We start from the raw sequence: 56,392 nt of genomic DNA, 5'->3' as shown, positions 1-56,392 counted from the left end.
CGCTCGGCCTCGACGATCCGAAGACAGTCCTCGGCGGTCGTGGCCAGCGGCTTCTCGCAGAACACCGGCTTGCCGGCGGCGATCGCGTTCAGGACCTGCTCGGCGTGGGTGGGCCCCCAGGAGGTGACGAGGACGGCGTCCACGTCACCCGAGGCGACCAGGTGCGCGCCGGTGGGCAGCGCGGCGGCACCGACCCCGGCGGCCACCTCGGCGGCGCGCTCGGCGTCCACGTCGGCCACGGCCGTGACGGAGGCGCCGGTGACGACCTCGGTGAGCCGCCGGACGTGGTCCTGGCCGATCATCCCGGCGCCGATGACGCCTACTCGTACGGTCATGGTGAAACTCCTCGGAAGATGGTCAGGAGAAACGCGCCCGGAGCTCGGCCTCGAGGGTTTCGAGCGTGCGGCCCTTGGTCTCGGGGACGTACAGCTTCACGAAGGTGAGGGACAGCACGCCCGCCACCACGAACAGGAAGAACGTGCTGGAGATCCCGATCCCGGAGACCAGGGACGGGAAGACGAGCCCGATCACGAAGTTGGTCAGCCACAGCACCACGGCCGCCACCCCCATTCCGAAGCCGCGCATCCGCATCGGGAAGATCTCCGAGAGCATCAGCCAGGTCACCGGCGAGATCGCGCCCTGCTGGAAGGCGAGGAACGTGACCGTCATGGCGAGCACCGCGAACGCCCGTGGGTCCCCGGAGGGCAGCACCAGCGAGAAGACACCGATCAGCAGCAGGGCGGCGGTCGTCCCCACCTGGCCGGTCATCAGCATCGGGCGGCGCGGCACCCGGCCCAGCAGCCAGATGCCGACGAACGTGGCCAGCACCGAGATCACACCGTTGGCGATGTTCGCCGTCAGCGCGCTGTCGGCGGCGAAACCGGCGTCGGTCAGGATCTGCGTGCCGTAGTACATGATCGTGTTCACGCCGGTGATCTGCTGCACGATCGCGATGCCGAACCCGACGAACATCAGCTTGCGCAGCCAGGGGGTGCTCCTGATGTCCTGCCAGCCGCCGAGCTTCTGCCGCTCGTCCCTGACGGCCAGCGCGCCGACCTCCTTCAGCTCGGCCTCGGCGCGCGCCTGCGAGCGCACCTGCTTCAGGACTTCGAGGGCCTCGCCGAAGCGGCTCCTGGAGGCCAGCCAGCGAGGGCTCTCCGGCATCACCAGCATGCCGAACCACAGCACCACGGCCGGCAGCGTGGCGATGACCAGCATCCAGCGCCACACACCGCCGGACTCGCCGCCGACCCGCGCGATGATCGCGTTGGACGTGAAGGCCAGCAGCTGACCGCTGACGATCATCAGCTCGTTGCGGGTGACGAGGGCGCCGCGCCGCTCGGCGGGCGACACCTCCGCGAGATACACCGGCACGGTCACCGAGGCGCCGCCGACCGCGAGACCGAGCACGAACCGCGCCACGATCATCACGGCGGTCGTCGGGGCGAGGGTGCAGCCCAGAGCGCCGATGAAGAACAGCACGGCCAGCAGCAGGATGGCGCGCCGCCTGCCGCGCGCGTCCGACAACCGGCCGCCGGTCACGGCGCCCAGCGCGGCACCCAGCAGCAGCGAGCTGGTGACCATGCCCTCGGTGACCGGGGTCAGGCCGAGGTCCTCGGTCATGTAGGGCAGGGCGCCGTTGATGACGCCGGTGTCGTAGCCGAAGAGCAGACCACCGAACGTGGCGATGATCGTGATGACCCGCAGCCGCCGGGAGACCGCCGGAGGGGCGTCGTCCGCCACAGCGGTGGCCGGGATGGGGGCCGGTGTCGCGTCGTCCCTGACGTCCATGGCCGCTCCTTACCTGTCGAAGTTCGGGCGCCGGGTACCCGACAGACCGCAACCGGACAGGTGCTCCCGGGTGCCGACCGCGATGGGCAGCGGCACCTCGGGAGCGCACGGGTACAGGTCCTGCTCGACGATCACGAACAACTCGGCGTCAAGTCGCGCGAGTTCGGCGACCACGCCGGCCGGCTCGGGCACTCCGGCGGGCGGCGACACGCACACCCCGCGCTTCACGGCCTCACCGAACGACAGGTCCTCGGCGGTCACCTGGGCGAGAATTCCGGGGTCCATCTGCTTGATGTGGACGTAGCCGACCCGCTCACCGAACCGGCGGATCAGATCGAGGTTGTCCCCGCCGCCGTACGCCACATGCCCGGTGTCCAGGCACAGGTTGGTGTAGCGGCTGTCCGACTCGTTCAGCAGCCGCTCGATCTCCGGTTGCGACTGGATGTGGCTGTCGGCGTGCGGATGGACGACCAGCCGCACGTCGTACTCCTCCAGCAGCAGCCTGCCCAGCCGGTCGGCGGCGCGGCCGAACCCGGCCCATTGCTCGGCGGTGAGTCCGGGCGACTCGGTGAACGCGCCCGTCTTCTCGTCCCGGTACATCGGCGGAATGAAGACCATGTGGTGCGCCCCGGCGGCGGCGGTGAGCGCGGCGACCTGCCGGACATGGGCGAGCATCTCGTCCCAGCTCTCGGGCCGGTGCAGCGCGCCGAAGGCGGTACCGCCGGAGACCTTGAGCCCCCGGGCGTCCAGCTCGGCCCGGAGCCGCCGCGGGTCGGTGGGCAGATAGCCGTACGGGCCGAGCTCCAGCCACTCGTAGCCGGCCAGGACCAGTTCGTCGAGGAAGCGGGTGTACGGCACCTGCTGCTCGTCCTCGGGGAACCAGACGCCCCAGGAGTCGGGGGCGGACCCGAGGCACAGGTTGCCGACGGTGGTACGGAGAGGGGGAGGCGCCGTTGCCATGGTGGTGTCCTTCACGCTGCGTTTCCGCTTGCTGCCGCGCGCTACTAGTGCGCTCTAGTTCGAGTACGATGGCCCCTGTCCAAATGTCATGTCAATAGGGTGCTGCCGGGAGATCGCAGGATCCCGTACGAGGTTCCGTGCCGGGCGCCCCGTAAGGTGTGCGACGTCGGAGGGTGGGTTCACAGGTGGATGCATCGGGCAGGCAGCGGCCCACGATGGCGGACGTCGCCGAGAAGGCGGGCGTCTCCCGCGCGCTCGTCTCGATCATCTTCCGCAATCAGCCCGGAGCCGGCCGGGAGACCCGGGAACGGGTCCTGCGCGTGGCCGACGAGATCGGTTACCGGCCCGACAGCGCGGCCCGGCTGCTGGCCCGCGGCCGCAGCCGCACGCTCGGCGTGATGTTCACCGTGCAGCAGACCTTCCACACGGACCTCATCACGGGCATCTACCCCGAGGCCGAACGGCTCGGCTACGACGTGCTGCTCTCCGGGGCGACCCACGGCCGCAGCGAGGCCAAGGCGGTCGAGGCGCTGCTCAGTCACCGCTGCGAGGCGGTGATCCTGCTCGGCCCGGACGCCGAGTCCGCCTACCTGGACGAACTCGGGCAGCGCACGGTCGCCGTCTCGGTCAGCCGCCGTGTACCCCGGGCCCGGGTCGACTTCGTGCACTCGGCCGAGGGCAAGGGCGTCCGGCAGGCCATGGACCACCTCGTGGACTTGGGGCACCGTCGGATCGTGCACATCGACGGCGGACGCGGTCCCGGCTCGGCGGAGCGCCGGCGTGCCTACCGGGCCGCGATGCGCCGCCACGGGCTGGAGAGAGAGGCGCGGGTGATTCCCGGCCACCACACCGAGGAGTCCGGTATCGAGACCGGCCGCCGGCTCCTGGCCGAGCGGGACGGCGGGCAGCCGCTGCCGACGGCCGTCCTCGCCGGCAACGACCGCTGCGCGATGGGCCTGCTGATGGCGCTGACCCGGGCGGGCGTGGAAGTCCCGCGCGACCTGTCCGTGGTCGGCTACGACGACAGCCACCTCTCCCACCTGATGCCGATCGGTCTGACCACCGTCCGCCAGGACGCCCTCCTGATGGCCGAGCACGCCGTCCGTTTCGCCGTCGAGCGGCTGGAGAAGCGGGAGCTGGAGCCGCGGGAGGCGGTGCTGGATCCCAAGCTGGTGGTGCGGGGGACGAGTGGGCCGGTCCCGAAAGGGACGGGGCCGGCCTGACACGGGAGACCCCGCCGTCCGGCGCGGCTAGCGCGTGCCCTTCTCGGCGAACTCCGCGACGCCGTCGGCGTTGTCCTTCGTGACGAAGGCCGGCCCGGTGAGCACGGGAGCGGTGCCGCCCCCACTGACGTTGCCGTTCGTCTTGTACAGCCACAGCGCGTCCACCGCCAAGTAGCCCTGGAGGTAGGGCTGCTGGTCGACGGCGAACTCGATACCGCCGCCCTGGACGGCTCCGACGAGGTCCTTGTTGAGGTCGAACGTGGCGACCTTCGCCTTGCTGCCCGCGTCCTTGACCGACTGCACGGCGGTCAGGGCGATCGGCGCGCCGAGCGTGACCACCCGGTCGATGGAGGAGTCCTTCTGGAGCTTGGCGGTCAGCGTCGACTTCACCGAGGGCATGTCCGTGCCGTTGACGTACAGGTTCTCCGTCGTGCCCTCGAAGCCCTTCTTCAGTCCGGCGCAGCGGGCCTCCAGCGCGACCTGGCCCTGCTCCTGTATGACGCAGACTGCGTGCTTGGCGCCCAGTCGGTTGAGACGTTCACCGAAGGCCTGCCCCGCGATGTTCTCGTCCTGGCCGAAGTACTCGAGCATGCCGAGCTCCTTCCAGTCGTCCAAACCGGAGTTGAAGCCGACGACGGGGATGCCGGCCGCCTTGGCCTTCGCGACCACGCCCTTCATCGCGTCCGGTTTGGCGGCGGTGAGGGCGATGCCGTCGACCTTCTGGTCGATGGCGTTCTGCACGAGGTTGGCCTGGTTCCCGGCGACCGGGTCGCTGGAGTAGACGAGCTTGATGTTGTCCTTCGCGGCGGCGGCCTGGGCGCCCTTGCGGATCAGGTCCCAGAACGTGTCGCCGGGCGCCGCGTGGGTGACCAGGGCGACTGTCATCCGTGGGGTGCTGGCCTTGCCCGCGGTGGCGTCGGTGCCGCCGGCCTCGGACTTCTTCCCGCCTGAGCCGCTGGAGCAGCCTGCTGCGAGCAGGGCGCCGACGACGGCGGCGGTGGTCAGGGCGGCGGCTCTGTGGTGTCTGCGCATGTCGGGTGCACCTCACTGTGCTGGGACGAGGGAGCCGCGCCCGGTCCGGGAGGCGGGCGGTGGGTGGGCGCCCGGGGCGGCGGCGGTCATGGGTGATGCGGCGGTCCTGGGTGCGGACCCCTGCGGCGGAGACTGGAGCGCACCACTAGCGCGCTCTAGTGGCAGGTACTATGCGGGGGCCCCGGGGGGATGTCAACAGGTTTGTCAGGACGTACCTACAAAAGAAGGCCGCCCGTACGCACCGGCGCTGAACGGTGGGTACGGCGGCCTCGGGCGGACGGTCCTGGGACCGTCCGCCCGGCTGCTCAGTTCTCCGTGCTGATGTTGACCATCCAGGGGACGCCGAAGCGATCCGTGCACATGCCGAACACGTCGCCCCACATCTGTTTCTCCAGCGGCACCGACACCGAACCGCCCTCGGACAGCTTCTCCCAGTAGCCGCGCAGCTCGGCGTCGTCGTCGCCGCTCAGGCTCACGGAGTAGGAGCTGCCCTGCTCGGACTCCATGCCCGGCGGGTTGTCCGCGCCCATCAGGGTGAAGCCGCCGGTGGTTTCCAGCATGCCGTGCATGATCTTGTCGGCGTTCGGGGCGTCCGCCTGCCCGAACTCTCCGTAGCTGTTCAGGTCGAGGGTGCCGCCGAAGACCTCCTTGTAGAACTCCATCGCCTGCCGGGCGTCGCCGTTGAAGTTGAGGTACGGGTTGAGGCGCGAGGCCATGAGAACCTCCCAGAAGGGGGCAAAGGGTCATTTTCGCGCAGCGTATCGCCAGGAGTCTGCAACGGCTCGCCCGGCGGCGCCTCCGGTCGTGCGGCATGCCGCAGAACCACGCGCCCGCCGCCACGCCCCGGCCGGGGTGCGACGGCTCACGCCTCGTCGGACGCCCCGTTGTTCCAGTCGTAGGGACCGCCGCCCTGCCACTCGATCAGCTCGGTGTCGTCGACGGCCGTGTCCGTGGTGGGCAGGCCCTCGCGGTGCAGCAGGTCCAGTACGTCGAAGAGGCTGTAGGCGACGCCCATACGCTCGCCGTGGATGGTCACCAGCCGTCCGCCGTCCGTCGCGGGCGGCTGCACGACCACAGGGGGTTGACCGTCCATAGCCCCACCATGCTCCCGAAACGGCCGGTTCGCAGCTCGGTGGCGTCCAGAAGCGGTACGAAGCCGTTTTCCCACCGGCGTCGGGGTGCGCTGTGCGCCGGTGACAAGGCGCGATCCGGAAGCTGAGTTCTCATCAGCACTCCCTGAGAGCGTCGGCACCACCCCCCTAGCGTCCGTGGCATGGACATGAACCGCAAGAGCAGAGGGAAGTGGCGCGGTGCCGTGCTGGCGGTGCTGCTGACCGCCGGAACACTCACGGCCGCCGCCCCGGGCGCCCGCGCCGACGGGGCGCGCACCGAGACCCCGGTGAAGTCGACGTCGCCGGTGACCGGAGTGACGGAGTCGGTGGTCCGGGTGAAGGTGCCGCTGCCGGACTCGGCCGGGCCGCGCCCGGCGGCGTGCGACTGGCTGTCGTACCTGCGCTACCGTTCCGCCGGCGGGCCGGCCGCGTCGGCCGACGCCGACCGGATCCTCGTCGCCCAGCCCGGCATCCTGGAAGGGGCCGGGGCGTTCGACAGCGTCGCACGCAACACCGTCACGCGGGCCGCCGAACAGGGGACGCACATCGAGTTCTGGGCGCTGGACCGGCGCTCCAACTGCCTGGAGGACCGCACCGGCATCGCCTCCGGCGACCAGCACACCGCGGTCGACTACTACTACCGCGGCAAGCAGGTCGGCGGCCGGACCTTCGGCGGCTTCGCCGGCAACGCACAACTGGGCTGGATGGCGAAGCTCGGGATCGAGCAGACCGTACGCGACCAGTACGACCTGCTCAGCGCCGAGTTGCCGTCCCAGGCGCAGCGCAAGCGGAAGGTGCTGTGCGGCGGGCACTCACTGGGCGGTGTGATCACCGGGTACTTCGCCGCCGCCGACTTCGACGGCAACCGCGCCACCACGGCGGACGCCGGGTACAACCAGTGCGCCGGCTACTTCGCTCTCGACACGACCGTCTCCACCTCACTGGCCGACCTCAGCGGCAGCATCCCGGACGACACCAACCTGCCCGACATCGGTCTGGGTTACGGCGTCGTGCAGGCCGGGCTGGACAGCGGGGTGCTGCCACGCACGCTGACCGCGCCGGTGCTGCTCAACCCCGAGACCATGACCCTGCTCGGCATCGCCGGTCTCGGCGCGCTCAACGACCTGGAGGGCGAGGCCGACCTGCCCCGCTACCTGCCTTCCGGCCTCAACATCGAGGCCACCAACCGCTTCCTGTTCGCCAAGGACACCGCCGCCTTCCTCACCGGCACGCCCTCGGTGAAGGACTTCCGGCTCACCAACGGGGCCGTGCTCGGGGCGCTGCTGGACGACAACTCCGTGCCGCTGGCATTCCTGCAGACCAGTGTGGGCTTCTTCGACGGCGGACCGATCGCCGACAAGAGCTTCCCCGTCGCCAACGGCGGTGACCAGCAAGCCGGGCCGTACGGCACCGCGTACAAGGCCATCCCGGACCGGCCGCAGGGCCCGCTCTACACCTGGCGCAACTACGACCGAGTCGGCGACGCGGACGACCCCGGCTACCGGTCGGCCGACGGCACCCCGTTCACCGTCGCCGGCGAGGAGGTCACCGACGTGCGGCAACTGGCCCGCAGCCTGGCGGAGCAGCCGCTGGACTTCACCGAGCAGTACTTCCCGACCAAGCTGGTCACGGACATCCAGCTGTCCACCTCGCCGCAGGTGAAGAAGCTCGTCGTCCATCCCGAGGGGCTCAAGGCCAACCCGGTGCTCACCGTGCTCGCCGGTGAGGGGCTGCTGGCCGGGCGGGTCCCGGCCGAGCTGCATCCGGTGGTCGCCGACGGCTACCAGCACCTCGACGTCCTGACCGCGGCGCCCGTGCAGAACAACGGCCGGCCGGAGCCCGTCTCCACGAGCCTCGCCGGCTTCGCACGGTCTCCGCGCTAGCTCCCCGCCGGTACACACGCCCGGGGCCCGGGAGGATCTCCTCCCGGGCCCCTTCGCGTACCCGCGAGGTCAGAGCCTGCCCGCGGCGAACGCGGCCGCCTCCTCGGCGTCGTCCCGGTAGCTCAGGTGCGCCCCGACGTCGCCCCCGCCGTTCTCGCACACGGGGTCGCCCTGAGCGCAGAGGTCGAGCGTCCGGCTCTGGTAGGTGCCGGTGACGCTCTTGCCGAGCGCGCGGATCGGGTTGCCGAACAGCAGCACCGCGGCGACCTTCGGTTCGAGTGCCGCGGGCAGCGTGGCCACGATGGGGCTGCCGACCACAGCGCCCGCGCTGCTGATGCCGATCGAGTTGTCGACGACGTTCGCGCCCTGCGAATAGCCGACGAGAACGAACTTCTGGCCCGGGCAGGCCGCGGCCTGGCTCTTCACATGGTTCACCAGATCCAGATTGCCCTGTGCCGCGGACGTGGGGGAGAGGTCGGCGGGGTAGTTCACCTTGTAGCTGGACAGGTTCTTGCCCACCGCTTTCTTCTGCAGTGCGGAATACACCGGGTCGCCGACGATGAAGCCGAGCGTGCCCGGCTCGAAGGTGCCGCGGGCGGCGACGACCTCGACGTCCGAGCAGGCCGCGGCCATGGCCGGGGGAGCCGAAAGGGTGGCAAGTCCGGCCCCGCCGGCCAGTGAGAGCGCAGCGAGACACATACGGATACGCATGGGGGATCCTCCGCGTGGGAGGCGCGTTGAGCGCCTGCGAAAAAGGACGCCCCGAACGTATGGGCTTTCTCGGGTCTGCTGTTATGGACGGGATTATGGAAACCCCGCGGATTTTTGTCGCCGATTGAGTACGCCGCCTGAATGGGGGAGTCAGTTCTGCTTCGTGTGCAGTGATTCCGCCCGCAATGCGAGAATGAGGTCGAGGCGGGTCGCCGGTTCGTGCAGGGCGTCGCCGAAGAGCTTCTCCAGCTGGCGCAGGCGGTAGCGGACCGTCTGCGGGTGGATGTGCAGCCGTACGGCGACGTCCGGCACGTTGCTGCCGCTCAGCAGCCAGGCCAGCAGTGTCTCGGCGAGCCGGTCGCGCTGCCCCGCCGAGACCGTGTCGAGGGGTGCGAGGACCCGCGCCTGGAGCCGCTCCAGCAGCGGCTCGTCGCCGTGCAGCAGCAGCGTCGACAGGTGCTCGGAGCAGCGCACCACGCCCTGGCGGGGAAGCACCCCGCGGCCCATCAGCCCGAGCGCCCGGGTGGCCAGGCGCAGCGACTGCGCGGCCTCGGTGACCGCGGTCGTCGGGCCGATCGCGGCGGGCCGGCCGCGCAGCGCGAGCGTGAACGCCCGGCCACCGATGCCGCCCGAGCCGTCCGGGTCGGGCACCAGCATGCGCGGCGGACGGGACCCCATGTCCACCAGCGCACCCGCCGCCGCCAGCGGCCGGTCCTCCTCACGCCGGTCCGGCGCCGCCGCCAGCGCCACGACGGCGACCGTCCGCGGCACCGGCCAGCGCGCGCTGTGCGCCAGGTCCTGCACGGCCTCCAGAGCCACCGGCCCGTCCTCCAGGAGCAGGTCGAGCAGGCGCTTGCGGCGCCGCTCCAGCTCGTCCGAGCTGCGCAGTTGAGCCTCCGCATACCCGGACGCGGCGGCCTGGGCGACCTCGTGCACGGTCCGGAACGCCAGTTCCCCCAGTGCGGTCACGACCGTGGAGTCCAGCCCGAGTTCCTCCGCCGTGCGGCCCATCAGCCGCCAGGCGCGCATGCCGCCGACCCGGAGCGCGGACTGCAGAGCGTCCAGGCTGCGGCCCTCCAGGGCCTCGCCCCGGCCGAGTTCGTAGTACGTGGCCGCGATCGCGCCCCCGTCGTCGCGCGGGTCGGCGATGTGGTCGACGAACAGCGTCAGCGCCTGTACCACCCCGGACCGCAGGTTCTGGCGGTAGGCCCCGTCGGCGGGCCGCGCGTACTCGGGCACCTGACGGCGGACCTCCTCCTCCACCTCGTCGGCGACGACCGCCAGTTGGGCGCGCAGCAGCTCCGCCAGCTCGGGCGGGACCAGTGGCGCGGCGGGGCGGTCCGGCACGCCGTGCGGAGTGGGCACAGCCATCACGGGCCCTCCTTTCGACCGGAAGCGGCTCACCCGCGGGCTGATGCCTGTGGGACGAGCGGGAAGTCCTGTGTTGGACGGACGACCCCTCCGCTCCGTTCCGTGCCCCGACGGCACCCCCGTCACTCGGGCACACCCAACGCACGGGCGAGGATAGGCCACGAGGCTGCGAACTCCGGTTTCCAGTGTGCCCAGTCGTGTCCGCCACCCCCGTAGAAGTGCGTGGTGGCCGGGATCCCCATGAGGGCCAGCGCGCGGGCGAAACCCTGGGCCGAGGGCCACAGGGCGCTCTCCAGTATCCCGGGCAGCGGATCGCCGCCACCGCCCACTCCGCTGCCCTGCGACACGTACAGCGCTGTGCCGCGCAGCCCGGTGGCACGGGCGCGCGGGTTGAAGTCCCGCCAGGTCAGGAGGTTCAGCAGCGGATTGCCCCACAGGGACGCGGCCGGCAGGTTCTCGCGGGCCACGATCGCGTCCATGATGGCGGGAACACCGGGGGCCGTGGTGTCGAGGATGCCGCTGTAGGAGGCCGCCGCGGCGAACGCCCCGGGGTGGCGGGCCGCGTGCGCCATCGCCCCGTAGCCGCCGGTGGAGACACCCGCGACCGCCCGTACGCCGGACGCCCGGTAGTCCCGGGCGAGCAGCGCGGGCACCTCCTTCACCTGGAACGTCTCGTAGTCGGGGCCGCCCCGCCAGACGCTCGGAATGCCGGTGGGGCCGGCGTCCGGCATCGCCACGATCAGGTCGCGGCCGGCGGTGAACGCCTCGATGTCCGTCTCGCGGGTCCAGGAGGTGTAGTCGTCGTGGGCGCCGTGCAGCAGGTACAGCACGGGGTACTTCTTCTCCGGGCGCGTACCGAAGTCGGACGGCAGGATCAGCCGGACCGGCGCGCTGCGGCCGAGCGCGGCGGACGGCACGGACACGTCCCGTGTGCGGGGTCCGAGCCGGGTGGCCGCCCGGGCCGGGGCCGTGCCGATGCCCCCGAACAGAGCGGCGAGACCGGCGGCGGCCGTCGCTCTGGCGACGGTGCGCCGGGACACTCCGGCGGCGGGCTTCTGCGGCAGGTCGGGCATGACGGCTCCTCGGGTTGCATGTCAGGGGGTCGGCTCGGCGAGCATCCGGCTCAGATGGGTGGCGATCTCGTCGACGTACGGCGGATCGAGCAGCGACAGATGGTGACCGGGCACCGGCACCACGTCCAGACGCGGGCACACCTCGTCCCAGCCCAGCGCCGGGTCGTCCCGCTCGTACGCGGGGTCGCGCACGGTGTGCGGCGCGGGTTCGGTTGCCCGGTAGAGGATGACCGGCCCGTCGTAGCCGCCGGGCCGGTGCGACTCGCCGATGCCCATGTCCAGGTAGGAGGCGCGCTGGTGCTCCAGCGCGGCGGGCGGCACCTCGGCGGCCTCGCGCAGGGCCCGCAGTACGGTGTCGATCCGGGCCGCGTCGTCCTCGGTGGCCACGAGTTCGTCGTACGGCAGCTCCAGCCGCACGCCGTAGGCGTCGGCGACGTGGCGGGCGAAACCCTCGAAGTGCGCCCGGATCCGGTCGGCCCGTGTCAGTCCCGGGCGGTGCAGGGGCCGTACGGAGTCGATGAGCACGACCAGCCGCACCTCCCGCCCGGCAGCGGTGAGATGCCGCGCGGTCTCCTGGGCGACGAAACCGCCGAAGGACCAACCGCCCAGCAGGCAGGGGCCGTCGGGGTGGACGGCGCCGATCGCCTCGGCGTAGCGCCGCGCCTTCTCGGACACGGTCCCGGCCTCCTCGATCCGCTCCAGCCCGTACACCGGCTGGTCGTCGCCGAGTCGTTCGGTGAGCGTCCGGTAGACGCCGACCGGGCCGCCGGCGGCGTGGACGAGGAACAGCGGGGGCCGCGAGCCGGTGGCGCGCAGGGCGTGCACCGGGGTGTCCACCCGGGGGAGGGCCCGCTCGATGCGGAGGGCGGCGTCCTCGACGGTGACGGCGGCGAACAGATCGCGCAGGGGCAGTTCGATGCCGAACTCCCGCTCCACGGCCGTGCGGACGCGGACGGCCATCAGCGAGTCCAGCCCGAGGTCGGCCCACGCGGTGCCCGGGGCGATACGGGCGGGGGAGTGGCCGGTGACCGACGCTATGTGGCGGGTCAGGCGGGCCAGGACCGAGGCGGGCTCCGGCACCGCGGCGGGAGGTTCCTCCGGCAGCGGCTCGGTGCGCGCCGCGCGGCCGTCCGTCCACCAGTGGCGTACGTGCCGCCACCGGGGCAGGGGCAGGTCGACGACCCGCCCCTGCGGCACCGGCAACCGCTGCCCCGCCGCGTACAGGGCGCCCAGCTGCCCGGCGAACGCCTCCGACCCATCGGCGTCCCGGCGCAGGGTGGCCAGGGCGAGGGCGCCCGGCACGGTGTCGGCCACGGCCCCGGTCAGCACCGGGTGGGGGGAGATCTCCACGAAGGCCGTGCGGCCGTCGGCCGCGGCGGACGCGAGGGCCCGGTCCAGCCGCACGGGCCTGCGCAGGTTGGCCGCCCAGTGCGCGGCGTCGAAGAGGCAGTCCCCCCGCGGGTCGTCGAGCACCGTGGAATGGACCGGGACACGCGGCTGCCGCCCCCGGATGCCCGACAGAGCGTCCACCAGCGCCGGCAACAGCCCGTCCACCTGCGGTGAGTGCCCGGCGCCGACGACCCGCATGGCCCTCGCGGCCCGGCCCTGCCCCTCCAGCCGGCGCACGAGGCCGGCCACCGCCGCCTCCTCACCCGTGACGACCTTCTGCCGGGGAGAGGAGTGCACGGCGACATGCACCTGCGGGAAGTCACGTGCCAGCGAATCCAGTTCGGCGTCGTCCAGGTCCACCACGGCCATCGCGCCGCCCCGCAGACCGCTCAGCAGCCGGGCCCGTACGGTGATGACACGCGCCCCGTCCGCCACGTCCAGCGCGCCCGCGCACACGGCCGCCGCCACCTCGCCCATGGAGTGGCCGATCACGGCGGCGGGCTCGACCCCGTAGGAACGCCACAGCTCGGCGAGCGCCAACTGCAGGCCGAACAACACCGGTTGGGCGACCTCGAGACGGTCGAGCCCCGCACCCGAGGACAGGTGGTCGTACAGGGACAGGCCGCACTCCGGGGCGAGCTGCGGGTCGAGCTTCTCGACGGCGGCGGCGAACGCGGGTTCCTCGGCCAGCAGCCGGCGCCCCATGCCGGGCCACTGGCTGCCGTAGCCGGAGAAGACCCACACCGGGCCGCGCCCCACCCGGTCGCGGTCACCGGTCGTCACCCGTGCGTCCGGGCGCCCGGCTGCCAACTCGTCCAGGGCATCTGCCAGTTCCGCCCGGTCACGGGCGACCACAGCGGCGCGCACGGGGCCCCGGCCCGTGCGCCCGGCCAGGGTCCGGGCCACGTCGGCGGGATGCGCGGCACTGTCACGCAGCCGGGCGGCGAGCCGGCCGGCCGTGTCGCGGAGGCGCTCGGTGTCGAGGTCGGAGAGCAGGTGCAGACGTGCGGCCGGTTCCTCGGCCGGCCGGACCGGGACCAGGCCGGGCGGCCCTTCCTCCAGCACCACATGCGCGTTGGTGCCGCCGAAGCCGAACCCGGAGACGCCCGCGACGGCCGTGCCGCCGTAGCGGGGCCAGGGCTCCGGCTCGGTCACCACCCGCAGCCGTGCATCGGTGAGTGAACTGCCCCGCTCGCAGTGCAGGGACGGCGGGATGCCGTCGTGGTGCAGGGCCAGCACGGTCTTGACCAGGCCCGCGATGCCCGCCGCGGACTCCAGATGACCGAGGTTGCCCTTGGCGGACCCCAGCAGCAGCGGCTGGTCGGGGTCCCGGCCCGCGCCGAGCACCGCGCCGAGCGCGCCCGCCTCGATCGGGTCGCCCAGCGGGGTGCCGGTGCCGTGCGCCTCCACGTAGTCGACGTGCTCCGCGGCGAGGCCGGCCTGCGCGTACGCCCTCTCCAGCAGCGCCTGCTGGGCGGCCGGGTTGGGCGCCATGAGACCGTTCGATCGGCCGTCGGAGTTGACGACGCTGGCCCGGATGACGGCCAGCACACGGTCGCCGTCCCGCTCGGCGTCGGACAGCCGCTTCAGGATCACGGCCCCGCAGCCCTCGCCACGGCCGATGCCGTCGGCCGCCGCCGAGAACGGCTTGCAGCGCCCGTCCGGCGCGAGGGCTCCGACACGGCGGAAGGCGACCGTGACGGCCGGCGACAGCAGCAGGTTGACCCCGGCCGCGATCGCCGTGTCGCTCTCGCCCGAGCGCAGGCTCACGCAGGCGTGGTGCACGGCGACCAGCGAGGAGGAGCAGGCCGTGTCGACGGCCAGACTCGGCCCCCGGGTGTCCAGGACGTAGGCGAGCCGCCCGGCGGCGACGCTGAGGGCGCCTCCGGCCGGCGCCCAGGGATCGACGGTGGCCGGATCGGCGCCCGTGAGCTGCCCGTACTCCGGCGCGGAGATGCCCACGAACACGCCGGTGGCGGTGCCCGCCAGGGATCCGGCCGGCATGGCGGCGTGGTCGAGCGCCTCGTGGACGACCTCCAGAAGGATTCGCTGCTGGGGGTCCATCACCGCGGCCTCGCGCGGGGTGATGCGGAAGAAGTCCGCGTCGAACCCCGCGATGTCGTCGAGATAGCCGCCGTACGGATGCGCGTCGGCGGGCGGGAACGCGGTGAAATCGCGCCAGCGGTCCTCCGGGACGCGCCGGATCGCGTCGACCCCGTCGCTGAGCAGCCGCCAGTAGCCGTCCGGGCCGTGCACCCCGCCGGGCAGGCGGCAGCCGACCCCGACGACCGCGATCGGCTCCGCGGTGCCGCCCGGCGCCGCGGGACGCTCCGGGCCCGGCGCCACCCCGGCCCCCGGGGCCACCGGGTCGCACAGCCGCGCCACCAGGGCCTCCCCGGTGGGCGTCTCCCACAGCAGCGTCGTCGGAAGCTCCCGGCCCGTGGCGCGGGACAGCTCACCGGCCAGGGCGACCGCGTCCCGCGAAGCCATGCCGAGATCCGCGAGCGGCCGGTCCAGCGGGACGTCGTCCGGGGACGTGCCGGTCCAGGCGGCCACCCGCTCGGCGATCAGCCGGCGCAGCGCCGCCTCCTCGACAGGCCTCATCCCGCGCCACCCGCCCGGTCCTGCCCAGCGTAGGCGCCCTCCAGGTACCGGGCGCGGGTCAGCGCCCGCGACACCTTGCCGCTGGAGGTCCGTGGCACCGTGCCCGGTGGCACCAGGACGACATCGGCCAGCCGCAGCCCGTGCCGGGCGGAGACGGCCCCGCGCACGGCACGCACCAGGGCCGCCACGTCCAGCTCGGCGAGCCGCACGGTCCGCGCGTGTTCCGCGACCACGACCGCACGCTCGCCGCCGGCGCCTGACGGCACGGCGAAGGCGGCGAGCCGGTCCCGGCGCACCGCCTCGTGCGCCTCCTGGGCCGTCGCCTCGACGTCCTGCGGGTAGTGGTTGCGCCCGTCGACGATGATCAGGTCCTTCAGCCGTCCCGTGACGACCAGCTGCCCCTCCAGCACCGTGCCCAGATCCCCCGTGCGCAGCCAGCGGCCCGGACCGGCCGCGGCGTCGGCGAACTCCGCGCCGAAGACCTCCTCGGAGTCCCGGTTCCAGTAGCCGCGGCCCACATTCGGCCCCTGCACCCAGATCTCCCCGACCTCGCCCTCCGACAGCAGCACCCGCGTGACCGGGTCGGCGATCCGTACCCGCTGGCCCGCCGGGGTGCCGCACCCCGCCAGCAGCACCGCCCGTGGATCGTCGGGCCGGGCGGGCAGGGCCTTACCGGCAGCCAGGGCGTCGCGGTCGAGCGCGAACCGGCTGAGCGGCTCACCCGGCCGGGCCGCGCACACGAACACCGTGGCCTCGGCCAGCCCGTACGACGGGCAGTGCGTCCCGGGCGCCAGGCCCTGGCCCGCGAACGCCGCGTGGAAACGGTCGGCCGTACCCGGGCGGACCGGCTCACTGCCGTTGATCAGCGCGGTCACCCGGTCCAGCCGCAGAGCCTCCTTCTGGTCGGCGGTGACGGTCGCGACGCAGTAGTCGTAGGCGAAGTTGGGAGCGGCGCTCACGGCGTTGGGATGCGCGGCGAGCAGCCGCAGCCAGCGCACCGGCTCGTGCAGGAACGCCGCCGGGTCCATCAGCACCGACAGCGCCCCGCGTGCCACCGGGGCCGCGACACTGAGCACCAGCCCCATGTCGTGGTACAGCGGCAGCCAGCCCACGCTGGTCATCGGGCGGGCGTCGAGGCCGTAGGCGGCCAGTGCCTGGCGGGCGTTGGCGACGACGTTGCCGTGGCTGATCTCCACACCGGCCGGAGCGCGGGTCGAACCGGAGGTGTACTGGAGGTAGGCGGTCGCCCCGGCGTCCGGGGCGACCGGTTGCCAGTCCCGGCCCTGGTCGTCAGGCACCTCGTCCGCGACGACGATCCGCGGCCCGCCGGGCCCGAGGAAGTCCCGCACCTCGTCGCCGGCCCGGCTCGTGGTCACCACCACCGAGGGGCGCGCGTCGGCCAGGACACCCGCGAGCCGGTCGGCGTGCCCGGGCAGCCCCGGCGTGTACAGCGGCACGGCGACCAGCCCGGCGGCCAGGGTCGCGAGGAAGGCGGTCACGTACTCGGTCCCCTGGGGACACAGCAGCGCGACCCGGTCCCCGGGGTCCGTCTCGTCCGCGAGGCGTGCGGCGAGCGCCCGCACCCGCACGTCCAGGCGGCGCCAGGTCAGGGTGCGGTGGATGCCGCGCGAGTGCCGTGCCGGATGCTCGACGAAGGTGAACGCCCGGCGGTCGGGGGTGGTCTCGGCCCAGTGCCGTACGTACTCCGGCAGTGTGGGGCACGCGGGCGCGAGCGGGGGGCGGCGGCTGTCCATCAGGCGGGGCTCCTCACGGCGCGGATCGGCCTAGGGGTCGCAAAGGGGGAGAGGGGGACGGTCAGAGGGGGATGTTGCCGTGCCGGCGTTCCGGCATCGGGGCGCGTTTGCCGCGCAGTGCGCGCAGGGCGCGGCAGACCTGCTCCCGGGTCTCGCGCGGCGCGATGACGGCGTCGACATAGCCGCGCTCGGCGGCGAGGTACGGGGTGCCGTGGGTGCCTTCGTACGCGGCGAGGAGCCGGGCGCGCAGTGCCTCCGGTTCGTCGGACGCGGCGAGTTCGCGCCGGTGCAGGACGCCCACGGCCCCCTCGGCGCCCATGACGGCGATCCGGGCGGTGGGCCAGGCGAGATTGACGTCGGCACCCAGGTGCTTGGAGCCCATCACCGCGTATCCGCCGCCGTACGCCTTGCGCACCACGACCGTGACCTTGGGGACGGTGGCCTCCGCGTAGGCGTACAGCAGTTTCGCGCCGCGCCGGATGATCCCGGCCTGCTCCTGCCGCACGCCGGACAGGTATCCGGGCACGTCGGCGAAGGTCAGCAGCGGGATGCCGAACGCGTCGCAGAACCGTACGAACCGTGCGGCCTTCTCGGACGCGTCGATGTCGAGGACCCCGGCGGCGTGCAACGGCTGGTTGGCGACGACACCCACCGAGCGGCCCTCCACGCGGGCCAGGGCGCAGATGATGTTCGGCGCGAACAGTTCCTGCACCGGCAGCAGTTCACCGTCGTCGACGACCGCGTGCAGGATGTCCCGCATGTCGTAGGCCTCGCCGAGCCGGTCCGGTACGACCGTGTCGAGTTCGGCCCCGGGCGGAGCGTGCCCGGGGGCGTACTCCGGGGGCCGTTCCAGGTTGTTGGCCGGCAGGTACGACAGCAGGTCGCGCACCGTGTCGAGGGCGTCCCCCTCGTCGGCGGCCAGGAAGTGGGCGTTGCCGTTGACCGTGTTGCTGGTGCGGGCGCCGCCCAGCTCCTCGGCGGTGGTGCGCTCGCCCGTGACCGTCTCGATGACGTCGGGGCCGGTGACGAACATGTGCGAGGCGCCGTCCACCATCACCGTGAAGTCGGTGATCGCCGGCGAGTAGGCGGCACCGCCCGCGCACGGGCCCAGGACGACGGAGATCTGCGGGATGACCCCGGACGCCTTGACGTTGCGGCGCACCAGCTCGGCGTAGAGGGCCAGCGAGGCGACGCCCTCCTGGATGCGGGCGCCACCGGAGTCGTTCAGGCCGATCACCGGGCAGCCGGTCTTCAGGGCCAGCTCCATCAGGGCGACGGTCTTCTCGCCGAAGGCCTCGCCCATGCTGCCGCCGAAGACCGTGGAGTCCTGGGCGAAGACGCAAACCGGGCGGCCGTCGACCGTGCCGTACCCGGTGACCACCCCGTCGCCGTAGGGGCGGCGGGCGTCGTGCCCGGCGGGCCGGGCCCGGACGAACAGACCGGTCTCGGTGAAGGAGTCCTTGTCCACGAGCCGTTCGATCCGCTCCCGGGCCGAGAACTCCCCGCGTCTGCGCGGCCCGCCCGGGGCCACCGCCCGCTCCCGGCGGTGCTCCAGGCCAACGACGCGCTCCGCGGTGCCTCCGGGTGCGTGCGTCGCCGTCTCCCCCGGACCGGATGCTGTCACCTCTGCGCTCACAACCACCTCCGAAGTGGTTCTCGAATATGGCAGCGAGGCGGGTGAGCGCCGTGCGGATCGTCATTCTGTGTGGGGGAATTGAGTCCTCCGGAGCGGGGTTTCATCCCCGTGTGACAAGGGGACTCCCCGGGGTCCGACGCGATTCAGTTGCCCGAGTGCTGAATGCGTTCTCCCTCTTCTATTGGACCCCCGGCCGCGCTGCGTCCAGGCTGGAGTGCACCATCGCCCGACAGCCGGAAGAGGTCACGAACCCATGCACACCCGCCGCATCGGTGACGTCGAGGTCAGTGCGATCGGCCTGGGCGCGATGCCCATGTCGATCGAGGGACGACCGGGCGAGGAACGCTCCCTCGCCACCATCCACGCCGCCCTCGATTCCGGTGTGACCCTGATCGACACCGCGGACGCCTACCACCGGGACGCCGACGAGGTCGGGCACAACGAGACCCTGACGGCCAAGGCCCTCGCCTCCCACGACCGCGGTGGTGACGTCCTGGTCGCCACCAAGGGCGGTCACCTCCGCCCCGGTGACGGCAGCTGGACGCTCGACGGCAGCCCCGGCCACCTCAAGAAGGCCTGCGAGGACTCCCTGCGCCGGCTCGGCGTCGAGGCCATCGGCCTCTACCAGTTCCACCGCCCCGACCCGCGCGTCCCCTACGCCGAGTCCGTCGGCGCGATCCGGGACCTGCTGGACGAGGGCAAGATCCGCATGGCCGGTGTCTCCAACGCGAACCCCGAGCAGATCCGGCAGGCGAACGACATCCTCGGCGGCCGTCTGGTCTCCGTGCAGAACCAGTTCTCCCCGGCCTTCCGCTCCAGTGAGCCGGAACTGCGCCTGTGCGACGAACTCGGCATCGCGTTCCTGCCCTGGAGCCCCCTCGGCGGGATCGCGAAGGCCGGTGAACTCGGCTCCGGGCACGCCCCGTTCGCCCGCATCGCCGAGGCGCACGGCGTGAGCCCGCAGCGGGTGTGCCTGGCCTGGATGCTCGCCAAGTCGCCGGTGGTCGTCCCGATCCCGGGCGCGAGCCGGCCCGAGACGATCCGCGACTCGCTCGCCGCCACCGACCTGGACCTGACGACCGAGGAGCTGGCGGAGCTGGACACCGCCTGACCGGCCCCTGAGACCCGGGGACGGCCGCGCGCCGCCCCGGGTCTCCTGCTGCCGAGTGCTCGACGGCGCCGACATGAACATCCGGTCGCATCCGATCAGTTCTCGTCAAATCCGCCCCAGGTGAGAAAATCGTGTGAATGTTTCCGCGTGGTTCGGGCATACGCAGCGAAACAGAGAGAGGGGCGCTACGTGCTTGTACCGGACCGGAAGATCGTCAGGGAGTTGCTGACGCGGTATGCGTCGCTGAGGATCGCTCAGTCGGAGAGGCACGTGCCGAAGGCGGCACGCGAACTGGAAGACGTCAGCTACACGCTGTGCGTGATGATGGGGACGTCCGACATCAGTGACGCCATCGCCAAGGCGGATGTCCTGCTGCTCACCGAGGGGCGGCCCGACGCCGCGGACGCGGACGGGGAGAATGGCCTGACGCTGGTCGGCTGACAGGTTCGGACGGCCCGGCCGGGACCGGGCGTCACGACTCGGCGGCTCCTGGGAAAGGGGCCGCCGAGGCGTCCGTCCGCCCGTGGAAAGCCGTGCGGTAGGCGTACGGCGTGGTGCCCACCACCTTGCGGAACCGCTCCCGGAACGCGGTCGGCGAGCCGAACCCCGCCTGGCGGGCGATCCGTTCGACGGAGTGCTCGGAGTTCTCCAGCAGGTACTGGGCGCGTCGCACCCGCGCCCGCAGCAGCCACTGCAGCGGTGTGGTGCCCGTCTGCTCGCGGAAGCGGCGGCTGAAGGTCCGCTCGCTCATCCCCGCCCGCGCCGCCAGCGTGCCCAGCGTCACCTCCTGCGCGAGGTTGTCCTCGATCCACTCCAGCACCGGTTCGAGGGCGGAGCCGCGGGGCACGGGCGGATGCTCGTGCACGATGAACTGGGCCTGCCCGCCCTCCCGTTCCAGCGGCATGACCGACATCCGGGCGATGTTCGCGGCGACGGCCGACCCCAGGTCCCGACGGATCATGTGCAGGCACAGATCCAGCGCCGCGGCCGCCCCGGCCGAGGTGAGGATCTGCCCGTTGTCGACGTACAGCACGTCCGGCTCCACCTCGACCCGGGGGAAGCGCCGGGCCAGTTCCCCGGCGGCCACCCAGTGCGTGGTGGCGCGCAGCCCGTCCAGCAGCCCGGCCTCCGCCAGCACGAAGGCGCCGACACACACCGACGCGATCCGGGTCCCGGCCTCGGCCGCCTCCCGCAGGGCCGCCAGCACCCGGGCGGACGGCGGTGCGGCGTCGGGGGAGCAGCCCGGCATGATGATGGTGTCCGCCTCCGCCAGTGCCTCCAGCCCCCGCTCGATCCGCAGGCTGAAGCCGCCGTCCGCGCGCACCTCGGGCGTCTCGGCACACAGCCGGACCCGGTAGGCGGGCCGCCCGTCCGGCAGATAAGTCCAGGCGAACGTCTGCTGCGGCGCCGCCATGTCGAACGGCACCACGTGATCGAGAACCAGGATCGCCACGGCGTGCATGCCCGCCACCCTAGTGGCGAGAACCCGGTGGAGGCTGTCGTTTCAGCCTATGGGGCGATCACACCGGGGCGTCCTAGCGTGGGCGCCGTTGATCACATCCCGGAAAGAGTCCCGTGACCAAGATCCTGCTGTCCCTCCATGTCCTGGCCGCCATCATCGCCATCGGTCCCGTGACCGTCGCGGCCAGCATGTTCCCGCCCGCAGCACGCCGCGCGGCTCCCACGGGCGTCGGCACGGTGGCGCTCCTGCACCGCATCTGCCGCGTCTACGCCGGTGTCGGACTGACCGTCCCCCTCCTCGGGTTCGCCACCGCCGCGGCCATGGGCGTCCTCGGCAGCGGATGGCTCGTCACCTCCATCGCCCTGACCGCCGCGGCCGCCGGCATCCTGATCGCCTTCGTCCTGCCCCGCCAGGAGGAGCTTCTCGACCAACTGAAGGGCGAACAGGGCGTCGACCGGCGGAGCGCCGCCCGACTGGCCATGTTCACCGGCATCTTCAACCTGTTGTGGGCCACCGTCACGGTCCTGATGATCGTCCGGCCGGGTTCCACCACGGGAGCCTGAGAGGAGGCCCGGCCGTTCGCCTGTCATGGATGTCCGGTCTGCGTCAAGTCATCCCAAGGAATTCACACTCCGGGACACCGTGCCGCCTACACTCGCAGTCTCGCCCCCACACGGGGCCGACGAGCAGAAAGGCACGTTGACGGGTGTTCCAGGATTCCCCCATCTACGACCGACTCATCGCGGAGCGCGGTGATGTACCCGCACAGGTGCGCCGCGAGGCCGAACGTGTGAGCAGGGAACTGGAGCTGGTCATGCGGCCCTCACAGTCCCTCGGCTACGACCGTCCGCACTCCCCGGGAGTGGGCTGGCAGCGCGCGGGCATGCTCCCCGGCCCGCGGCCACAGTGAACCAGGCGGCGGGCACCGGGCCCGGCCTGTGCCGGGCCCGGAACTCAACGGACCGTCGTGTTCGAGCCGTTGACATGTGACGGCTGGACCGGAACGGGCCGGACCAGCCACTCGGCGATGGTCCGGGCGATCGGTTGACCCGTCTCCACCTCGACGAACCCGAACTGGCCCGACTGGTTGCACTCCAGGAACCACCAGGTCCCGTCGGAGTCCTCCACGAAGTCGAAAGCTCCGTAGGCCAGTTCGGCCTCGCGCAGATAGGACAGGACACCCGGCGCGATGCAGGACGGCACATCGACGGGACGCCACGGCGATCCGGGCGCGGCGAACCGCACGTCGACCTCGTCCGGGTCCGCGTCCTCGGCGGTCGCCTTTCGGGCCGCCAGCATGCGCCCGCCCACGGCGGTGAGCCGGATGTCGGCCCGCTTGGTGATCCGCCGCTGCAACAGCGTCGGCCCGAACGCGACGGCGGAGAAGTCCGTGTCCGGCGCGACCCGGCTGGTCGGCACGGCACGCGGCGGGTCCTGCGGATGCGCGCCCGACACCGGTTTGACCACCAGCTCCGGGTAGCGCTCCGCGAACTCGCGGGCGGCGCGCGGGAAGGTCGTGATCAGCGTCGCGGGCACGGGCAGGCCGCATCTCTGGGCCAGGCGCAGCTGCCACGGCTTGTGCCGGGCACGGCGGGCCGCGTCCGGGTGGTTCATCCAGCGCGCGTCCGAGCCCCGCAGCATGCCGTAGAGCGCCTGGGCGGCCTCCTCGGTCAGCCAGGCGGACGGCTGGGCCGCCCGCGCGGCCGGGATGCCGGGCCGGCGCACCCACACGGATCGGAGCCCCCCGATGCTCACCAGCCGCCCCCCGGCGGACAGGTGGCCGCGGAACCGGCCGTGCACGTACTCCCCCGACAGCGCGACACCACCGGTCAGGTCCGCGGGATCGACCCGGACCACCGGAACCCCCGTCGCGTTCAGGTGCACGACCACCATGTCCGCGGTCACGTCCTCCTCGCAGGTGAGGATCAGTACGGTCATCTTCGGCGGCCCGCGGTCAGTCGTCGAAATGCGTCTTGGAGCCGGCCGTGGACGTCGTGGTGCCGAACTCTCTCAGCAGGGCGAAGTCACAGGCCGCGACCCGGCCGTCGCGGAGCACGTTCAACTGCTGTCCGGCGTCGTACACGTACGGAATGGCAGCTTCCAACTCCACTGCCGGGCGCGCGTAGTTGAGCGCGAACGGTTGCATCGTCTCTCCCTCGTCGGTACTGCGCCGATCACACGGTGGCCCGGGGGCGCGGCCGCCCGGTCCGCCGACCTGATTCGGCTTCCAGAGACTTATACGAATCGAACGGGTGGTTGGTTTCCTTACTTTCCGTAGTCATCGGGCCGGTTGCCGGTCCGGCCGGTGTGCCGTACTGCGCTCCCGTTCGCCGAGGGAGCCGCGGACAGTGCGCAGAGCGAGCAGCAGGACGCCGATGTCGTCCAGGTACACCGGGTCGGGCAGCAGGTCGGTGGGCAGCACGAGATAGAGCACCGCGCCCCAGAAGACCCAGCGGGGGCCCGTGGGCAGTCCCGCGCGCCGCAGTTCGCGCCGGGTCCGGACCAGCCGCACGAGGACGACGACGGCGAAGACGAGGACGACGGCCGCGAGAACCGCGGCCAGAATGATCACCTTTGTGGTCGTATCCACGGGTTGCCCTCCTCCTGGCATGCCGCGACACGAAGTGTCCTTACCTGGATTCCCGTTTCCGGCGGCTGTATTGCGGCCGGGACCCGGCATGTCGGCGAGTCGGCGGAATTTCCGTGCGGGGGTCATCCCGGTGGCTCACCCGAGTGGCACGGGGTGAGGGGGGCGAATAGTAATGGTCAGCGTAACGTCGCTCGTCCCACGACGGGGGGCGCAGGAGCGGCCGCACTCTTCCCATGGAGGCGAGTATGACCACCTGCTCTTCATCACCCCGCCCGAACGAACCTGCCATACCCAACGAGCCGAACGGGTCCGCCCAGCCGTCCGCCGAGACCGCCGTCGCCACCGGCACGCACCAGGTGGAGCAGACGAGCACGCAGCCCGCCGCCAACCCGTACGAGACGCACCGGACGGGGCCCTCCGAGCCCGCCACCGGTTCCCGCCCGGCCGACCGGGCGGTCCGGACCGCTGCCCGGCCCGTCGCTCCCGGCCCGGACGCGGCGGACCCGTCCGCCGCCCGGTCCATGGACGCCGGCTCGGGCCAGGCGCCCGCGCGGCCCGCCGTCCCCGGGACGGACGAGGCGGCCACAGCCACCGTCCACACCCTGGACGGGGCCGCCGCGCAGCCCGCTCCGCCCGTCGAGGACTGGCTGGATCCCGCCGAGGCGCGGCCTGTTGCTCCCGTCCTGGACCGGACGGACCCCGCTCAGGAGCCCGCCCGGCCCGCCCACGTGGAGACCGCCGGCCCGGACGAGGGCACCGACCCCGCCGCGCGCGGCCGGGACCAGGCCGAACCGCCAGCCGGGCCCGGCTCGGGCGACGCCGGCCAGCCGAGTGCGCGGCCGTTCGTCATCCGCTCCCTCGACGACAACCCGGTGGAGCTCCGGCCCGGCACCGGCCCGGCCTCCGGCGCACCGTACGGCGACGCCGTCAGCGACCTGGTGCACGCGGCCGTGGCCGACCGGCCACTGGAGGAGGTCGTCGACCTCATCGTCTCGCTGGAGGAGTCGCCCGACCACACGCAGGCGAGGGTCGACGCGCTCCGCACCGCCGGGGTGAGCCGGTCCGTGGAGGACGTGTCCCGGCTGATCGCCCTGCTGACGAAGTCCCCGCGCGACGCCGAGTGCGCGGACGAGGCGATCCGGGCCGCGGCCGCCCACCGGCCGGTGGAGGAAGTGACACGGCTGGTGACCCTGCTGCACAAGGAGCCGCAGGAGCCCCACGTCCGCGAGGAGGCACTCCGCGCGGCCGCCACCGGCCGGTCCGTCGGGGAGCTGGTCGAGCTGATCGACCGCCTGGGCCTGGAACGGCTGGACCGCAACGGCCGTCGCCCGAACGGCACTTCCCGCCTCGAGGGCGAGACCGGGGGCCCCGGCACGCCCAGCCTGCAGGACAAGCGCCGCGCGGCCCGCCCGGGCCCGGCCCGCGAGACCCACCGCACCCTCGACGACTCACCTCCGGACCACGAGCGTACGGCCGACCGGTTCGCCCGGTCCGTGTCCTGGTCGGGCTGGTTCGCCGCCCTGGCCCTCGCCGTGTGCGCGGTGGCCCACTTCCCGCTGCAGCGCGGTGACGCGTCACTGCGTCTGCACGCGTTCGCCCTCGGCCTGTCGGTGCTGTGCACGGTGCTGGCGCTGCTGCTGGCGCTGCGCCCCGTCGCCGTGGTGCTGGCCGGGGCGGTGCTGGTGCCCACGGTCCTGGCCGGGGCCCAGGCGTACGGGAGTTCCTTCCCGTCGGCGTCCCTGCCCCGGGCCGTCGACCTGGCGCTCGCCCCGCCGTGGGTGGCCGCCGGAGTCGCCGGGTGCGCGGCACTGCTGGCCCTCGTCGCGCTGGTCTTCCGGGTGCTGGCGCCCATCGCCGCCAGACAGTGGACAACCGCGCCGGCGCCCGCGGCACGCGGCGTGGCGGAGTGAGCTCCGGGATGGCCCCGAAGGCCGGACCGAGCCGAGCCGCTGCTGCCTGCACCAGGGCCGGGCTCCCGTCGGCGGCCTTTTTCAGATCCGGCGATCGAGCAGCCCGGTCAGTACCCGGTCCGGTGTGAGCGGGAGTTCGCGGAGGCGAACGCCCGTGGCATGGTGCACCGCGTTGCCGATCGCCGCGGCCGTCCCGACGATGCCGATCTCCCCGATCCCCTTGCTGCCCATCGGGTTGAGACGGGAATCGTCCTCGTCCAGCCAGTGAGCCTCGATCTCGGCGACGTCGGCGTGCACGGGCACGTGGTACGACGCCAGATCCGACTCGGTGAAGTCACCGAACGCGGCGTCCACGGTGCTGCCCTCGGTCAGCGCCATGCCCAGGCCCATCGTCATGCCGCCGACGAACTGGGAGCGTGCCGTACGGGCGTTGAGGATGCGGCCCGCCGCGTACACCCCGAGGAGCCGGCCGACCCGGACCTCGCCGGTGACCGTGTCCACGGCGACCTCGGCGAAGTGCGCCCCGAAGGCGTGCCGCGCGAAGCCGCTCTCGGCGTCCGCCGCGCCCTTCGTGTCGGCGCGGACGTCGATGCCCTGCGCGGGCAGCGGCCCCACGTGCCCGGCCATCCGCCGGGCCAGTCCGGCACAGGCGTCGTGCACCGCCCAGCCCCAGGAGGCGGTGCCGGACGAGCCGCCGGCCAGCGGCGCCGACGGGAGTTCCGTGCTGCCGACCTCGATCCGCACCCGCTCCAGCGGCACCCCCAGGGCGTCGGCGGCGACCTGCGCCAGTACCGTCCGGGCGCCCGTCCCGATGTCGGTGGCGTTGATCCGCACCAGGAACGAGCCGTCGGGCAGTGCGCGAGCCGTCGCCGTGGAGGGCCCCACCATGACGGGATACGTCGCCGCCGCCACGCCCGTGCCCAGCAGCAGGGGGCCTTCCCGGCGGGAGCCCGGGCGGGGATCGCGCCCGGCCCAGCCGAAGCGCCGGGCGCCCTCGCGCAGGCACTCCACCAGGTGCCTGCTGCTGAACGGCTTGCCGGTGTCCGGCTCGACGTCGGGCTCGTTGCGGACGCGCAGCTCGACCGGGTCCATGCCGAGTTCGGTGGCGAGCTCGTCCATGGCGGACTCCAGCGCGTACATGCCGGGAGCCTCGCCCGGCGCCCGCATCCAGGACGGGGTGGGCACGTCCAGCGCCGCGACCCGGTGCACCGTACGGCTGTGCGGCGCGGCGTACATCACCCGTGCGGGCACCGCCGCCTGCTCCACGAACTCCTTGATGCGGGAGGTGTGCGTGGTGACTTCGTGCACGAGCGAGGCGAGACGGCCGTCCGCCCCGGCTCCGAGCCGCAGCCGGTGCAGGGTCGGGGCGCGGTGCCCGACGACGGCGGGCAGGTAGCGGCGCGGCAGCGCCACCGTCACCGGCCGCCCGGTGTGGCGCGCCGCCATGGCGGCGAGCACCACGTCCGACCGTGGCGTGCCCTTGGACCCGAAGCCGCCGCCGACGTGCTCGGCGGTGACGAGGATCTGCTCCTTGGGCAGGCCGAACAGCCCGGCGAGCACGGCCCGTACGGCACCGGTGCCCTGGCTGGAGGTGTGCACGGTGAGCCGGCCGTCCTCCCACCGGGCGGTGCTGGTGTGCGGCTCCATGGGGTGGTTGTGCAGCGGCGGCACCCGGTACGCGACGTCGACGCCGACGGCCGAGGAACCGAACGCCCCGTCGGGGTCGCCCTGTTCACGGACGGCCGGATGACCGCCGTTGGCCTCCTCGGGCACGTACACGCCCGGGTGCGAGGTGGTGAGGGCCACGTCGTGCTCTTCGGCCTCGTAGGTGACGCGGACGGCGGCGGCACCGGCGCGGGCCGCCTCCAGGGTCTCGGCCACCACCAGGGCCACGAACCAGCCGCGGTGCGGAACCCGCGTATTCTGCAGCACCGCGAGCGTGGGATCGTCCGGTTGTGCGAGACGCGGCGCGTTCTCGTGGGTGAGGACGGCGAGGACACCGGGCACGGCCAGGGCGGCCGCCGTGTCGACTCCGGTCACCCGGCCCCGGGCCACACTCGCCGGCACCGGCCAGGCCTGGGCCCGGCCGGGGGAGTGGAACTCGGCGGCGTAGCGTGCGGTGCCGCTGACCTTCTCCCGTCCCTCCCGGCGCTCGGCGGGGGCACCCACACTGCCGGTCATGCGGCCCTCCCGGTGAACGCGGTGTCCGTGAGCCGGGACAGCACGTCCACGGCGAGATTGCGGGCGAGCGGCACCTTGAAGGCGTTGTCCCGCAGCGGCCGCGCGGCGGACAGTTCGAGATCCACGGCGTGCTCGAACGCGGCGAGGGTCGGAGCCGCGCCCAGCAGCGCCTCCTCCGCCCGCCGGGCCCGCCACGGCCGGTGCGCCAACGCCCCGAAGGCGAGCCCCGCGTGGCCGATCACACCGTCCTCCAGGCGCAGCACGACCGCGACGGAGGCGAGGGCGAAGGCGTACGAGGCCCGGTCGCGGGCCTTGCGGTACGCCGACGGAAGCCCGGCCGTGGCGGCCGGCAGCACCACGCCGGTGACCAGTTCGCCGGGGCGGATCTCGGTGTCCTGCTCGGGGCGGTCCCCGGGAAGCCGGTGGAAGTCCGCCGCCGCGACACTCCGGGCCCCCTCGGGCCCGTCCAGCTCGACCCGCCCGTCGAGAGCGGAGAGCGCCACGGCCATGTCCGACGGATGGGTGGCGATGCACTGCGCGGAGTGCCCCAGCACGGCGTGATCCCGGTGGACGCCGTCCCGTGCGCCGCAGCCGCTGCCCGGTTCGCGTTTGTTGCACGGCTTCGACAGGTCCTGGAAGTACGGGCACCGGGTGCGCTGGAGCAGGTTCCCGCCGGTTGTCGCCACGTTGCGCAACTGCCCGGAGGCGCCCGCGAGTACCGCCTGCGACAGCGCCGGGTAGCGGTCGCGGACGAGGGGGTGGGCGGCGAGGTCGCTGTTGCGGACCATCGCCCCGACGCGCAGCGCACCGTCGGGCAGTTCCTCGACGGTGTCGAGAGGCAGCCGGGTGACGTCGATGAGGGCGGCGGGGGCCTCGACGCCGAGCTTCATCAGGTCGACGAGGTTCGTGCCGCCACCGAGGTAACGCGCTCCGGCGTGGGAGGCGTACGCGGAGGTCGCCTCTTCGACGCTGCCGGCGCGGACGTAGGCGAACTCCTTCACGGGATCACGTCCTCCACGGCCTCGGCGATCCGCGGATACGCACCGCACCGGCACAGGTTGCCGCTCAGCCGTTCCCGGATCTCCTCGCGGTCCAGCGGCACCGGCTCCCCCGAGGGCGTCGCCGGGTCGGTGACGTGCGACGGGTGGCCGGCCGCCGCCTCGGTGAGCACACCGGCCGCGGAGCAGATCTGGCCCGGGGTGCAGTAGCCGCACTGGAAGGCGTCTCGTTCCAGGAAGGCCCGTTGCAGGGGATGAGACTCCTCCCCGTGGCCGGAGAGACCCTCGACGGTGGTGACCTCGCAGCCGTCGAGGGCGACCGTGAACAGCAGACAGCTGTTGACGCGCCGCCCGTCCACCAGGACCGTGCAGGCGCCGCACTGGCCGTGGTCACAGCCCTTCTTGGCGCCCGTGAGCTCGAGATCCTCCCGCAGGAGGTCCAGCAGGACCCGGCGGTGGTCGACGGTGAGCGTGTGGGGTTTGCCGTTGACGCGCAGCGTGGTCTGCGTGTGGTGCTGGTGGTTGCCCATGTCGTGGAGGACCTTCCCGGGCGGGCCGTGGTGCCGTACGTACCGCGTATCCAGGAGGGAACGGCTGACACGTGCGCCCCACGAGGAGGGTGCTCCTACTGCTCCGACGTCACGTGCCGGCCGGCGGTCTCTTCATCGCCGGCCGCGGTCGCGGGACGCTTGACCTTGAATCGTTCGAACGTCCTTGTGAGCTGCTGGAGCGGGGACGGGCCGGGCGGACCGGAGGCCTGCGGCCTGGCGGGAGCGGCCTCGGCGGACTCCTGGTAGGCGGCCAGTGCCTCGTGGGCGCTTTCGGCCGCCTCCCGGTACAGGTCACGGGACTTCGTCATGGCCTCCAGCGCCTCGGCGTACATGGCCACCAGGCCGCGCTGGCGCTCCAGCTCCTCCTCCAGCGTCAGCAGGTGCCAGTTTTCCCGCAGCGCGGTGAGGGCGTCCTCGGCGCCGTCGGGCAGGGGCCTCGGGAGCGCGGCGAACCGCGTCACCGCGTCGACGAGGTCGGCCGGTTCCGAACCGTCGAGGAAGACCGCGCGGACCGAGAAGTCCTGGGCGTCGTAGCCCTCCGGCGCCGGGACGCCCGGCAGTACCACCGCTCCGCCGCGCGGCACCTGGACGCCGGAGTCCCGCAGGGCCCAGTTCAGGCCGCGCAGCTGCTGCGGGGCGGCGTGGTGCTCCACCACACGGTGGCGCAGGCCCGGCGGCAGCCACCGTGCCACCGGCGTACGTCCCCGGTCGTCGGTGGTCATCGCCTCGTGGACGACCACGTGGATGTGCCAGCCGCCGCGCACGGTGTTTCTCAGCAGACGACGGGTCTCCTTGTCGTCCTGGGGCAGCGGATTGATCTCCCGCGGGATCAGGTGCGTGGCGGCATCCTGGTCCCAGGCGGTGTCCGGCTCCTGAGGCCAGAACAGGCCGGCGGGTGAGGGCCACGCGTGGTTCCACGGCTGCTCGGCCTCGGCGACCAGCATCCACTCCTGCTGCCCGTCCCCGTCATCCGGGCCGGGCTTCACGCTCAGCCGGGCGCGCACGGTCACGTCGTCGCCGGCCCGCCAGCGGGCTTCGAAGACCCGTTCCGCCGGCGCGGTGTCGTCTTCGGGCAACTCCAGAAAGTCGTCGATGGCCTGACTGTCCTTGCGCTGCTGCAGCGAGCGCCGGAGAACGTCTTCCGCGGAGCCCGGGGCGTGGCGGCCGCGCGCCAGCCATACCGTGTCGGGAGTCATGGGGCGGGCGGTGAGGGAGGTCTGCATGGATCCATCTGTGAGCGGGGGTACGTGCGCCTGTCAGTATCGTCGCCGCAGGCCGACGGGTGCTACCCGGGGTCGCACCAGTCTGGCCGTCGGTCATGCGCACCGCCTACCCGTGCAGGGCCGTGCCATGTGACGCAAGGGCCGCGGCATGTGGTGACCGGGTGGCGCGATGCGGCACCGGGCAGCGTGCTCCGGCACCCGGCAGCGCCCTGAGGCCGTGCCGGGCGCGCGGGATGTGCGCCATGCGCGCGGGGTGTGCGCGCCGCGCACGTACCGGGGGATCTCACGCGTGGCCCGCCCGCCGCCCGGTCCCGACAATGGTGCGCACGAGCAGGGCCCGCCCACCATCCGCATCGGGGCGGGTTCTGCTCGCTCCGCGATACACCGGGCCGCGGGCCGCTCGCTCCGTGCGGCCTGGGATGTCCTTCAGTGATCCCCGTCGCCGGCGGGTTGCGCCGTCTCCAGCCCGGTCGCCGCCCCACCGGCGAGGAGCCGCGGCCCTCCTCGTGCGCGGTGCCGGACTCGGCCGCGGTCGCCGCCCGTTGCCGGTGTCGTGAGCGGCCTCGCCCCGCCCGGCCCTCCGCTCCCGGCACCCAGGGCGCCCTCATGCCTGTCGGGGCGGGGGCCGGGTACACGGTGCGTGCACGTGCTCGTGTGTGTACGGAGGAGAGGGGACCGGGGCAGTGGTGGTAAAGGCGATGGGCTGGGCGCACTCGTTCCGTATGTCCGAAGGTGTGCGCGCAGGGCGGGAGTGGACGCGCGGGCGTCTTGACTCCCTGCCGTGGGCCGCTGCCGAGCCGGACATGGTCGACACCATCGTGCTGGCGGTGTCCGAGCTGATCACCAACGCGCACATCCATGCGCACAGTGACGCGCATCTGGTCCTCACATGGGACGGCGACTGCCTGCATGTCAGCGTCCATGACGAGGACCCGACGCTGCCGCGCCAGCGCGAACCGGAGCCGGGCGAGGTCTCCGGCCGCGGGGTGGCGATCGTGCGCACGCTCGCCGATGAGTGGGGGATGAGGTGCCAGCGGCACGGCAAGACGGTGACGGCGTGCTTCCGCCCCGCCGACCCCGACCCCGGTGCCGCTGCCGCCGAGGGCGCCGGCGGCAGTTGAGATCTGCCCACCGGTGAGGCTCGCTTCTGTCTGAAGGAGAAGTGTCGTGTACCTGGCACGAGGATCGAGTGACGACGACCCGCACGTCTGGCTCTGGGTCCTGGGCGCCGTCGCGCTGTACGCACTGATCAGCTACGGCCTGGCATACCGTGCCCGCGCCCGGCGCGGTTCCGCACACCCGGCACACGACGCCCTGCACGACCTCAAGGACCGGGAGGATCCCCAGCCGCCCGAGAACCGCTTCGTCAGCCGCGTGATCATGCTGTGCGGGGCGGGGCTCACCGGACTCGTCGCCTACCTGACCAGCGGCGCCGTGCGGATCCTGATGGTCGGGCTCACCGTCGTGGTGGCGGTGACCGTCTGGGCGTACTACGACCACCGCACGCAAACACGCGCGCCCGCCCCGCGATGACGCAGACCCGGGCCCCTCGCACCGGCGGGAGGGGGCCCGGGGCGTCAGTCGCCCCCGGGATGCGTGCCGGGCCCGTCGGCGCCGGGGGACAACGGAGTGGGGGACAGCGTGGTGTCCTCCTCGCCCGGCTCCAGAAGGGTGTCGGCGGCACCGACGATGAGGGGATCGGGTGTGCCGACCGCTTGCCGGTCCTTGCTCGCGTAGTCCACGCGTGACAGCAGACTGCGCATGGTCTCCAGCCGGGCGCGCCGCTTGTCGTTGCTCTTGACGACGGTCCAGGGCGCGTGGGCGGTGTCGGTGGCGCGGAACATGTCCACCTTCGCCTCGGTGTAGTCGTCCCAGAGGTCCAGCGAGGCCAGATCGGTGGGGGAGAGCTTCCACTGGCGCACCGGGTCGACCTGCCGGATCGCGAAACGCGTGCGCTGCTCGGAGCGGGACACCGAGAACCAGAACTTCATCAGCAGGACGCCGTCGTCCACCAGCATCCGCTCGAAGTCCGGGCACTGGTCGAGGAACAGCTCGTACTCGTCCTTGGAGCAGTAGCCCATCACGCGTTCCACGCCGGCCCGGTTGTACCAGGAGCGGTCGAAGAAGACGATCTCCCCGGCCGTCGGAAGATGCGCGATGTACCGCTGGAAATACCACTGGCCCATCTCGCGCTCGGTGGGCTTGTCCAGGGCGACCACGCGTGCGCCGCGCGGGTTGAGCCGCTCGGTGAGCCGCTGGATCGTGCCGCCCTTGCCCGCCGCGTCACGCCCCTCGCACACGACGACCACGCGTGCGCCGGTGTCCTTGGCCCACCGCTGGAGCTTCAGCAGCTCTATCTGCAGGATGCGCTTGGCCCGCTCGTACTCCTTGCGGCCCACCTTGCGGTCGTAGGGATAGTTCTCCTGCCATGTCCGGATGGGGCGTCCGTCCCCGTCGAGCACGATCGGCTGCTCTCTCCGGCTGTCGTCCACGGTCAGGCCGTCCAGCAGCTTGCCGGCGTCTTCGGCGTTCATCACGAGGCTCCCCGCTCGGCTCGTACGGTCGGTCGGAAGGTCATGCGGCCACGGGAGGCGGCCTGCGCGCCGCTGCAGCTCACCGCGGTGATGACGGCGGCGGCCGGGTGCGCCTCCCTCGGCTGCCGGACGGACACCCGGGTGCCCCGTCCTGCCCCTCCCATGTGAGACCGGACGCCGCCGGCCCGCGTGGACGGAGCCGGCATCCCCGGACACCGCCGCCCTCGACGGCCGGTACCTGTCCACCGAGGTCGCCGGGGGCTTCACCGGCCGCGTCACCGGTATGGACGCCGCGACAGGCACCGTCCACTTCGACTGGTCCGACCATGACCCGTCCCGCCCCGGTGGACCGGGCCGAACAGGCTCCCCGGGCCGAGGACAGGCCGGCCGGTCACAGCGCGGTGCCCGTCTCCTCGGCCAGGGCCCGCACGAGGCGGTCCTGGAACACCTCGTCGTGGACGGCGCGATGCGGTTGCAGCCGCCGGCCGTGATACCAGTACCCGCCGGTGGTCAGGGCCTCCGGGGCGTCGCTCGACGCCAGCCACTGCTGCGTCTGGTGGCCGAGCTCGAGGTCGTCCGGCGCGCCCGGCCCGCCCATCCTCGTCGGCACCCAGCCGGGGTCCACGGCGTTGCTCAGCACTCCGGGGCGCAGCCGGGCCACCACGGCCGCCAGCGTCGTCACCAAGAGCTTGCTGTCGGCGTACGACCCCGCGCTCGCGCCCTGCCAGTCGACCCCGTCGAGCGATGACGGGCGCCCGCCGAGGTGCGAGTCGCTGCTCAGGTACACCAGCCGGCGCGGCCCGCGCAGCAGTGCGGTCAGCAGGTACGGAGCCACGATGTTGACCGGCATGACCGCCGGTCCGCTCCACACCCCGGCATTGTGGATGACGGCGTCGAGCGGCTGGGAGGCGTTCAGCTCGTCGGCGACCTGCCGCACGGCGGCACGCTCGGCGAAGTCGCCCACCACGATGTGTGCCCCGCGGTCGGCCAACTCGCCGAGTACGGCCGCCCGTTCCTGGTTGCGGGCGTGCACCACCACGTCGTGCCCCGCGGTCAGCAACGCCTCTGCCGCGGCCCGCCCCAGCCCGTCCGCGGACCCGGTCACCAGGATCCGGCTCCGTGCTGCTCGCATGCGACTGCCTCCTTCTGCAGGATTCGCGTCCCGCGCGAGACACGTGCCGGATCGCACGGCCGTTCAGCCCGGGTACCCCGTCGATCCTGGCACGGCGTCTTCCGGATCCTCTCCTCCAGGGCGCTGACGCCCTGGAGGCGCCGTGCTCAGTGGCCGACGCGGAAGGTCGCGTCCTGCCGGTCGGTCGTCGTGGAGACCGGGTCGATGCGCAGGGCGTAGTCGGCGTGGCGTATGTAGCGGGTCGGGTTGTTGTGCGAGCGGAACGAGGACCAGGTCGCGTCCGCCAGGCCCGCCGTGCGGTGGAAGGTGGCGTCCGCTGCGAACGTCGACGTGCCGTCGCCGGCGTCGAGGCGGAGCTCGTAGTTGTAGTGCCGCAGGTAGCGGGCCGGGTAGTTGACGGACCGGAAGGAGACCCCGGAGCTGTCGGCGAGCCCAGGGACCAGGGTCCACAGGGAGTCCTTGTACGGCTCGATCGGGTACTGGTCGATCCGGCCCAGGTAGTTGGAGTGACGGACGTAGCGGGAGGGGTGGTTGTACGACTTCAGCCGGTTCCAGGCCGGCGCGCCCCACTTCGCGAGCAGGTTGTCGTACTCGGCCGTGGTGATCGTCGCGATGCCGCAGTGCTTGGAGTTGACCGGCTGGGTGTAGGTCCGCTGGTCGAGGGCCGTCCAGCTGCCGGAGGCGAGATGGGTGGACTGCCACGCGTAGAAGACACCGTTGGGCGTGTAGGTGTCGCCCCACAGCCACCAGGTGCCGGACGTCAGCGACTTGACCAGGGTCGGTGCCTCGGTGCCGCCGTGCGCCACGCCGGTGCCGAACTCGGTGAAGCTGCCTGGGTTCAGGGTGGTGGATCTGGCGCCCACCAGCGTCTGGTTCTTCTTGAAGTAGAGGTAGTTGTAGCCGTTCACGCCGAGGGCCATGTCGCCGTCGATGACGTCGTAGCCGGGGTCGAAGAAGACCTGTGGGGCGGAGGCGGTCACGAAGTCGGTCGTGTAATTGACCATGATCACGTTGTGGCCGCTGGAGTTGACCGAGGAGTAGATCACCGCGTACTGCCGGCGGCCCGCGTCCCAGAACGCCTCGGGGGCCCAGCTGTGGGTGGCCATGTCGTGCAGTTTCAGCCGCCGGTAGCCGGTGAAGGTGCGCAGGTCGGCCGAGTCCCAGACGTGGATGTACTGGCTGTTGTAGTTCCAGTCGGTGCCCTTGAGGTCGGTGGCGAGCACGACGAACGTGCCGTCCTGCTTGCGCATCAGGAACGGGTCGCGCAGCCCGAGCGCACCGGCGGTGGGGGTGACCAGGGGGTTGTTCTGGTTCAGCGGTGTCCAGTTGAGCCCGTCGGGGCTGACGGCGAGGTGCAGGCCGTAGTCGGTGCCGTCACCGAGTTCGGTGGACTCGGTGAAGTAGACCATCGCGTACGCGGAGTCGGCGGCGTGCGCGGTGCCGGTGCCGAGGGTCAGGGCGAGCGGCACGGCGGCGGTCATGCCGAGGAGGCCTCGGCGGGAGAGGTGGGGGTTCGGACTCATCTGCTTCTCCAGGGGGCGCGCGAGGGAGGGCCGAACTTCCGCTGTGCCGGGCGGGGTTCGGGGCGCCGCGTGCGCGGGCAGCACGGAACACGCCGAGGCGGCAGCGGCGGGGGAGGTCACCGGGGATCCGGACAGAAGCGGCGCAGGGCGGCGCGACGCAGGCAGGAAAGGCATGGGCGGCTCGTCCTTTCAGCTTCGGAGGGAAGCTGTCCTGCACCACATTCGATCGATATACCGAACGACGTTCGTGGTGCCGGATGGGACCGTAGGGGCCGCGCAGTACCACCGTCAATACTCGTGCGGGCCCCACCGCGTCCGGCGGCGGGCCGTCACGCGCCGGGGCGGCCCTTGATCCGCATGCCGGGGCGGCGGCGGTGAACCGTCACGTACGACAGCCCGTTCTCGCCCGCGGTCACACTGCGTACGCTGCCGTGCGGCAGCCAGACGAGACTGCCGGATTCCACCGGGTGCGGCCCGGTCGCGGAACCGAGCGTGCCATCGCCCGCGACGACGAGCAGCAGGACGTCGAGGTCGGGTTCGGTGTGGGCGTCGATGGACCCCTGGGGCGGGATGCGGATGAGGTTGGCGTCCAGTTGCCGACCGGGCTCGGCCAAACGCCACAGGGCGCCGGTCGACGCCGGGTCGGCCGCGGCGAGCGAACCCGCGTTGCCCAGGATCCGCGGAACGGGAGCGTCGGCCGCGCCGGGGAACTCCTCCGGGTCAGTCATGGATCGTGCCACCATCCGATACGGCCCCGCCCTGGGCCGGTTCACCTGTTCGGCAGGCCGTCCGCAGCGCTCATCGCGGATGCCCAGAGGAATCTAGCACCGGGCCGGCGTCCGCGCCGTGGCCGATGCCCGGTCACTCCTCCTCGGGACGTGGTGGGGCGCGTCCGCCCGGGCTCCGGTACCTCACCCTGCTGCGCCCGGGCGTGGAGCACGTCCCCGAGGAGCAGGTCGTACGAGGTCATGGCCGGGCGAGACGCGTGACCTGGTCGTGGAGGCGCTGTACGTGGTCCTCGGACTCCGGCTTCATCAGGACGCTGCGGAGGATGCGGGCGCCGTCGGCGTCGGCGGTGACCTTCGGGTGGCGCGCGGTGAAGGCGTCGCGGTCGGCCTTGAGGGTGCTCAGGAAGACGGGATCGGGTCCTGTCATGCCGTCGGCCAGGACGCGTGCCGATGCCGCGTCGACAGCGCTGAGGGAGGCGGGCTCCACCGCGGGGAAGTAGCCGACGATGTCCAGCTCGGGCTGCTGGTACAGCTCCAGGGCGTCGGTGGCGGTGATCAGGTCGGCCCAGTGCAGGGCGGCCCGGCGGCCGGCCCCGAGGACGCGGCCGAGGCCGTCGGGGGTGGGCGGGAGGACCTGGAAGGTGAGCCACAGGGCGGCGGCCGAGGCGCCGGCGCGGGAGCACTCCAGGCTGATCTCGCCGAGGTGGAGCTCGCTGGAGGTGAAGTAGGTGTACGGCGAGTCGTGGAGGTAGAAGCGGCCCACCTCGGGGTCGCGGAAGAGGACGGCGCCGCAGCCGTAGGGCTGGAGGCCGTGCTTGTGCGGATCGACCACGATCGAGTCGCACCGGGCGATGGCCCGCCAGGGCTGCGGAGGGAGCCCTTCGGGGCCGTCGGCGCCGGCGAGCAGGGTGAAGAAGCCGCCGTAGGCCGCGTCGACATGGAGGCGGACGCCGTAGCGGTCCCGGAGGGCGAGGGCGGCGTGGATCGGGTCGACGGCTCCGAGGCCGGTGGTGCCTGCGGTGAGGACGACGGTGCCCACTTCTCCCGTCCGCAGGATGTCCTCGAGCGCGTCGAGGCTGATGCGGCCGCGGTCGTCGGTCGGGATCGGGTACCCCTTCATGCCCAGGACGTGGCACATGCGGCCGTGGGTGTAGTGCGCGTCGGCGCTGTAGGCGATGCCGCGGCCGGGGTGGAGTTCGCGGGCGACGAAGAGGGCTTCGAGATTGGCGATCGTGCCGCTGGTGGTGAGGTGGCCGAGGTGGGTGTCGTAGCCGAACATCGCGGCCAGTTGAGCGACGGCCTCGCGTTCCATACGGGCGGTGGCCGGGCCGCCGTCCAGGGCGTGGTTGTTGGGGTTGATCAGCATGGTGGTGAGGTGCCCCACGATCGCCGCCGGGTGCGGGGGCTTGAGCATCTGCCCCGCGTAGCGCGGATGGAAGAACGGGTAGTTCTCCCTCAGTCTCCCGGTGAGCTCCTCGAAGGCGGCGGCGAAGCGGTCGTCGTCGATGAGGAGGGACGGGTGCTGCTCGTAGGGGCCGAAGGTGTCGGCCCACCGCTGTATCGCGTCGTCGGCCCGGCCGAGCCAGTGCTGCAGGTCCACTGATCTTCCTCTCTCCCGACTTGGTGGGTTCACCATAGACAGTCGTTGACTGCTCAGCAATTGACTGCTCAGTAATTGAGACGGCAGTAGGTGAGGAGGCAGTAAAGTCGACCGGGTGAATCCCGAGAACCGAGAGAACGAGGAAGCCGCCCGCGCCGCCGACAGCGGGCTCGTGCACGACTTCGGACTGCTGATCAAGGCCGCCACCCGTCTGGAACAGCGGATCGACACGGCTCTGCGCAAGGAGTGCGAGGTCAGCCACACGATGTTCGAGGTCCTCATCCGGCTGTGCCGGCACCCGTACGAGGAGGTCTCACAGCGCAGGCTCGCCGACGCCCTCACGCTCACCAGCGGTGGCATCACCCGCCTGATCGACCGCATGGAGGGAGCCGGACTGGTGCGGCGCGGGCCCGCTCCCGGGGACCGCAGGACCGTCCTGGTCGAGGCGACCGATCACGGCCGTGCGGTGTTCCTTCGGGCTGCCGGCGTCCACGCGCAGGTCGTGGAGCGGTACTTCGTGGCACCGGTTGCCCGCGCGGACTACGGGCGGCTGACCCGTGCGCTGGGTGAGATCGAGAAGGCGCTGCGCGACGCCTGAGGTGCCCTCACGGCTCGTACCCCCCTGTGCTCAGGGGGGTACGAGCCCTTGCGTCAGGGTGTGTAGACGGTGGGGCGGGGAGCCGTCGGCATGGCGTCGCCGATGAAGAAGCTCGGGTGCGGGGGCTGGTTGTAGGCGGTGTTCTGCCAGGCCAGCGCCGTGCGGTACTGGGTGTCGTGGAGCAGCGTCGTGATCTTGGTGTTGGTCTGGTTCGGCGTGGAGTAGATCCGCAGCGCCCTGTTGTCAGCGGTGCGCCAGACGACCTCCTCGCGCCAGTCGCCGAGGATGTCGCCGGACAGGGCCGGGGTGGACTTGGTGCCGTTGTTGGAGGCGACGCCGGAGCCGGTGAGCAGCCGGGTGTCTCCGGACGTGCCGTACTTGTCGATGCGGGTGCCGTCGAGGAGTTCGCGCACGGGATCGCCGTCCCACCAGGACAGGAAGTTGACGCTGGAGGGCTCCCGGCCCAGGGAGGCGCCGGTGGCGGAGCGCAGGGTCGTGTCGGAGGCGGACCAGGCCTCGGCGCCCGCGCTGCCGGCGTGGACGTCGGCGGCGACGCCACGGCCGTTGTCGGAGCCCGAGGCCGTCTGCCACAGCCTCGCACCCGTGCGGGCGTCGGCCATCCAGGAGCCGGGCTTGCTGGAGTCCTCCGAGACCTTGAAGTACTCCAGGCCCGGGCGGGACGGGTTGAGGTCGCCGACGTGGCCGGCGTCGCCGTGACCGAGCCTGGTGGTCCACAGGCCGCTGCCGTTGTCGTCCACCGTCATCGCGCCGTAGACGATCTCGTCCTTGCCGTCGGCGTCGACGTCGGCGACGGACAGGCTGTGGTTGCCCTGGCCGTCGTAGCCCTTGCCGCTGTTGGTGGAGGAGGTGGTGTCGAAGGTCCAGCGGCGGGTGAAGGCCCCGTTCCGCCAGTCCCAGGCCGCTATCACCGTGCGGGTGTAGTAGCCGCGCGCCATGATCAGGGAGGGGCGGGCACCGTCGAGGTAGGCGGTGCCCGCGAGGAAGCGGTCGACGCGGTTGCCGTAGTTGTCGCCCCAGGAGGAGACGTTGCCGCGGCCCGGGACGTAGTCGACGCTCTGCATCGCCCTGCCCGTCTGGCCGTTGAACATCGTCAGGTACTCGGGGCCGGACAGCACGTAGCCACTGGAGTTGCGGTGGTCGGCGGAGGAGCTGCCGATGACCGCGCCGGTGCCGTCCCGGGTGCCGTCGGCGGTCTTCATGGCGACTTCGGCCTTGCCGTCACCGTCGTAGTCGTAGACCTGGAACTGCGTGTAGTGGGCGCCGGAGCGGACGTTGCGGCCCAGGTCGATACGCCACAGCCGGGTGCCGTCGAGCTTGATGCCGTCGACGACGGTATTGCCGGTGTAGCCGGACTGGGAGTTGTCCTTGGCGTTGGTGGGCTGCCACTTCAGGACGAGGTCCAGGGCGCCGTCGCCGTCGAGGTCGCCGACGGAGGCGTCGTTGGCCTCGTAGGTGTAGGCCGAGTTCCCTGGAGCGGTACCGCCCGCGGGCGGGGAGATCGGCACGTCCTTGTAGCCCGTGCGGAACTGGACCGCGGGGGCGGACGCGGCCTGCTCGGTGCCGTTGACCACGGCGCGCACCGTGTAGTCGGCCGAGGCAGCGCCGCCCGTGTCGAAGTAGTTCGTCGAGGCGGTGACGGGCGAGGAGTTGAGTCTGGTACCGCCGCGGTAGACGTTGAACGACACGTCGTCCGGGTCGGTCGCCAGCCAACGCCATGACACCAGGTTTCCGCTGTTGGTGTGCACGCTGGTCAGTCCGCGGTCGAGCTTCTCGACCTGTCGTGCGGTCGCCGCGTGCGCACTCTGCGGCAGCGCGACGAGTGCGGAGACGGCCAGTGCGGCAGCGGAGACGCAGCCGATGAACCGGCCTCCTGGCCGATGGGGCGAGCGCCACCGTCGTGGCGCGGTGCGGGGACGCCGGTGCGAGTCGGTCACGGTGACCTCCGGGGCGTGGGGGGTATGGGAACGCTCCCATGGTGAGGGAGCGTAAGAACGAGCTGATGCCTCGTCAAGGATTCTGTCCAGTCCGCTGTTCGGCCCTGTTCGGATCCGTGAGTTTCTCGGTGCCGATGGATTGACAGGTAGGCGGCGGGCCTTGAACACTGCGTGATGCGCCTCACGGTCAACTGTGGTCGAAGGCAGTCGAACTGGTCGCCCGGCCAGTGAACTCACAGGGTGAGCACGACAGTTCGTGGGTCCCGCACCTGCAACCTTCCCCATTCGAGGATGGAGCCTCTCGTGCCCACCTGACAGGTTGTGAACGCTCCCAGCACATGCAGGCGGATCACCCCAGTCCCGGTAACTCCCCCCACAACCCGCTGCCCGGCCGCGGGCCTCTCGCGCGCGGCCGGCACACGCCCCACCGTCATCATGGACGGCTTCACCCAGGCCTGAGCGGCGCGCCGTACACCCCGACCCGTACATATTCGTGGCGAAGGACGGACCCATGGTTGTAATGAGCATGGCACTGAGGTGTGGCGGACGCGGCGCCCGGCTGGGAGCGGCGGGCCTGCTGACCCTCGCGGCCCTGGCCGGCACGGGCGCGGCCAACAGCGCCGCCGCCGCACCGCAGGCTCTGCCGGCCGGCTGCTCCGGCACCTCTCCGATCACCTGTCGTTACGCTGTCGCGCCGGGCAACTACGACGTGACGGTCTCCATCGGCGGCGCCTCCGCCGGGCAGACCGAGATGTGGGCCGAGGCCCGGCGTCTGATGCTCCCGGCCACGAGAACGGCGGCCGGAGCCGTCGCCACGTACTCGTTCACCATCAACGTGCGCCAGCCGGAGGGGCAGCCGACCGGCCAGGGCGGCACCGGGAACCCCGGCCTGGACCTCCGGTTCACGGGCTCCGGCCCGCAGGTCTCGGCCGTCTCGGTGAAACCCGCCTCGCAGCCGCTGGTCGCCTACCTCGCCGGCGACTCGACCGTGTGCGACCAGCCGGCCGCTCCCTACACCGGCTGGGGGCAAATGATCACGCCCTCCGTGCGTCCCGGCGCGGTCATCGCCAACTACGGCGACTCCGGGGAGAGTTCGGGAAGCTTCCTGAGCAACTCGGCGCTCTTCCCCGCACTGCTGGCCAAGGTCCGGGCGAACGACCCGGTCTTCATCCAGTTCGGCCACAACGACAAGCAGACCAGCGCGTCCGCCTACCGGAACAACCTCACCACCATGATCTCGCGGGTCCGCGCCCAGGGCGGTGTCCCGGTCCTGGTGACGCCACCGGTCCGCCGGCTGTTCGACGGCAACCGGCTCACGCCCACGGCACTGCACGTCAACGGCGTCAACGTAAATCTGCCCGCCGAGATGCGCGCGGTCGGTACGGCCCAGCGAGTCCCGGTGATCGACCTGACCGCCCGGAGCAAGGCGCTGGTCGAATCCCTCGGACCGTCCGCCTCCGCGCAGCTCTTCCTCCGTTCCTCCGCCGACGGCGTCACGGACAACACCCACTTCTCGCAGTACGGCGCGACCCAGATGGGCGGGCTGCTGCTCCAGAGCATCCGGGAGCAGAACCTGCCCCTCGCCACCCACCTGCGCTGACCGACGCACGACGGCGCCCGTCCCTGGGAGGGAACGGATGAAGAACCTACGGATCGTCATCACCACCGCGCTGGTGATCGCCCTGTCGAGCCTCGGGCTCAGTGCCGCCTCCGCGGCCGACAGCACCGCGACGCGCTGCGCCGCCACCCCGGGCGCCGCGGCCCCGGCGTCCCGAGCGGCCGCCCAGCCGGTCACCGTGTGGCTGGCCGGCGACTCGACCATGGCCAACCCGGGCTCCGCCCGCTGCCCGGTCGGCTGGGGCAGCCAGTTCGACGCCCTGTTCAACACCGACGTCACCGTCAGGAACCAGGCCGTGGGAGGCCGCAGCATCCAGACCTGGATGTACGAGGGGAACGTCAGCGGCACCAAGGGCTCGGACGGCGAGTGCCGCCTCACCTCCGACACGTACTCCTCACGCTGGCAGTCGATGCTGAACGCGAGCACCGGGATGAAGGCCGGCGACTACCTGTTCATCCAGTTCGGCATCAACGACTCCTCCTCGACCTGCCCCCGGCACGTCGGCCCGGCCCGCTACCGGCAGTTGATGACCACGATGGTGCAGGCCGCCCTGGCCCGGGGAGCGCACCCGGTGCTGCTCACCCCGGTGGCCGCCCTCACCTGTTCCGGAAGCACGGCGACGAAGAACCGCGGCTTCGTGAACGAGACCTTCGCCGTCGGATCCGCCACCAGGGCACCGGTCGTCGACCTGCAGTCGCTGAGCGTCTCGCTCTACAACAACCTGCGCTTCTGCCCGCACAACGGCGACTTCGGGTCGGGCCCCGTGGGCGCGTTCTTCTGCAACGACCGCACCCACTTCGAGACCTACGGCGCGCAGCGCATCGCCGGACTCGTCGCCGGGGACGTACGCAGGCAGAACCTCGCGCTCGCCACCTATCTCAGGTAGCGCCGGGATCCGGTCGCGAGGGGCTGACTAGCATGGCTGCCGGCATCCGAAGACGCCGCGTCGGCCTCCTGGCCGGCCGGTACCGGCAGAGGGCAGGAAGGACACAACACGATGACGGGGCTCCGCGACGCCGTCGCACTCGACGACCCGGTGGGCGAGTCGCTCCGCGGGCACCACGCCCACCTCGCCCGCCGGCTCGGTGGCGCCGTCACCTACATACCCGGAGTCGCGACCTTCTCCGCGGTATCCGCCGAGCCGGACCCGGGGGCATGGGACGACCTGGCCAAGCTGCTGGGTCCGGGCGAGTTCGCCGACATGTTCAGCTGCCCGGTGATGCCGCCGTCGGACTGGGAACCGGTCTTCGTCCTCGAGGGCCGCCAGATGATCTGGGCCGGCGACGGCGGCCCGGATCCCTCTCGTGCCGAGTCCGACTCCGGCGTGGTAGAACTCGGGGTGGAGAGCGTCCCCGAGATGCTCGACCTCATCGAGCGGACCCGGCCGGGGCCCTTCTGGCCCCGCACGCACGAGCTCGGCACCTACCTCGGCCTCCGCGACGGCGGCAGGCTGGTGGCGATGGTGGGGGAGCGGCTGAGGCCTCCCGGATGGACCGAGATCAGCGCCGTCTGCACCGCCCCCGAGGCACGCGGGCAGGGCCACGCGGTCCGCCTGCTGCACGCGCTCATCGCCCGCATCGTGGCTCGTGGCGAACGCCCCTTCCTGCATGTGGCCGAGGCGAACACCGGCGCGCTCGCGCTCTACGAGCGGCTCGGCTTCGACACCCGCAAGCACGTGACGTTCCGTGGGTTCCGCACCCCGTGAGGCGTCGGGTCCGCCCGCCCGGTGGACCATTGACCGTGGACGTCGCCGTGGCGGCCGCACGGATCCGGCGGGAACCATAGCCGGCGCAGACCGAGCACCGCGTCGTGGAGCGCGCAACCGCACAGCCGCCGCGTACGCCCGGCGCCCGCTTCCGCTACGACAACGGCGCCCCCCCACGTCCTCGCGGCCTGCCTCGCTCGTGCGCTGGACCAGGACCTCCAGGACCGCGCCGAGCGCCGTATCTTCGGTCCGCTGCGCGTCACCCGCCCGCACTGGCCACGCGATCCCGACGGGCTGCCGAGCGGCTCCGGCCTCACGGTGGCCACCGGCGCGGAGGCGGCGCTGCGCCCCGGGTGGCGCCCGGCCCTGGACGTCATGCCCGGCATCGTGGCCGCCGCGGGCGAACACACATAGATCCCAACAAGTCCGAACAACACATCCCGACAATACGGTGGGCGGACCCGGCACTTCGGCTCCTCCGAACGGCCGGACGACTTGTGAGCCGACACCCGCACGACCGGATCCATCAGGCGTCGAGCCTGTTTCGGCTCTTGGGCCGGGAATGGCTGCGACTGAGCGCCGCAGCCATTCATTGAGTGCTTCGTTGAGCTGTGAGCGCGCTTCCGTGACGATTGCGGCCGGTGCATCGGCGGTCCGTACTTCGTCGAGGCGATCCTTCACGCAACCATGATCGGGACCATGTGAGTCGTCGGTTGATCTCTTGAGGGGCAGAGGCGCGTATGGACATTCGGCAGCTGGAGTACTTCCTTGCGATCGTTGATCGTGGGGGGTTCAACCGTGCGGCGTCGGCTCTGCAAAGCTGTCGCCTGCCTTGTAGACCACCGGCTCGCCGCCTTCCGGCGTGAGTTCGATGACGCCGGAGAGGATGTGGCAGAACTCGAAGGTCTCGCCCTTGATCGAGTGCGTCTCGCCGGGCGTGGCTTCCCAGACGCCCGTTTTGATCGTTTCCCCGCGGGCGGCGTCCTGGGCCCAGGTCTTGTAAGTCGGGTTGCCGGAGATCAGGCGCTCCGGCAGCGGGCCGGACTCGAGGGGGGCAAAGGAGGGGTCGGTATCGATGCTCTTCAGGAGCAACATGCTTTTTTCCTCTACTGGTTCTGGTAATTGCGCACACAGGGAGCGGACGTACCAAGCGTCACCGGGCCGAGTTCGACCAGGCTCATCGCGCATCTCGGACCAGGGCCCGACGGCTGCCGGCCACGGTGTCGGCGCGCAGCAGATCGGCGAGCGTCTCGGCGGGCAACAGGCCCTTGTCCTGAGCGAGTCAGGCCACGCATCGGCCGGCGGCGCGGGCCTCCATGGCAATGTCGACGGCCTCAGCGGACCCGATGTGTCCGGGTCGGGCGGTCACGGGCCGGTAAAGCTCGCGACACCCGACCCAGCGCCTTTCGAGGGCGTGCCGACCACCGAAGACGACCTGATGGGCGACTTCGGCAAGCACCGGATCGACCCCGCCCGGGCATGATGCTCGAACGGGTCTGCACCCCGGCGGCGTGGATGGTGCGACTGTTGCGGTCCACTGAGTGAACCCTTCTCGGTAACGTCTCGTGACGGTTCGTGATCTTCGTTCAGGTGGTGCGGCCGTGCTCCAGATGGAGCAGGACGAGGGCGGCTCGGGCGATCCGGGTGATGCCTCTGGGGTCGAGGCTGACTCGGCGCAGGGCCTTGAAGGTGACCTCGAGCAGGGCGTTGGCCCGCTCGGCGACCGCATGGACGCCTCGGATGACCGAGTTGAACGTCTGCTGTGCGTCGTCGAGTTCGCCTCCCTTGGGCTTCTTGACCGGGTGGCGGAAGCCGTCGTCGGCGTTCTCGTAGCCGAGGTCGGTCAGGGTGAGAATGTCCAGGGTGGAGGCGAGCCGGTTGAGGGCGTCGACCAAGCCGTGGGTGCGGGCGCAGGTGGTGTCGTGCTCACGGCCGGGGCGGACCGGGGAGACCCAGATCGGCCAGCCGTCGGGGGCGGAGATGACTTGGACGTTGCCGCCGTGGTGCTTGTGCTTCCCGGACCACCACAGGTCGGCGCCGTTGGGGCCGGGGCGGCGACGCGGTCGGTACGGATGACGGTGCCGTCCAGGTTGAGATGGGTGTGGCCGGCGGTCGCCGCCCGTTCCAGCGCGGTGGACAGATCCGGGGCGTGGTCGGCGAGCACGTACTGGCCAACGCGTGAAGCCTCTGGATTCCGGGACGTGATCTTCGCAGACCTGTTCCTACCAGGGGCTTCTCGCGTATCTGATGCCGGGTCAAGCCCGTCTGACGGCCCTGGTCAGTCAGGAAGATCGCGGATCTGCCGGACGGGAGGCCCAGCCAATACTCTGAGCCCCGTCCGCACTATCTGGGAGAGTCATGACAAGTAGGTTCACCGAGTTGGCCGTTGACTGCCACGATCCGGAGAGGCTCGCAGCCTTCTGGTGCGAGGTCCTGGACTTCAAGGTGATCGACCGGAGCGAGGGCAAGGTCGAGATCGGCTCCTGGGTGCCGACCGTCGAGGATGTTCGGGCCCGCCAGATGCCAGCCACCCTGCTGTTCATCCAGGTACCCGAGATGGCAGACCCCGAGGGCAACGAGTTCTGCGTCCTGCGCACCCTGGCACCGCAGAACTAGGCCGCGAGCGGGCACCCGCACCCCGTCACACACCGCAACCGTCACGTTGCCGAGAAGACCTCAGTATCTCCGCAGTCCCGCACGGAGCCGACGGTGAGCTGCGGTTGCGGGCACGATATTCGGACATTGTGTCAAGTGGCGGGCTTGCGGGCGGCGTCGATGGCCCGTCGGGCCAAGGAGCTGCTGAAACCGCCGCCGTACGCTCCCGCGCTCCTGAGCCGGACCGGCACCCTGCCCACAGCGTCCCTGCACGACATCCACGAACGCAGGGCGGCGGCGACCTGTAGTCCCAGCAAGCCGAAGCCACCCGTGATGACGATTCTCATGCGCCTCCCCCTCGGTGGCTCCGGTAGTCGCTGAGCCAGCGGAGACCTTCGCTCGTGCCGGCGCGGGGGTTGTACTCGCAGCCGGTCCACCCGTCGAAGCCCAGCTCGTCGACGACGTCGAACAGGTGGTGGACGTCGAGCTCGCCCCGGTCGGGCTCGCCCCGGTCGGGAACGCCCGCGATCTGCAGATGACCGACCCGGCCGGTCGGCAGGTCGCGGCGCAGGGTCGCGGTGAGGTCGCCCTCGACGATCTGGCAGTGGTAGAGGTCGAGTTGCACCTTGAGATTCGAGGCTCCCACCTCCCGCACCATGGCGTGGGCCTCGGCCTGGGTGCTCAGGAAGTAGCCGGGCATGTCGCGGCCGTTGATCGGCTCGATCAGGATGTTGACGTCCGCCGCGGCGGCCCGTTCCGCGGCCCAGCCCAGGTGGGTCAGGTAGGTGTCGCGGTGCTTGGCCCGCTCGGCCGGTGTCGCGTCCGGTCGGACCAGCCCGGCCATCAGGTGCACCCGCGGGCAGTCCAGGGCCGCCGCGTACTCCAGCGCCCGGTCGACCCCGGAACGCACCTCCGCCTCGCGTCCGGGCAGTGCCGCCACGCCGCGCTCCCCGGCCTCCCACGCTCCGGCAGGTGCGTTGAAGAGCACCTGCTCGAGGCCGTGGTCGTCGAGTCGGCGGCGCAGCTCGGCGGCCTCGTACGCATAGGGGAAGAGGTACTCGACGGCCTGGAAGCCGTCGGCCGAGGCCGCGGCGAAGCGGTCGAGGAAATCGTGCTCCTTGTACATCATGGTCAGGTTCGCTGCGAACCTCGGCATGCTGGCTCCTGTGGTCCGGCCGGGGACGGCCAGAGGCAGTGGTCGACGACGTGCTTCTTGGTGGTGAGCACCGCTGCGGCTGCGACGACGAGGGCGATCGCCGAGACGTGCATCGGGATCACCGCGGTGCCGGTGGCGTCCTTGAGCGCGCCGGTCATCGGCCGGCCACGACGCCACGCCTCACAAAGGCCGCATCTCCGTGGCATGGACAAGTGCAGCCGTCCGCTCGTGCAGTACACGCACCGCGTCCTCCGCTCCGCTGCGCGGGCTGGAGAGCACGGGCTTGCCGACGGCTTCGGCGATCGCGGGAGCCAGCCGTGCCATGGACGCCTGGGCCAGCACGATCGCGTCGACCTCCGTGGCCAGCGCCCGTGCCCCCTCCAGCACCATCGCGTCGTGGCGGTCGCGGTCACCGGACATCAGTACCGAGAAGGCGCCCTCGCAGAGCCGCTCCTGGACGCTGATGTCACGACCGGCCGCCCGTGCCTTCTCCTCGACGAGGGCACGGGTCGGCGGCAGCGTCGTGGGGACCGTCGCCAGGACGCCGACGGCGTCCGCGGTCTCGACCGCCGACGCGGTCATCGCGTCGTCGATCTTGACGATCGGGGCGCAGACCAGGCGTCGGGCCACGTCGATGGCCGGACCGACCGAGGAACAGGCGGAGAAGATGACGTCGGCCCCCGCGGACTCCGCGGCCTGGGCCAGGTGCACCGTGCGCTGCGTGCTGGCAGGTGAGACCTCACCGTCGCGCACCACGGCTGCGAGCACGTCGCTGTCGACGAAGTGCAGGACCTTGGCGTCCGGCGCGAGTTCCGCGAGGTACTCGTTGATGAGCGAATCGGGGTTGATGAACAGCAGACTGGTGTGCAGCACGGCGATCGAGGGAGTGGTGGACATGGTGGCTCCAACAGGGTGCGGTATCGGCCCGCGTGCCGAGGAGGGCACGGGAGCGCGAGACAGAGCGGTGCGAACCGCGCGCAACGCGCACGGCCGGAAGGGCGTATGACGGTCTTGTGTCGTCGGTGTGGTTGCGGCGAGGGCAGCGGGGCTGAGTGCAGGTCACGCGTTTCCCCCCTCGGCGCGAGGGCTCAGGCGGCCGATGACCTCCAGGGCGGCGTCCCGGACCGCGTCGCGGCCCGCCGCCCACAGCGAGACGACGTCGGAGCCGGGCAACGCCGACGGGAGGGTCACGCGGACGGCCTCCAGACAGGCGCGGCGCAGTTCGGCGTTGACGTTGACCTTGGCGACGCCTCGGGCGAGGGCGCCGTGCAACTCCTCGACGGGCAGACCGCTGGCGCCGTGCAGGACGAGCGGGACCGATACGGACTCGTGGATCGCGGCCAGCCGCTCCAGGTCCAGGCGGACCGGGTGCCTGGTGAAGCCGTGGACGTTGCCGACAGCGACGGCGAGTGCGTCCACGCCCGTCGCGGCCACGAATGCGGCCGCTTGCTGCGGATCGGTCATCGCCACGGCCTGCGCGACGGCGTCGGTGGAGACGTCCTCGTCGCCCGGCAGGGCACCGAGCTCGGCCTCCACCCAGGCACCGTGGTCACGAGCCCGCCGGACCGCTTCCTTCGTCAACGCGATGTTCTCGGAGAACGGCAGATGGGAGCCATCGACCATGACGGAGGTGTAGCCCGCCTCCAGGCAGGCGGTGATCTCGTCCAGGTCCCGGCTGTGATCGAGGTGCACCCCGAGGCGGGCGGCGGAGCGTCCGGCCGCGTCCAGCGCCAGCCGCATCAGGGCGTCGCGCCCGGCGTGCTTGAAGGGGCTGGAGCCCGCCTGGATGACGACCGGCCGCCTCGGCGGCGGCCGTGATGCCCTGGACCGTCTCCAGGTTGTAGGCGACGAACCCGGGCAGGGCGTGACCGGCGGCCGCGGCCTCCTTCAGAGCCTCGGTTCCGTGCAGCAGCATCAGGCACTCCTCAGCAGGTCAAGAGCGTCGGCGAGGGCGTCGGTCCCCCCGACGTTCCCGGCGAAGACGATGTAGGGGATGCCGGCGGCGGGGCCGTCCACGGGCTCCCAGAGCGAGACGAGGCCGGGCAGCAGCGTGCCCCGGGCCCAGGCACGGCGGATCTGAAGGCCATGGGTGGCGGTGTCGCTGGAGGTGATACCGCCCTTGGCGACGACGAAAGTGGGCCGCCGGGCGGCGTTGACCTGGTGCACGGCCTGAACGAGCGCGGCGGACACCCGGCGGGAGATGGCCAGACTGTCGTCCGCGTCGGCACCCGTCACCAGCACGCGAGAGGTGCGGATCACGGCGTCCGCCGCGTCCAGCGCGCCGGCGGCCGCGGCCGCGACCTCTGCGATGTGGGCGTCACGCCGCTCTTCGTCGAGCAGCAGGGCCACGTCCAGCTCGTACTCGGCGACCCCGCCTCGCTCCCGCAGCCGCTCCAACTGCCGTGTGGTCAACGCGACATGAGACCCCACGACGATGAGACCGTGCGGTGTGTCCCCGCGCAGCGGGCGCAGTGCGGCCGGGGTGAGCGGTGCCCGGGCCGCCTGTCCGGCGCGGGCCCTGACGAAGGACGGCCCGACCCGGTACAACAGCCGCGTGCCGTTCTCCTCCGCCTCCGCGAGGGCCAGGGCGAGCACCCGCAGGTCGTCGTCGCACACCGCGTCGACCACGGCCGTGCGTCCGCCGCGCAGTGACGACAGCAGCCGCGCCGTGTGGGCCGGGCCCCCACCTCGCAGGTCGTCGAGGGTGATGAGCAGGACCTCGTCCGCGGGTATGCGTCCGCCCGTCTTCTCCTCGACCACTCGGGCAGCGAGGAACTGCGGTAGCCGAAGGTGGCGTCGCGGGCGAACTCGCTCTCGCCGACCGGGAGCAGCCCGTCTGCTGTCCGCATCCAGTGGCGGGAGCCGACCGTCAGCCTGCCCGCCTCGATGTAGGCGGGGACCAGTACCACTCCGTCCGGAGCTCCGACGTCCAGCTCGGTCAGCTCTTCGGCGAGGACATCGGTCTCCAGCGGGAAGTGGCCGCGCAGCGTCGAGTCCCCACGGCTGGCCAGGACGTAACCGGTGCCCTCGGCCGCCGACGCCGCGTGCAGGGCGCGGACCACCTCGCGGTTGCGGGCGGCGGCGTCCTCAGGGGACAGGCTGCGGGTGTTGGTGAGGACGAAGAAGACGGCGCTGTCCTGGCGCAGCGCCCAGCGCAGGTCGTCCACCGTCCAGGAAGTCAGGACGGGCACGTCGGCGACCGTCTGGGTGCCGGTCGGATCGTCGTCGAGGACGACGAGACGGGGGCCGCCGGCTATGCGGGCGGCCACCTCCGCGGCGCTCACCTCGCGGACTGGAGGCAGCCCTTCCAGCACCGCTGCCTCGGGGACGGGCCGCGTTTGGGCATGGAGGGGTAGAGACATGGCGAATTCCTGACCTGTTGCGCGTAGTTGAATGGGGGAACGTCAGACGAGGTCGCCCTTGTTCACGTCACACCAGGGCTTGACCGGGCCTCGCGACGACCTCGGGACGGAGAGCTCGCCGAGGGTGCCGGCGGGCAGGAGGCCCTTGTCCAGGACGAGTTCGGCGACTCCGCTTCCGGTGGCGAGGGCCTCCTAGGCGATGGTCGCGGCCGCCTCGTAGCCGATGGACGGGTTGAGGGCGGTGACCAGGCCGATTGAGTTCACCACCGCCACCCGCAGCGCCTCGATGTCGGCCGTGACGCCGCGACGCACCGCTCGGCCAGTTCCCATGATGACGTCGCGGAAATGCTGCGCAGCGTCACCGCCGGCGGTCTCGGCTCAGAACGACTTGTCCTTCGCCTTGTGGTAAGCGCCGCCGAACGGCAGGAACCAGGCTGTGCCATTGCAGAAGGGGACTGGCACCCTCGGGAATCGCCGGGCGGGCGGCAGGACCTCGGTCCCGATGCCGTCACCGGGGATGAGGGCGATGCGGTGGTTCTGGTTCGTGATACGGCCGATTGCAGCAGCGGGCCGGGCAGCGCGTCCAAGACACAATCACGATGTGCCTTATAAGGTGGCCCTATATGGCGGCCTTTTCGCAAGATTGGCGTTCGGTTCCGGATCGAGCACCAGGGCGCCCGCCGTCCGCCGCCGGGGTCGGTCACTACCGCCGGCCCCACCCCCTCCGGCACCATCGGCAGCACCGACACCCGATGTTCCGTCTCGGCCGCGACGGGCAACTCGACACCGTACTCGCGCAGGTCGCCCGCACCGGCCCGTTCGGTCGTGCCCCGCTGCACAATGATCAGCCGGTGCCCGTAGGCGCGTCGCGAGCCACCGTTCTGCCCGGAGGGAACGGTGGTGTCCGGCCATCCCAGCCCGGCGAGACGATCCGCAAGGTGTACGGCATCGGCAGGTGACGAGTTGCCTCACCACGCCGCGTCCTCCCATTGGTCCAGCAGGGCGTCGGCCGACACCTCCTCGGGTTCGGCGGCCGGGCTCCGCGTGGACTGTTCGGTCCAGATCACCTTGCCGCGTGCCATGTAGCGCGTACCCCACCGCTGGGCGAACCGGGCGACGAGGAACAGTCCCCGCCCGCCCTCGTCGGTGATCGCGGCCCTGCGCAGGTGGGGTGAGGTGCTGCTGCCGTCGGCGACTTCGCAGATCAGGCTGTCGTCGTCGCGCAGCACCCGCAGCCGGATCGGTTCGATGCCGTAGCGGATGGCGTTGGTGACCAGCTCGCTCACGATCAACTCGGTCGTGAAGGCCATCTCCTCCAGTCCCCAGGTCCTGAGCCGCCCGGTGACGTCCGCCCTGACGCCGGCGACGACGGCCGGATCGCCGGGCACGTCCCACTCGGCCACCTGGGAGGGGTCCAGCAGCCGGGTGCGGGCGACGAGCAGGGCGATGTCGTCGCTCGACCGGGCGGGAAGCAGCGCGTCGAGGACGTCCTGGCAGGTCTCCTCCGGAGTGCGGCGAGTGCCGGCCAGAGCGTGCCGCAACGCCTCCAGACCGGTGTCGATGCCCCGCTCCCGGTCCTCGACCAGACCGTCCGTGTAGAAGACCAGCCGCGAGCCCTCGGGGAGGGTGACCTCGGCGGTCTCGAAGGGTTCGGCACCACCCAGACCGAGCGGCGGTGAACCGGGCACCCGCAGGTACTCCACGGTGCCGTCGGGGTGCACCAGGGCCGGTTCCGGATGCCCGGACCGGGACAGGCAGCACATTCCGGAGGCCGGATCGTAGATGGCGTAGAGGCAGGTGGCGCCCGCGACGCTCTCGGCGTCCCGCTCCCCGTTCTCGTCGCTGTCGATCCGCGCGACCAGTTCGTCCAGGTGCCCGAGGAGCTCGTCCGGGGGCAGGTCGAGGGCGGAGAAGTTGTGCACTGCGGTACGCAGCCGGCCCATCGTGGCGGCGGCGTGCAGGCCGTGGCCCACCACGTCGCCGACCACCAGGGCGACCCGGGCACCGGGCAACGGGATCACGTCGAACCAGTCGCCGCCCACGCCTTCCAGAGCGGGCAGGTAGCGGTGGGCGACCTCGACGGCCGAGTGGTCGGGCAGGGAGCTCGGCAGCAGGCTGCGCTGCAGCGACTCGGCCAGGGTGTGCTCGCGGGTGTAGCGGCGGGCGTTGTCGACGGCGACCGCGGCCCGCGCGGCCAGTTCCTCGGCGAAGGCCAGATCCTCCCTGCCGAAGGGGGCGCCGTCGGAGCGCCAGAAGCTCGCCATGCCCAGCACCACACCGCGGGCCTGGAGCGGCACCGTGATCAGGGAGTGGAAACCGAGGTCCAGCACGCGCCTCGCCCGATCGGGGTCCTGGACGCTCATCCAGCCGCCCGAAGCGGTCAGGTCGACGTCCAGGACCGCACGGCCGCGCTCGGCACCGACGGCCGCCGGCGACGTGGGGACGAAGCGGATCAGCTCACCCACCGGATAGAGGGACCGGGCACCGTCGACGCCGTGCACCGCCACCCGGCGCATCTCGCGACCGGGCCCGGCCGACACCGCACCGCGCAGGATCGGATCCAGCAGGTCGACCGTGGCGGTGTCGGCGAACCGAGGGACCGCCACCTCGGCCAGCTCCTGCGCGGTATGCACCACGTCCAGCGTGGTTCCGATCCGCACCCCCGCCTCGTAGAGCAGTCCCAGCCGCTCCCGGGCCACCTCCGCCCGGCCCGCCAGGGCCCGCAGCTCCGTCGTGTCGCGCAGTGTGGCCACGCTGCCCGCGGCACGGTCGTCGGGGTCGACCGGCCGTACGCTGACGGCCAGCAGCCGGTCGCCCGCCAGGTGTACCACGTCGGTGACCGGCCGGCCCGTGCCCAGCAGCTCGGCGGTGCCCGCCTCCAGACCGAGATCCGTGACCCGGCGCGCCTCGGCATCCGCGGGCAGGCCCAGCAGCCGCCGCGCCTCGTCGTTCGCGAGCAGCAGCCGGCCGTCGCTCCCGATGATCAGCACGCCCTCCCGCACCGCGTGCAGCACCGCGTCGTGATGCTCGTACATCCGCGTCATCTCGGACGGATCCAGGCCGTGGGTCTGCCGCCGCAACCGCCACGAGACCAGTGCGGTGCCACCCGCTGCCACCGCGAGCGCGCCTCCGGCGAACCCCAGCAGCTGCGGCAGCTGGTCCTGCACCACGTCGTCCACGCTGGCCACGGTGACGCCGATCGACACGAAGCCGACGATGGTGATCCCGTTGGTGTCGTAGACCGGAACCGTCGTGTCCACGGCGAGGCCCAGACTGCCTTCGAACGTCTTGGTGAACGGCCGGTCGGCGGCGCCGCCCTCGCGCACGGCGTAGATGTGCTTGCCGATCAGCTTCGGGTCGGGGTGGGTCCAGCGGAAGCCCTGGGGATCGAAGGTCACCACGTAGTCGACGCCGGTGTTCTTCCGGGTGTCCTCCGCCCGCGGCTGGAGCAGTTCCGTGGGGTCGCCGGACTTCATGGCGTCCAGCGTCCCCGGGGCCCGCGCGAAGGACTGGGCGACGCCCTTCGACAGTTGCCGGGCCTCCTGGGTCCTCGAGTCCCGGGCCTGCACCACGAGAGCTCCTCCCGCGGCGGCGGCGAACAGCACCATGATCACCAACTGCAGCAGAAACACCTGGCCGGCGACGCTGCGCACCGGCAAGGCCTTCCACCGCGCCCCAGGGGTTGGGGCGCCGGACTCTTGGCGCGGGTCGAGCTCCCCCCGCCGCCTCGGGGCCGACCGAATAGGCTCGCCTCTGCGCGCGGGGGAGCGGAAGGCCGAGAACCGACCGAGGTGCCGGAGCATACGGACTCTTTACCATGCACCTTCATATTCGGCCATATGGCTGCATTCAGTCGGTCAGGTGCGAACCCAGTCCCGCCAGCGCCTGGTCACGGAGTCACGGTTCTCGAGCCACCAGTCGATGTCCAGGTCGAAGCCCGACAGCAGGTGGCCGGGAGTGCTCGGCAAATGCACGGCGCTGGACTCAGTCAGGTACCCGTAGGCGGCGGGGACCACGGGGCCGTCGGGGTAGAGCCGGGCCATGTGGGCCTGTACTTCGGGCCGCAGCGCGAAATCGATGAGCCGGTAGGCGGCATCCGGGTTCGCGGCGCCCTTGGGGATTCCGTAGCCGTTGCTCTGCCTGCGGGCGCCGTTCCACTCGTAGGCGAGGGGAGTCCCGTGTCCGAGCAGGTTCTGGAGCCGGCCGGCCCAGGTGCTGGAGGCCACGACAGTGCCGCGGGTCAGCAGCTCACCCGGCTCCGCGCCGTACTCCCAGAACATCCGCACGGAGCCCCTGATCTCGTCCATGACCTTGAAGGCGCGGTCTACATCGAGGGGGTAGAGCCGGTCGAGCGGCACACCGTCCGCGAGCAGCGCGAACTCCAGTTCCGGCCAGTCCACCTTCCCCTGCAGCGCGCGGCGGCCCGGGAAGCGTCCGAGACTCCAGAAGTCCGCCCACGACTCGGGCTTCCGCCGGCCGAAGGCGTCGGTGCGGTAGGCGAGAACACTGGCCCAGTAGCTCTTGCCCACACCGTTGGGGGTGAGCAGTGACTGGGCGATGCCGGCGTTTCTGGTGTTCTTCAACCGGCCGTAGTCCAGGGGCTCGGAGGCGCCCTCGTGCTCGAAGAGCACCAGATTGGACATGTCGATGTCCATGACGTCGAACCGCGGACTGCCCTCCTTGACCTGGGCGAGCATCTGCTCGTGCCCGAAGTTCACCACCTTGATCCGGATGCCGGTCTCTCTGGTGAACGGGTCGTAGACGGCCTTCCGGTTCGCCTCGTCGTAGGAGCCGCCGAAGTTCCGGACGGTGAGCGTTTTGCTGCTCTCGGCGACATTCCGCCCGGCGCGGGTCTCACAGGCCGTGAGCGAGGCGGTAGCTGCGCCGACGGCGATCCCTCCGGCACCGGTCAGGAAGGCTCTGCGGTCGAATGCGATGTCTCCCACCGGCTGCCTCCACAGTGCCTTCGGGACGATCCGTGACGGAGGGTGATTCCCGGCCGGCCTTTGCCTCGTGCGGCTTTAGTCAGTTTTTACCAGGAAAAGTACTGCCTTCACAGGGGTGGTGGGCTGGAGTCCACCACGTATCCGCGGCGTTTGTCGACGACGTTGCGCAGCGGTAGGCCCTCGGCGCGGCGGGTGAGGTTGTCCGGGAACAGCTCGATGAGTCCTTCCCTCTCACTCATGGTCTCGCCCGCCATGTGCGGCGAGACGATGACGCCCGGCATGTCAGGCTCCGGTGGGGATGGCGATGTACTTGTATTCGAGGAACTCGCTGATGCCGACGCGGCCGCCTTCGCGGCCGAGGCCGGACTGCTTGAC

Annotated in this window: 49 protein-coding genes and 3 pseudogenes (1 of these 52 cut by a window edge); 14 read left to right on the top strand and 38 right to left on the bottom strand. The window is 71.9% G+C overall.

Annotated elements, in window-relative coordinates; all coding sequences use genetic code 11:
• The 3 genes in view from IO24_RS0137135 to IO24_RS0137125 are tightly spaced (at most 22 nt apart) and all read right to left on the bottom strand, a layout consistent with a single transcriptional unit that may run on beyond the window.
• Positions 1–335, bottom strand: the 5' portion of a protein-coding gene (locus IO24_RS0137135; RefSeq protein ID WP_031143793.1) for a Gfo/Idh/MocA family protein. Its footprint begins 685 nt before the window's first position; 335 of the gene's 1,020 nt are visible here — the first part of the coding sequence; it begins with the start codon at positions 333–335; the stop codon falls past the left edge of the window.
• Between the two features lie 22 nt (positions 336–357).
• Positions 358–1,791, bottom strand: a complete 1,434-nt coding sequence (locus tag IO24_RS0137130) for a sugar porter family MFS transporter (protein ID WP_031143792.1) — start codon at positions 1,789–1,791, stop codon at positions 358–360.
• A gap of 9 nt (positions 1,792–1,800) precedes the next feature.
• The gene (locus tag IO24_RS0137125; protein WP_031143791.1) at positions 1,801–2,751 is read right to left on the bottom strand and encodes a TIM barrel protein; all 951 of its coding nucleotides are present in this window, start codon (positions 2,749–2,751) and stop codon (positions 1,801–1,803) included.
• A 215-nt stretch (positions 2,752–2,966) separates the two neighbouring features.
• Between IO24_RS0137125 and IO24_RS0137120 the strand changes: the two genes are divergently transcribed.
• Entirely contained in the window at positions 2,967–3,974 is a 1,008-nt protein-coding gene (locus IO24_RS0137120) for a LacI family DNA-binding transcriptional regulator (RefSeq protein WP_031143790.1), read from the top strand.
• A gap of 27 nt (positions 3,975–4,001) precedes the next feature.
• Here the strand turns inward: IO24_RS0137120 and IO24_RS0137115 are convergent, their stop codons facing one another.
• The 3 genes from IO24_RS0137115 to IO24_RS0137105 form a co-directional block, all read right to left on the bottom strand.
• Positions 4,002–5,006: a sugar ABC transporter substrate-binding protein gene (locus tag IO24_RS0137115; protein ID WP_031143789.1), complete on the bottom strand. Its 1,005-nt coding sequence runs from the start codon at positions 5,004–5,006 to the stop codon at positions 4,002–4,004.
• A 305-nt stretch (positions 5,007–5,311) separates the two neighbouring features.
• Positions 5,312–5,722: a VOC family protein gene (locus tag IO24_RS0137110; protein ID WP_031143788.1), complete on the bottom strand. Its 411-nt coding sequence runs from the start codon at positions 5,720–5,722 to the stop codon at positions 5,312–5,314.
• A gap of 146 nt (positions 5,723–5,868) precedes the next feature.
• On the bottom strand, positions 5,869–6,099 hold the full coding sequence (locus IO24_RS0137105; RefSeq protein WP_031143787.1) for a hypothetical protein: 231 nt from the start codon (positions 6,097–6,099) through the stop codon (positions 5,869–5,871).
• Between the two features lie 180 nt (positions 6,100–6,279).
• Here IO24_RS0137105 and IO24_RS0137100 point away from each other — a divergent pair, with 180 nt between their 5' ends.
• The gene (locus IO24_RS0137100) at positions 6,280–8,001 is read left to right on the top strand and encodes a hypothetical protein (RefSeq protein WP_045297136.1); all 1,722 of its coding nucleotides are present in this window, start codon (positions 6,280–6,282) and stop codon (positions 7,999–8,001) included.
• Positions 8,002–8,070: 69 nt separating this feature from the next.
• Here IO24_RS0137100 and IO24_RS0137095 read toward each other — a convergent pair whose 3' ends face one another.
• The 6 genes from IO24_RS0137095 to IO24_RS0137070 all read right to left on the bottom strand — a co-directional run bounded on the left by IO24_RS0137095 (position 8,071) and on the right by IO24_RS0137070 (position 18,527).
• Complete coding sequence (locus tag IO24_RS0137095) at positions 8,071–8,712, bottom strand: cutinase family protein (RefSeq protein WP_031143785.1); 642 nt, start codon at positions 8,710–8,712, stop codon at positions 8,071–8,073.
• Positions 8,713–8,862: 150 nt separating this feature from the next.
• Positions 8,863–10,083 carry a PucR family transcriptional regulator gene (locus tag IO24_RS0137090; protein WP_031143784.1) on the bottom strand — a complete coding sequence of 407 codons (1,221 nt, stop codon included), beginning with the start codon at positions 10,081–10,083 and terminating at the stop codon, positions 8,863–8,865.
• Between the two features lie 122 nt (positions 10,084–10,205).
• On the bottom strand, positions 10,206–11,156 hold the full coding sequence (locus tag IO24_RS0137085; protein WP_031143783.1) for an alpha/beta hydrolase: 951 nt from the start codon (positions 11,154–11,156) through the stop codon (positions 10,206–10,208).
• Positions 11,157–11,177: 21 nt separating this feature from the next.
• Complete coding sequence (locus IO24_RS0137080) at positions 11,178–15,149, bottom strand: type I polyketide synthase (protein ID WP_031143782.1); 3,972 nt, start codon at positions 15,147–15,149, stop codon at positions 11,178–11,180.
• Entirely contained in the window at positions 15,146–16,903 is a 1,758-nt protein-coding gene (locus tag IO24_RS0137075; protein ID WP_031143781.1) for a fatty acyl-AMP ligase, read from the bottom strand. Before IO24_RS0137075 ends, IO24_RS0137080 begins: the two co-directional genes overlap by 4 nt.
• A 61-nt stretch (positions 16,904–16,964) precedes the next feature.
• A complete protein-coding gene (locus tag IO24_RS0137070; RefSeq protein WP_045297131.1) occupies positions 16,965–18,527 on the bottom strand; it encodes an acyl-CoA carboxylase subunit beta in 1,563 nt (520 codons plus the stop codon).
• A 265-nt stretch (positions 18,528–18,792) separates the two neighbouring features.
• On the opposite strand from IO24_RS0137070, the gene IO24_RS0137065 reads away from it, so the two are divergent.
• Both IO24_RS0137065 and IO24_RS0137060 read left to right on the top strand, forming a co-directional pair.
• Positions 18,793–19,650 (top strand): aldo/keto reductase, encoded by an 858-nt coding sequence (locus IO24_RS0137065; RefSeq protein ID WP_031143778.1) that lies wholly within the window; start codon positions 18,793–18,795, stop codon positions 19,648–19,650.
• Positions 19,651–19,770: 120 nt separating this feature from the next.
• Complete coding sequence (locus IO24_RS0137060; protein WP_338055611.1) at positions 19,771–20,091, top strand: DUF5133 domain-containing protein; 321 nt, start codon at positions 19,771–19,773, stop codon at positions 20,089–20,091.
• A 31-nt stretch (positions 20,092–20,122) separates the two neighbouring features.
• Here IO24_RS0137060 and IO24_RS0137055 read toward each other — a convergent pair whose 3' ends face one another.
• Positions 20,123–21,112 (bottom strand): GlxA family transcriptional regulator, encoded by a 990-nt coding sequence (locus IO24_RS0137055; RefSeq protein WP_037669493.1) that lies wholly within the window; start codon positions 21,110–21,112, stop codon positions 20,123–20,125.
• Between the two features lie 113 nt (positions 21,113–21,225).
• Between IO24_RS0137055 and IO24_RS0137050 the strand changes: the two genes are divergently transcribed.
• Together IO24_RS0137050 and IO24_RS0137045 are read left to right on the top strand one after the other, a co-directional pair.
• Positions 21,226–21,675, top strand: coding sequence for a DUF2269 family protein (locus tag IO24_RS0137050; protein WP_031143772.1), 450 nt, complete (start codon positions 21,226–21,228; stop codon positions 21,673–21,675).
• A 143-nt stretch (positions 21,676–21,818) separates the two neighbouring features.
• A complete protein-coding gene (locus tag IO24_RS0137045) occupies positions 21,819–22,022 on the top strand; it encodes a hypothetical protein (protein ID WP_031143770.1) in 204 nt (67 codons plus the stop codon).
• Positions 22,023–22,066: 44 nt separating this feature from the next.
• On the opposite strand, the gene tgmB is transcribed toward IO24_RS0137045, so the two are convergent.
• The 3 genes from tgmB to IO24_RS0137030 form a co-directional block, all read right to left on the bottom strand.
• Positions 22,067–23,050, bottom strand: coding sequence for an ATP-grasp ribosomal peptide maturase (gene tgmB / locus IO24_RS0137040; protein WP_031143768.1), 984 nt, complete (start codon positions 23,048–23,050; stop codon positions 22,067–22,069).
• Between the two features lie 16 nt (positions 23,051–23,066).
• Positions 23,067–23,258, bottom strand: a complete 192-nt coding sequence (tgmA, locus tag IO24_RS0137035; protein WP_030847392.1) for a putative ATP-grasp-modified RiPP — start codon at positions 23,256–23,258, stop codon at positions 23,067–23,069.
• Between the two features lie 132 nt (positions 23,259–23,390).
• Positions 23,391–23,702 carry a YkvA family protein gene (locus IO24_RS0137030; RefSeq protein WP_031143765.1) on the bottom strand — a complete coding sequence of 104 codons (312 nt, stop codon included), beginning with the start codon at positions 23,700–23,702 and terminating at the stop codon, positions 23,391–23,393.
• 245 nt (positions 23,703–23,947) lie between these two features.
• Here IO24_RS0137030 and IO24_RS44820 point away from each other — a divergent pair, with 245 nt between their 5' ends.
• Positions 23,948–25,612, top strand: coding sequence for a hypothetical protein (locus tag IO24_RS44820; protein WP_107063100.1), 1,665 nt, complete (start codon positions 23,948–23,950; stop codon positions 25,610–25,612).
• Positions 25,613–25,693: 81 nt separating this feature from the next.
• Here the strand turns inward: IO24_RS44820 and IO24_RS0137020 are convergent, their stop codons facing one another.
• The 4 genes from IO24_RS0137020 to IO24_RS0137005 form a co-directional block, all read right to left on the bottom strand.
• Positions 25,694–27,793: a xanthine dehydrogenase family protein molybdopterin-binding subunit gene (locus IO24_RS0137020; RefSeq protein ID WP_031143761.1), complete on the bottom strand. Its 2,100-nt coding sequence runs from the start codon at positions 27,791–27,793 to the stop codon at positions 25,694–25,696.
• Positions 27,790–28,794: an FAD binding domain-containing protein gene (locus IO24_RS0137015; protein ID WP_031143760.1), complete on the bottom strand. Its 1,005-nt coding sequence runs from the start codon at positions 28,792–28,794 to the stop codon at positions 27,790–27,792. Before IO24_RS0137015 ends, IO24_RS0137020 begins: the two co-directional genes overlap by 4 nt.
• Positions 28,791–29,321, bottom strand: a complete 531-nt coding sequence (locus IO24_RS0137010) for a (2Fe-2S)-binding protein (protein WP_031143758.1) — start codon at positions 29,319–29,321, stop codon at positions 28,791–28,793. Before IO24_RS0137010 ends, IO24_RS0137015 begins: the two co-directional genes overlap by 4 nt.
• Before the next feature lie 95 nt (positions 29,322–29,416).
• On the bottom strand, positions 29,417–30,565 hold the full coding sequence (locus IO24_RS0137005) for a hypothetical protein (protein WP_045297129.1): 1,149 nt from the start codon (positions 30,563–30,565) through the stop codon (positions 29,417–29,419).
• A 683-nt stretch (positions 30,566–31,248) separates the two neighbouring features.
• On the opposite strand from IO24_RS0137005, the gene IO24_RS0137000 reads away from it, so the two are divergent.
• Both IO24_RS0137000 and IO24_RS0136995 read left to right on the top strand, forming a co-directional pair.
• A complete protein-coding gene (locus IO24_RS0137000; protein WP_031143754.1) occupies positions 31,249–31,686 on the top strand; it encodes an ATP-binding protein in 438 nt (145 codons plus the stop codon).
• A gap of 46 nt (positions 31,687–31,732) precedes the next feature.
• Positions 31,733–32,098, top strand: coding sequence for a hypothetical protein (locus IO24_RS0136995; RefSeq protein ID WP_045297127.1), 366 nt, complete (start codon positions 31,733–31,735; stop codon positions 32,096–32,098).
• Positions 32,099–32,142: 44 nt separating this feature from the next.
• On the opposite strand, the gene ppk2 is transcribed toward IO24_RS0136995, so the two are convergent.
• From ppk2 to IO24_RS0136965, 5 genes are all read right to left on the bottom strand, one after another.
• Positions 32,143–33,099 carry a polyphosphate kinase 2 gene (gene ppk2, locus IO24_RS0136990; protein ID WP_031143752.1) on the bottom strand — a complete coding sequence of 319 codons (957 nt, stop codon included), beginning with the start codon at positions 33,097–33,099 and terminating at the stop codon, positions 32,143–32,145.
• Between the two features lie 391 nt (positions 33,100–33,490).
• Positions 33,491–34,231, bottom strand: coding sequence for an SDR family NAD(P)-dependent oxidoreductase (locus IO24_RS0136980; RefSeq protein WP_031143751.1), 741 nt, complete (start codon positions 34,229–34,231; stop codon positions 33,491–33,493).
• Positions 34,232–34,377: 146 nt separating this feature from the next.
• A complete protein-coding gene (locus IO24_RS0136975; RefSeq protein WP_031143749.1) occupies positions 34,378–35,754 on the bottom strand; it encodes a glycoside hydrolase family 43 protein in 1,377 nt (458 codons plus the stop codon).
• A gap of 329 nt (positions 35,755–36,083) precedes the next feature.
• Positions 36,084–36,482, bottom strand: a complete 399-nt coding sequence (locus tag IO24_RS0136970; RefSeq protein ID WP_031143746.1) for a cupin domain-containing protein — start codon at positions 36,480–36,482, stop codon at positions 36,084–36,086.
• Between the two features lie 238 nt (positions 36,483–36,720).
• Positions 36,721–38,082, bottom strand: coding sequence for a pyridoxal phosphate-dependent decarboxylase family protein (locus IO24_RS0136965; RefSeq protein ID WP_031143744.1), 1,362 nt, complete (start codon positions 38,080–38,082; stop codon positions 36,721–36,723).
• A 115-nt stretch (positions 38,083–38,197) separates the two neighbouring features.
• Here IO24_RS0136965 and IO24_RS0136960 point away from each other — a divergent pair, with 115 nt between their 5' ends.
• Complete coding sequence (locus tag IO24_RS0136960; RefSeq protein WP_031143742.1) at positions 38,198–38,680, top strand: MarR family winged helix-turn-helix transcriptional regulator; 483 nt, start codon at positions 38,198–38,200, stop codon at positions 38,678–38,680.
• Positions 38,681–38,733: 53 nt separating this feature from the next.
• Here IO24_RS0136960 and IO24_RS0136955 read toward each other — a convergent pair whose 3' ends face one another.
• On the bottom strand, positions 38,734–40,635 hold the full coding sequence (locus IO24_RS0136955; protein WP_031143740.1) for a rhamnogalacturonan lyase: 1,902 nt from the start codon (positions 40,633–40,635) through the stop codon (positions 38,734–38,736).
• Between the two features lie 511 nt (positions 40,636–41,146).
• On the opposite strand from IO24_RS0136955, the gene IO24_RS0136950 reads away from it, so the two are divergent.
• From IO24_RS0136950 to IO24_RS0136940, 3 genes are all read left to right on the top strand, one after another.
• Positions 41,147–42,235, top strand: coding sequence for a rhamnogalacturonan acetylesterase (locus IO24_RS0136950; protein WP_234335365.1), 1,089 nt, complete (start codon positions 41,147–41,149; stop codon positions 42,233–42,235).
• Positions 42,236–42,272: 37 nt separating this feature from the next.
• Complete coding sequence (locus tag IO24_RS0136945; protein WP_031143736.1) at positions 42,273–43,139, top strand: GDSL-type esterase/lipase family protein; 867 nt, start codon at positions 42,273–42,275, stop codon at positions 43,137–43,139.
• A gap of 111 nt (positions 43,140–43,250) precedes the next feature.
• A complete protein-coding gene (locus IO24_RS0136940; RefSeq protein ID WP_031143734.1) occupies positions 43,251–43,958 on the top strand; it encodes a GNAT family N-acetyltransferase in 708 nt (235 codons plus the stop codon).
• 792 nt (positions 43,959–44,750) lie between these two features.
• Here the strand turns inward: IO24_RS0136940 and IO24_RS0136930 are convergent.
• Together IO24_RS0136930 and IO24_RS0136925 are read right to left on the bottom strand one after the other, a co-directional pair.
• Complete coding sequence (locus tag IO24_RS0136930; protein WP_045297126.1) at positions 44,751–45,053, bottom strand: cupin domain-containing protein; 303 nt, start codon at positions 45,051–45,053, stop codon at positions 44,751–44,753.
• Between the two features lie 491 nt (positions 45,054–45,544).
• A pseudogene (locus tag IO24_RS0136925) lies at positions 45,545–46,131 on the bottom strand (HARBI1 family protein); the annotation flags it as partial.
• 185 nt (positions 46,132–46,316) lie between these two features.
• On the opposite strand from IO24_RS0136925, the gene IO24_RS0136920 reads away from it, so the two are divergent.
• Positions 46,317–46,574, top strand: coding sequence for a VOC family protein (locus IO24_RS0136920; RefSeq protein WP_078965998.1), 258 nt, complete (start codon positions 46,317–46,319; stop codon positions 46,572–46,574).
• A 322-nt stretch (positions 46,575–46,896) separates the two neighbouring features.
• Here the strand turns inward: IO24_RS0136920 and otnI are convergent, their stop codons facing one another.
• From otnI to IO24_RS44805, 10 genes and pseudogenes are all read right to left on the bottom strand, one after another.
• Positions 46,897–47,709, bottom strand: a complete 813-nt coding sequence (gene otnI / locus IO24_RS0136910) for a 2-oxo-tetronate isomerase (protein ID WP_031143723.1) — start codon at positions 47,707–47,709, stop codon at positions 46,897–46,899.
• Positions 47,685–47,867, bottom strand: coding sequence for a hypothetical protein (locus IO24_RS0136905; RefSeq protein WP_031143720.1), 183 nt, complete (start codon positions 47,865–47,867; stop codon positions 47,685–47,687). Before IO24_RS0136905 ends, otnI begins: the two co-directional genes overlap by 25 nt.
• A gap of 22 nt (positions 47,868–47,889) precedes the next feature.
• A complete protein-coding gene (locus tag IO24_RS0136900; RefSeq protein WP_031143718.1) occupies positions 47,890–48,606 on the bottom strand; it encodes an aspartate/glutamate racemase family protein in 717 nt (238 codons plus the stop codon).
• Between the two features lie 162 nt (positions 48,607–48,768).
• Positions 48,769–49,452, bottom strand: a complete 684-nt coding sequence (locus tag IO24_RS41335) for a class II fructose-bisphosphate aldolase (RefSeq protein WP_234335429.1) — start codon at positions 49,450–49,452, stop codon at positions 48,769–48,771.
• Between the two features lie 171 nt (positions 49,453–49,623).
• Positions 49,624–50,139: a nucleotide-binding domain containing protein gene (locus tag IO24_RS46875; protein WP_234335428.1), complete on the bottom strand. Its 516-nt coding sequence runs from the start codon at positions 50,137–50,139 to the stop codon at positions 49,624–49,626.
• A 144-nt stretch (positions 50,140–50,283) separates the two neighbouring features.
• Positions 50,284–51,071: pseudogene (locus IO24_RS46870) on the bottom strand (four-carbon acid sugar kinase family protein); the annotation flags it as partial.
• A gap of 67 nt (positions 51,072–51,138) precedes the next feature.
• Positions 51,139–51,394: pseudogene (gene aspA / locus IO24_RS45385) on the bottom strand (aspartate ammonia-lyase); the annotation flags it as partial.
• Between the two features lie 645 nt (positions 51,395–52,039).
• A complete protein-coding gene (locus IO24_RS0136875) occupies positions 52,040–54,679 on the bottom strand; it encodes a SpoIIE family protein phosphatase (RefSeq protein WP_045297397.1) in 2,640 nt (879 codons plus the stop codon).
• Positions 54,680–54,928: 249 nt separating this feature from the next.
• Entirely contained in the window at positions 54,929–56,017 is a 1,089-nt protein-coding gene (locus IO24_RS0136870) for an ABC transporter substrate-binding protein (protein WP_031143712.1), read from the bottom strand.
• 107 nt (positions 56,018–56,124) lie between these two features.
• Complete coding sequence (locus IO24_RS44805) at positions 56,125–56,298, bottom strand: hypothetical protein (RefSeq protein ID WP_234335426.1); 174 nt, start codon at positions 56,296–56,298, stop codon at positions 56,125–56,127.
• Between the last annotated feature and the right edge of the window lie 94 nt (positions 56,299–56,392).

Source organism: Streptomyces flavovariabilis, assembly GCF_000725785.1.
GTDB lineage: Bacteria > Actinomycetota > Actinomycetes > Streptomycetales > Streptomycetaceae > Streptomyces > Streptomyces hawaiiensis.
This window is presented reverse-complemented; position numbering and strand designations above follow the sequence as displayed.

Excerpts from the sequence above, each read along its gene's own strand:
- ppk2 (WP_031143752.1), bottom strand. The coding sequence starts at position 33,099 with ATGAACGCCGAAGACGCCGGCAAGCTGCTGGACGGCCTGACCGTGGAC.
- IO24_RS0137105 (WP_031143787.1), bottom strand. The coding sequence starts at position 6,099 with ATGGACGGTCAACCCCCTGTGGTCGTGCAGCCGCCCGCGACGGACGGC.
- otnI (WP_031143723.1), bottom strand. The coding sequence starts at position 47,709 with ATGCCGAGGTTCGCAGCGAACCTGACCATGATGTACAAGGAGCACGAT.
- IO24_RS0137095 (WP_031143785.1), bottom strand. The coding sequence starts at position 8,712 with ATGCGTATCCGTATGTGTCTCGCTGCGCTCTCACTGGCCGGCGGGGCC.
- IO24_RS0137075 (WP_031143781.1), bottom strand. The coding sequence starts at position 16,903 with ATGGACAGCCGCCGCCCCCCGCTCGCGCCCGCGTGCCCCACACTGCCG.
- IO24_RS0137065 (WP_031143778.1), top strand. The coding sequence starts at position 18,793 with ATGCACACCCGCCGCATCGGTGACGTCGAGGTCAGTGCGATCGGCCTG.
- tgmB (WP_031143768.1), bottom strand. The coding sequence starts at position 23,050 with ATGACCGTACTGATCCTCACCTGCGAGGAGGACGTGACCGCGGACATG.
- IO24_RS0137055 (WP_037669493.1), bottom strand. The coding sequence starts at position 21,112 with ATGCACGCCGTGGCGATCCTGGTTCTCGATCACGTGGTGCCGTTCGAC.
- IO24_RS0136900 (WP_031143718.1), bottom strand. The coding sequence starts at position 48,606 with ATGTCCACCACTCCCTCGATCGCCGTGCTGCACACCAGTCTGCTGTTC.
- IO24_RS0137085 (WP_031143783.1), bottom strand. The coding sequence starts at position 11,156 with ATGCCCGACCTGCCGCAGAAGCCCGCCGCCGGAGTGTCCCGGCGCACC.
- IO24_RS44805 (WP_234335426.1), bottom strand. The coding sequence starts at position 56,298 with ATGCCGGGCGTCATCGTCTCGCCGCACATGGCGGGCGAGACCATGAGT.
- IO24_RS0136975 (WP_031143749.1), bottom strand. The coding sequence starts at position 35,754 with ATGAGTCCGAACCCCCACCTCTCCCGCCGAGGCCTCCTCGGCATGACC.
- IO24_RS0136945 (WP_031143736.1), top strand. The coding sequence starts at position 42,273 with ATGAAGAACCTACGGATCGTCATCACCACCGCGCTGGTGATCGCCCTG.
- IO24_RS0136875 (WP_045297397.1), bottom strand. The coding sequence starts at position 54,679 with ATGGTGCTGTTCGCCGCCGCCGCGGGAGGAGCTCTCGTGGTGCAGGCC.
- IO24_RS0136970 (WP_031143746.1), bottom strand. The coding sequence starts at position 36,482 with ATGACTGACCCGGAGGAGTTCCCCGGCGCGGCCGACGCTCCCGTTCCG.
- IO24_RS0137005 (WP_045297129.1), bottom strand. The coding sequence starts at position 30,565 with ATGCAGACCTCCCTCACCGCCCGCCCCATGACTCCCGACACGGTATGG.
- IO24_RS44820 (WP_107063100.1), top strand. The coding sequence starts at position 23,948 with ATGACCACCTGCTCTTCATCACCCCGCCCGAACGAACCTGCCATACCC.
- IO24_RS0137090 (WP_031143784.1), bottom strand. The coding sequence starts at position 10,083 with ATGGCTGTGCCCACTCCGCACGGCGTGCCGGACCGCCCCGCCGCGCCA.
- IO24_RS0136950 (WP_234335365.1), top strand. The coding sequence starts at position 41,147 with ATGGTTGTAATGAGCATGGCACTGAGGTGTGGCGGACGCGGCGCCCGG.
- IO24_RS0137080 (WP_031143782.1), bottom strand. The coding sequence starts at position 15,149 with ATGAGGCCTGTCGAGGAGGCGGCGCTGCGCCGGCTGATCGCCGAGCGG.
- IO24_RS0137125 (WP_031143791.1), bottom strand. The coding sequence starts at position 2,751 with ATGGCAACGGCGCCTCCCCCTCTCCGTACCACCGTCGGCAACCTGTGC.
- IO24_RS0136980 (WP_031143751.1), bottom strand. The coding sequence starts at position 34,231 with ATGCGAGCAGCACGGAGCCGGATCCTGGTGACCGGGTCCGCGGACGGG.
- IO24_RS0136920 (WP_078965998.1), top strand. The coding sequence starts at position 46,317 with ATGACAAGTAGGTTCACCGAGTTGGCCGTTGACTGCCACGATCCGGAG.
- tgmA (WP_030847392.1), bottom strand. The coding sequence starts at position 23,258 with ATGCAACCGTTCGCGCTCAACTACGCGCGCCCGGCAGTGGAGTTGGAA.
- IO24_RS0137010 (WP_031143758.1), bottom strand. The coding sequence starts at position 29,321 with ATGGGCAACCACCAGCACCACACGCAGACCACGCTGCGCGTCAACGGC.
- IO24_RS0136930 (WP_045297126.1), bottom strand. The coding sequence starts at position 45,053 with ATGTTGCTCCTGAAGAGCATCGATACCGACCCCTCCTTTGCCCCCCTC.
- IO24_RS0137100 (WP_045297136.1), top strand. The coding sequence starts at position 6,280 with ATGGACATGAACCGCAAGAGCAGAGGGAAGTGGCGCGGTGCCGTGCTG.
- IO24_RS0137110 (WP_031143788.1), bottom strand. The coding sequence starts at position 5,722 with ATGGCCTCGCGCCTCAACCCGTACCTCAACTTCAACGGCGACGCCCGG.
- IO24_RS0137130 (WP_031143792.1), bottom strand. The coding sequence starts at position 1,791 with ATGGACGTCAGGGACGACGCGACACCGGCCCCCATCCCGGCCACCGCT.
- IO24_RS0136905 (WP_031143720.1), bottom strand. The coding sequence starts at position 47,867 with ATGACCGGCGCGCTCAAGGACGCCACCGGCACCGCGGTGATCCCGATG.
- IO24_RS0137115 (WP_031143789.1), bottom strand. The coding sequence starts at position 5,006 with ATGCGCAGACACCACAGAGCCGCCGCCCTGACCACCGCCGCCGTCGTC.
- IO24_RS0136940 (WP_031143734.1), top strand. The coding sequence starts at position 43,251 with ATGACGGGGCTCCGCGACGCCGTCGCACTCGACGACCCGGTGGGCGAG.
- IO24_RS0137020 (WP_031143761.1), bottom strand. The coding sequence starts at position 27,793 with ATGACCGGCAGTGTGGGTGCCCCCGCCGAGCGCCGGGAGGGACGGGAG.
- IO24_RS0137120 (WP_031143790.1), top strand. The coding sequence starts at position 2,967 with ATGGCGGACGTCGCCGAGAAGGCGGGCGTCTCCCGCGCGCTCGTCTCG.